This window comes from Pseudomonas sp. stari2, from assembly GCF_040760005.1.
In the GTDB taxonomy this organism is placed as follows: domain Bacteria; phylum Pseudomonadota; class Gammaproteobacteria; order Pseudomonadales; family Pseudomonadaceae; genus Aquipseudomonas.
Map to the genome: position 1 here is coordinate 5,402,363 of NZ_CP099760.1, position 55,946 is coordinate 5,458,308.

The 55,946-nt window shown below is 59.9% G+C and carries 54 protein-coding genes, 1 other RNA gene and 1 riboswitch (2 of these 56 running past the window's edge); of the genes, 23 read left to right on the plus strand and 32 right to left on the minus strand.

Annotated elements, in window-relative coordinates:
- An RNA gene (gene rnpB, locus NH234_RS24705) (RNase P RNA component class A) lies at positions 1-200 on the minus strand (it extends 154 nt beyond the left edge of the window).
- 73 nt (positions 201-273) lie between these two features.
- A complete protein-coding gene (gene rsmI / locus NH234_RS24710) occupies positions 274-1,179 on the minus strand; it encodes a 16S rRNA (cytidine(1402)-2'-O)-methyltransferase (protein ID WP_367257246.1) in 906 nt (301 codons plus the stop codon).
- 177 nt (positions 1,180-1,356) lie between these two features.
- On the opposite strand from rsmI, the gene NH234_RS24715 reads away from it, so the two are divergent.
- The 4 genes from NH234_RS24715 (at position 1,357) to NH234_RS24730 (ending at position 4,801) form a co-directional block, all read left to right on the plus strand.
- Entirely contained in the window at positions 1,357-3,168 is a 1,812-nt protein-coding gene (locus tag NH234_RS24715) for a penicillin-binding protein activator (RefSeq protein ID WP_085733664.1), read from the plus strand.
- Positions 3,168-3,530: a YraN family protein gene (locus NH234_RS24720; RefSeq protein ID WP_085733663.1), complete on the plus strand. Its 363-nt coding sequence runs from the start codon at positions 3,168-3,170 to the stop codon at positions 3,528-3,530. The genes NH234_RS24715 and NH234_RS24720 overlap by 1 nt, the downstream gene beginning before the upstream one ends.
- A 102-nt stretch (positions 3,531-3,632) precedes the next feature.
- On the plus strand, positions 3,633-4,226 hold the full coding sequence (locus tag NH234_RS24725; protein ID WP_007928463.1) for a phosphoheptose isomerase: 594 nt from the start codon (positions 3,633-3,635) through the stop codon (positions 4,224-4,226).
- On the plus strand, positions 4,223-4,801 hold the full coding sequence (locus NH234_RS24730) for a BON domain-containing protein (RefSeq protein ID WP_085709343.1): 579 nt from the start codon (positions 4,223-4,225) through the stop codon (positions 4,799-4,801). The genes NH234_RS24725 and NH234_RS24730 overlap by 4 nt, the downstream gene beginning before the upstream one ends.
- Before the next feature lie 52 nt (positions 4,802-4,853).
- Here NH234_RS24730 and NH234_RS24735 read toward each other — a convergent pair whose 3' ends face one another.
- From NH234_RS24735 to rplM, 7 genes are all read right to left on the minus strand, one after another.
- A complete protein-coding gene (locus NH234_RS24735; protein WP_007956787.1) occupies positions 4,854-5,267 on the minus strand; it encodes a ClpXP protease specificity-enhancing factor in 414 nt (137 codons plus the stop codon).
- Positions 5,268-5,283: 16 nt separating this feature from the next.
- Complete coding sequence (locus NH234_RS24740; protein ID WP_085709342.1) at positions 5,284-5,901, minus strand: glutathione S-transferase N-terminal domain-containing protein; 618 nt, start codon at positions 5,899-5,901, stop codon at positions 5,284-5,286.
- A 148-nt stretch (positions 5,902-6,049) separates the two neighbouring features.
- On the minus strand, positions 6,050-6,832 hold the full coding sequence (locus NH234_RS24745) for a cytochrome c1 (protein WP_367254546.1): 783 nt from the start codon (positions 6,830-6,832) through the stop codon (positions 6,050-6,052).
- Positions 6,832-8,043 (minus strand): cytochrome bc complex cytochrome b subunit, encoded by a 1,212-nt coding sequence (locus NH234_RS24750; RefSeq protein WP_065261493.1) that lies wholly within the window; start codon positions 8,041-8,043, stop codon positions 6,832-6,834. The genes NH234_RS24745 and NH234_RS24750 overlap by 1 nt, the downstream gene beginning before the upstream one ends.
- Positions 8,043-8,636, minus strand: coding sequence for a ubiquinol-cytochrome c reductase iron-sulfur subunit (petA, locus tag NH234_RS24755; protein WP_003228055.1), 594 nt, complete (start codon positions 8,634-8,636; stop codon positions 8,043-8,045). Before petA ends, NH234_RS24750 begins: the two co-directional genes overlap by 1 nt.
- A 270-nt stretch (positions 8,637-8,906) precedes the next feature.
- The gene (gene rpsI / locus NH234_RS24760; protein WP_007961615.1) at positions 8,907-9,299 is read right to left on the minus strand and encodes a 30S ribosomal protein S9; all 393 of its coding nucleotides are present in this window, start codon (positions 9,297-9,299) and stop codon (positions 8,907-8,909) included.
- Positions 9,300-9,313: 14 nt separating this feature from the next.
- Positions 9,314-9,742: a 50S ribosomal protein L13 gene (rplM, locus tag NH234_RS24765; RefSeq protein WP_007928449.1), complete on the minus strand. Its 429-nt coding sequence runs from the start codon at positions 9,740-9,742 to the stop codon at positions 9,314-9,316.
- A 244-nt stretch (positions 9,743-9,986) separates the two neighbouring features.
- Here rplM and NH234_RS24770 point away from each other — a divergent pair, with 244 nt between their 5' ends.
- On the plus strand, positions 9,987-11,027 hold the full coding sequence (locus tag NH234_RS24770; RefSeq protein WP_367254551.1) for an NADP(H)-dependent aldo-keto reductase: 1,041 nt from the start codon (positions 9,987-9,989) through the stop codon (positions 11,025-11,027).
- A 119-nt stretch (positions 11,028-11,146) separates the two neighbouring features.
- On the opposite strand, the gene NH234_RS24775 is transcribed toward NH234_RS24770, so the two are convergent.
- Positions 11,147-12,283, minus strand: a complete 1,137-nt coding sequence (locus NH234_RS24775; RefSeq protein ID WP_367254553.1) for an acyl-CoA dehydrogenase family protein — start codon at positions 12,281-12,283, stop codon at positions 11,147-11,149.
- Positions 12,284-12,529: 246 nt separating this feature from the next.
- Between NH234_RS24775 and NH234_RS24780 the strand changes: the two genes are divergently transcribed.
- Positions 12,530-13,426, plus strand: a complete 897-nt coding sequence (locus NH234_RS24780; RefSeq protein ID WP_170929661.1) for a GlxA family transcriptional regulator — start codon at positions 12,530-12,532, stop codon at positions 13,424-13,426.
- A gap of 62 nt (positions 13,427-13,488) precedes the next feature.
- Here the strand turns inward: NH234_RS24780 and zapE are convergent, their stop codons facing one another.
- From zapE to NH234_RS24795, 3 genes are all read right to left on the minus strand, one after another.
- The gene (gene zapE / locus NH234_RS24785) at positions 13,489-14,583 is read right to left on the minus strand and encodes a cell division protein ZapE (RefSeq protein WP_085606932.1); all 1,095 of its coding nucleotides are present in this window, start codon (positions 14,581-14,583) and stop codon (positions 13,489-13,491) included.
- 90 nt (positions 14,584-14,673) lie between these two features.
- Entirely contained in the window at positions 14,674-16,029 is a 1,356-nt protein-coding gene (locus tag NH234_RS24790) for a tryptophan--tRNA ligase (protein WP_085733658.1), read from the minus strand.
- Positions 16,030-16,053: 24 nt separating this feature from the next.
- Positions 16,054-16,683: an alpha/beta hydrolase gene (locus NH234_RS24795; RefSeq protein WP_367257248.1), complete on the minus strand. Its 630-nt coding sequence runs from the start codon at positions 16,681-16,683 to the stop codon at positions 16,054-16,056.
- 144 nt (positions 16,684-16,827) lie between these two features.
- Between NH234_RS24795 and NH234_RS24800 the strand changes: the two genes are divergently transcribed.
- Positions 16,828-17,262 (plus strand): DUF1043 family protein, encoded by a 435-nt coding sequence (locus NH234_RS24800; RefSeq protein WP_039766275.1) that lies wholly within the window; start codon positions 16,828-16,830, stop codon positions 17,260-17,262.
- A 67-nt stretch (positions 17,263-17,329) separates the two neighbouring features.
- On the opposite strand, the gene NH234_RS24805 is transcribed toward NH234_RS24800, so the two are convergent.
- On the minus strand, positions 17,330-18,061 hold the full coding sequence (locus tag NH234_RS24805) for an OmpA family protein (protein ID WP_085700856.1): 732 nt from the start codon (positions 18,059-18,061) through the stop codon (positions 17,330-17,332).
- Between the two features lie 117 nt (positions 18,062-18,178).
- Entirely contained in the window at positions 18,179-18,823 is a 645-nt protein-coding gene (locus NH234_RS24810; RefSeq protein WP_085733657.1) for an MBL fold metallo-hydrolase, read from the minus strand.
- A 204-nt stretch (positions 18,824-19,027) separates the two neighbouring features.
- Here NH234_RS24810 and NH234_RS24815 point away from each other — a divergent pair, with 204 nt between their 5' ends.
- Positions 19,028-23,956 (plus strand): reprolysin-like metallopeptidase, encoded by a 4,929-nt coding sequence (locus NH234_RS24815; RefSeq protein ID WP_367254556.1) that lies wholly within the window; start codon positions 19,028-19,030, stop codon positions 23,954-23,956.
- Positions 23,957-24,058: 102 nt separating this feature from the next.
- On the opposite strand, the gene NH234_RS24820 is transcribed toward NH234_RS24815, so the two are convergent.
- The 5 genes from NH234_RS24820 to NH234_RS24840 form a co-directional block, all read right to left on the minus strand.
- Positions 24,059-26,794, minus strand: a complete 2,736-nt coding sequence (locus tag NH234_RS24820; protein WP_367254557.1) for a LuxR C-terminal-related transcriptional regulator — start codon at positions 26,792-26,794, stop codon at positions 24,059-24,061.
- Between the two features lie 170 nt (positions 26,795-26,964).
- Positions 26,965-28,329 carry a DUF1329 domain-containing protein gene (locus NH234_RS24825; RefSeq protein WP_085733654.1) on the minus strand — a complete coding sequence of 455 codons (1,365 nt, stop codon included), beginning with the start codon at positions 28,327-28,329 and terminating at the stop codon, positions 26,965-26,967.
- Positions 28,330-28,356: 27 nt separating this feature from the next.
- The gene (locus NH234_RS24830) at positions 28,357-30,246 is read right to left on the minus strand and encodes a DUF1302 domain-containing protein (RefSeq protein ID WP_085733653.1); all 1,890 of its coding nucleotides are present in this window, start codon (positions 30,244-30,246) and stop codon (positions 28,357-28,359) included.
- Between the two features lie 336 nt (positions 30,247-30,582).
- Positions 30,583-32,265: a fatty acid--CoA ligase gene (locus NH234_RS24835; protein WP_367254559.1), complete on the minus strand. Its 1,683-nt coding sequence runs from the start codon at positions 32,263-32,265 to the stop codon at positions 30,583-30,585.
- Positions 32,266-32,412: 147 nt separating this feature from the next.
- On the minus strand, positions 32,413-33,597 hold the full coding sequence (locus NH234_RS24840; protein WP_367254561.1) for an MFS transporter: 1,185 nt from the start codon (positions 33,595-33,597) through the stop codon (positions 32,413-32,415).
- Between the two features lie 96 nt (positions 33,598-33,693).
- On the opposite strand from NH234_RS24840, the gene NH234_RS24845 reads away from it, so the two are divergent.
- Positions 33,694-34,467: a helix-turn-helix domain-containing protein gene (locus NH234_RS24845; protein WP_085733650.1), complete on the plus strand. Its 774-nt coding sequence runs from the start codon at positions 33,694-33,696 to the stop codon at positions 34,465-34,467.
- Here NH234_RS24845 and NH234_RS24850 read toward each other — a convergent pair.
- On the minus strand, positions 34,451-35,080 hold the full coding sequence (locus tag NH234_RS24850) for a LysE family transporter (protein WP_114885453.1): 630 nt from the start codon (positions 35,078-35,080) through the stop codon (positions 34,451-34,453). The two genes, NH234_RS24845 and NH234_RS24850, sit on opposite strands and share 17 nt — an antisense overlap.
- 91 nt (positions 35,081-35,171) lie before the next feature.
- On the opposite strand from NH234_RS24850, the gene NH234_RS24855 reads away from it, so the two are divergent.
- The 3 genes from NH234_RS24855 (at position 35,172) to NH234_RS24865 (ending at position 38,005) form a co-directional block, all read left to right on the plus strand.
- On the plus strand, positions 35,172-36,137 hold the full coding sequence (locus NH234_RS24855) for a 2-hydroxyacid dehydrogenase (RefSeq protein WP_367254564.1): 966 nt from the start codon (positions 35,172-35,174) through the stop codon (positions 36,135-36,137).
- 33 nt (positions 36,138-36,170) lie between these two features.
- Positions 36,171-37,169: a methyltransferase gene (locus NH234_RS24860; RefSeq protein ID WP_367254566.1), complete on the plus strand. Its 999-nt coding sequence runs from the start codon at positions 36,171-36,173 to the stop codon at positions 37,167-37,169.
- Between the two features lie 40 nt (positions 37,170-37,209).
- A riboswitch (yybP-ykoY riboswitch) is annotated at positions 37,210-37,332 on the plus strand.
- Between the two features lie 88 nt (positions 37,333-37,420).
- Positions 37,421-38,005 (plus strand): TMEM165/GDT1 family protein, encoded by a 585-nt coding sequence (locus NH234_RS24865; RefSeq protein WP_085733646.1) that lies wholly within the window; start codon positions 37,421-37,423, stop codon positions 38,003-38,005.
- A 44-nt stretch (positions 38,006-38,049) separates the two neighbouring features.
- Here NH234_RS24865 and NH234_RS24870 read toward each other — a convergent pair whose 3' ends face one another.
- On the minus strand, positions 38,050-38,868 hold the full coding sequence (locus NH234_RS24870; protein WP_119426448.1) for a M48 family metallopeptidase: 819 nt from the start codon (positions 38,866-38,868) through the stop codon (positions 38,050-38,052).
- Between the two features lie 263 nt (positions 38,869-39,131).
- Between NH234_RS24870 and NH234_RS24875 the strand changes: the two genes are divergently transcribed.
- Positions 39,132-41,273, plus strand: a complete 2,142-nt coding sequence (locus tag NH234_RS24875) for a methyl-accepting chemotaxis protein (protein ID WP_367254568.1) — start codon at positions 39,132-39,134, stop codon at positions 41,271-41,273.
- A gap of 4 nt (positions 41,274-41,277) precedes the next feature.
- On the opposite strand, the gene NH234_RS24880 is transcribed toward NH234_RS24875, so the two are convergent.
- The 3 genes from NH234_RS24880 to NH234_RS24890 are packed head-to-tail and all read right to left on the minus strand — an operon-like array spanning position 41,278 to position 42,390.
- Entirely contained in the window at positions 41,278-41,901 is a 624-nt protein-coding gene (locus NH234_RS24880) for an SOS response-associated peptidase (RefSeq protein ID WP_085733643.1), read from the minus strand.
- Positions 41,902-41,937: 36 nt separating this feature from the next.
- Entirely contained in the window at positions 41,938-42,198 is a 261-nt protein-coding gene (locus NH234_RS24885; protein ID WP_085709319.1) for a DUF2007 domain-containing protein, read from the minus strand.
- A gap of 9 nt (positions 42,199-42,207) precedes the next feature.
- Entirely contained in the window at positions 42,208-42,390 is a 183-nt protein-coding gene (locus tag NH234_RS24890; RefSeq protein ID WP_085709318.1) for a CPXCG motif-containing cysteine-rich protein, read from the minus strand.
- Positions 42,391-42,529: 139 nt separating this feature from the next.
- On the opposite strand from NH234_RS24890, the gene NH234_RS24895 reads away from it, so the two are divergent.
- Entirely contained in the window at positions 42,530-43,696 is a 1,167-nt protein-coding gene (locus tag NH234_RS24895; RefSeq protein WP_367254570.1) for a 1-acyl-sn-glycerol-3-phosphate acyltransferase, read from the plus strand.
- Between the two features lie 49 nt (positions 43,697-43,745).
- On the opposite strand, the gene NH234_RS24900 is transcribed toward NH234_RS24895, so the two are convergent.
- On the minus strand, positions 43,746-44,018 hold the full coding sequence (locus NH234_RS24900; protein WP_085733641.1) for a hypothetical protein: 273 nt from the start codon (positions 44,016-44,018) through the stop codon (positions 43,746-43,748).
- A 193-nt stretch (positions 44,019-44,211) separates the two neighbouring features.
- On the opposite strand from NH234_RS24900, the gene NH234_RS24905 reads away from it, so the two are divergent.
- The gene (locus NH234_RS24905) at positions 44,212-44,418 is read left to right on the plus strand and encodes a hypothetical protein (protein ID WP_039766399.1); all 207 of its coding nucleotides are present in this window, start codon (positions 44,212-44,214) and stop codon (positions 44,416-44,418) included.
- 57 nt (positions 44,419-44,475) lie between these two features.
- Here NH234_RS24905 and NH234_RS24910 read toward each other — a convergent pair whose 3' ends face one another.
- Positions 44,476-45,060: a YajG family lipoprotein gene (locus NH234_RS24910; RefSeq protein WP_085684758.1), complete on the minus strand. Its 585-nt coding sequence runs from the start codon at positions 45,058-45,060 to the stop codon at positions 44,476-44,478.
- A 191-nt stretch (positions 45,061-45,251) separates the two neighbouring features.
- Here NH234_RS24910 and NH234_RS24915 point away from each other — a divergent pair, with 191 nt between their 5' ends.
- Together NH234_RS24915 and mqo are read left to right on the plus strand one after the other, a co-directional pair.
- Positions 45,252-45,485, plus strand: coding sequence for a hypothetical protein (locus tag NH234_RS24915; protein WP_085733640.1), 234 nt, complete (start codon positions 45,252-45,254; stop codon positions 45,483-45,485).
- A gap of 736 nt (positions 45,486-46,221) precedes the next feature.
- The gene (mqo, locus tag NH234_RS24920) at positions 46,222-47,730 is read left to right on the plus strand and encodes a malate dehydrogenase (quinone) (RefSeq protein WP_085733639.1); all 1,509 of its coding nucleotides are present in this window, start codon (positions 46,222-46,224) and stop codon (positions 47,728-47,730) included.
- 76 nt (positions 47,731-47,806) lie between these two features.
- Here the strand turns inward: mqo and NH234_RS24925 are convergent, their stop codons facing one another.
- The 3 genes from NH234_RS24925 to NH234_RS24935 all read right to left on the minus strand — a co-directional run bounded on the left by NH234_RS24925 (position 47,807) and on the right by NH234_RS24935 (position 49,283).
- Complete coding sequence (locus tag NH234_RS24925) at positions 47,807-48,094, minus strand: PA4642 family protein (RefSeq protein WP_085700871.1); 288 nt, start codon at positions 48,092-48,094, stop codon at positions 47,807-47,809.
- A gap of 63 nt (positions 48,095-48,157) precedes the next feature.
- Entirely contained in the window at positions 48,158-48,637 is a 480-nt protein-coding gene (locus NH234_RS24930; protein ID WP_085733638.1) for a hypothetical protein, read from the minus strand.
- Between the two features lie 88 nt (positions 48,638-48,725).
- On the minus strand, positions 48,726-49,283 hold the full coding sequence (locus NH234_RS24935; protein ID WP_367254574.1) for a hypoxanthine-guanine phosphoribosyltransferase: 558 nt from the start codon (positions 49,281-49,283) through the stop codon (positions 48,726-48,728).
- Positions 49,284-49,448: 165 nt separating this feature from the next.
- On the opposite strand from NH234_RS24935, the gene upp reads away from it, so the two are divergent.
- Both upp and NH234_RS24945 read left to right on the plus strand, forming a co-directional pair.
- Positions 49,449-50,087, plus strand: coding sequence for a uracil phosphoribosyltransferase (gene upp / locus NH234_RS24940; RefSeq protein ID WP_007951682.1), 639 nt, complete (start codon positions 49,449-49,451; stop codon positions 50,085-50,087).
- Between the two features lie 2 nt (positions 50,088-50,089).
- Positions 50,090-51,364 carry a uracil-xanthine permease family protein gene (locus NH234_RS24945; protein ID WP_085733636.1) on the plus strand — a complete coding sequence of 425 codons (1,275 nt, stop codon included), beginning with the start codon at positions 50,090-50,092 and terminating at the stop codon, positions 51,362-51,364.
- 47 nt (positions 51,365-51,411) lie between these two features.
- On the opposite strand, the gene hemH is transcribed toward NH234_RS24945, so the two are convergent.
- Positions 51,412-52,437: a ferrochelatase gene (gene hemH, locus NH234_RS24950; RefSeq protein WP_367254578.1), complete on the minus strand. Its 1,026-nt coding sequence runs from the start codon at positions 52,435-52,437 to the stop codon at positions 51,412-51,414.
- A gap of 13 nt (positions 52,438-52,450) precedes the next feature.
- Positions 52,451-53,353 (minus strand): TIGR01777 family oxidoreductase, encoded by a 903-nt coding sequence (locus NH234_RS24955; protein WP_367254579.1) that lies wholly within the window; start codon positions 53,351-53,353, stop codon positions 52,451-52,453.
- A 197-nt stretch (positions 53,354-53,550) separates the two neighbouring features.
- On the opposite strand from NH234_RS24955, the gene NH234_RS24960 reads away from it, so the two are divergent.
- The 4 genes from NH234_RS24960 to NH234_RS24975 form a co-directional block, all read left to right on the plus strand.
- The gene (locus tag NH234_RS24960) at positions 53,551-54,537 is read left to right on the plus strand and encodes an NAD(P)/FAD-dependent oxidoreductase (protein ID WP_085733633.1); all 987 of its coding nucleotides are present in this window, start codon (positions 53,551-53,553) and stop codon (positions 54,535-54,537) included.
- Positions 54,534-54,749 (plus strand): TIGR02450 family Trp-rich protein, encoded by a 216-nt coding sequence (locus NH234_RS24965; protein WP_085733632.1) that lies wholly within the window; start codon positions 54,534-54,536, stop codon positions 54,747-54,749. Before NH234_RS24960 ends, NH234_RS24965 begins: the two co-directional genes overlap by 4 nt.
- Positions 54,750-54,860: 111 nt before the next feature.
- The gene (locus NH234_RS24970; protein WP_085733631.1) at positions 54,861-55,814 is read left to right on the plus strand and encodes a DUF523 and DUF1722 domain-containing protein; all 954 of its coding nucleotides are present in this window, start codon (positions 54,861-54,863) and stop codon (positions 55,812-55,814) included.
- Positions 55,814-55,946, plus strand: the start of a protein-coding gene (locus NH234_RS24975; RefSeq protein WP_367254581.1) for a MerR family transcriptional regulator. Its footprint extends 809 nt past the window's final position; the window shows 133 of its 942 coding nt (coding positions 1-133); it begins with the start codon at positions 55,814-55,816; the stop codon falls past the right edge of the window. Before NH234_RS24970 ends, NH234_RS24975 begins: the two co-directional genes overlap by 1 nt.

Sequence of the window (55,946 nt, forward strand, 5' to 3'; positions counted from 1 at the left end):
GAACTGTTGCCAGACGTGCGGTGCGCTCTTACCGCACCTTTTCACCCTTACCGGCGCCGAAGCGCTTAGGCGGTTATTTTCTGTGGCACTTTCCGTAGGCTCACGCCCCCCAGGCATTACCTGGCACTTCGCCCTATGGAGCCCGGACTTTCCTCCCCCCCCTAATTTTCATAGAGGGCAGCGACTGTCCGATCGACTCTCCGCCGCGCAGGTTAACGGCAGAGCGCCCGAAGAACAAGCGCTAATAGCCCGCAAACCGGTCTGCGCGACGGGTTACGTGCCTTTTTGCTGATCCAGCGCCACCTGATACAGCACGTTTTTGCGCTCACCGGTGATTTGCGCCGCCAGAGCCGCGGCACGCTTGAGCGGCATCTCTTCGAGCAACAGATTGAGGACGCGCATTGCCTCGCTGCTGACAGCGTCTTCGGATTCCGGCGCAGTGTAGCCAGCCACCACCACAACACATTCGCCACGTTGCTGATTGCTGTCTGCCTCAACGAACGCACGCAACTCGGCCAGCGGCAGGCCCTTGAGTGTTTCAAAGGTCTTGGTGATTTCACGGGCGAGCAATGCCGGGCGATCAGCACCGAACACGGCCTCCATATCTTGCAGGCACTCGAGGATACGATGCGGCGCCTCGTAGAAAATCAATGTGCGCGGTTCTTCCTTGATGGCTTCAAGGCGCGCCTTTCGACCAACAGCCTTGGCCGGCAGGAAACCCTCAAAGATGAAACGGTCGGATGGCAGACCGGCCGCCGACAGCGCCGCGATCAATGCACAGGCACCCGGCACCGGCACCACATTGATCCCGGCGGCACGGGCCTGACGCACCAGGTGATAACCCGGATCTGAAATCAGCGGCGTACCGGCATCGGAAATCAGCGCCACATTCTCGCCAGCCAACAGACGAGTGATGAAGCGACTGCCCTCATCACGTTCGTTGTGCTCATGGCAGGCCGCAAGCGGCGTGCTGATACCGAAATGCTGCATCAGTCGCTGTGAGTGGCGCGTGTCTTCGGCGGCAATCAGCGCCACTTCTCGCAGAATCTTCAACGCCCGGGCGCTGATGTCATCCAGGTTGCCGATGGGCGTCGCCACCACATAAAGCGAGCCCGCAGCGGAATTCAAAGCACCTGGAGCAGTCAAAGCGCACACCTCATGATCGGTAAAAGCCGCCATTGTAGCGCGTCGCGCGACCGACGATGCGGTCGCGGCAGACATGGTTTGTCGCACCATTGTGCGGTCGCGCAACATTTACATCAGCTAAATTGACGGTTTCACACCAGTAACATCGCGCCCCGGCCAGCGCTTGGGTACAATTCGACGCTAATTTGATCGAGTATCAGGAACACTTACATGATCGCTTGCCTGCGGCTGTTCACTGCCCTCTGCCTCGCTGCCTTGCTGGCGGCTTGCGCCAGCTCCCCTTCCTCCAGCCTTGGCGAACTTCCACGGACTCCGGATGCCAGCATCGAGCAACTGCTCGAACAGGCTGCCCAGGCCAAATCGCCGGACAAAGCTGCGCTGCTACGCCTGAGTGCGGCGGACATGGCTTATCGCCAGGGCAATGCCGGACAGTCCGCGCAAATCCTGCAACAGGTGCCGATGGAGCAACTCCAGCCGGGTCAGCAGGCATTCGCCAGCACCCTGGCCGCTGAACTGGCCATGACCCGCAACCAGCCGAAAGCCGCGCTGGCAGCCCTGAATCATCCAAGCCTGCAGCGCTTGAGCGAAATGTCGATTCCGTTGCAGGTTCGCGCCGGCACTGTTCACGCCCGCGCCCTTGAAGCCGACGGCCAGACACTGGCTGCCGCTCGTGAGCGCATCTTCATCGCACCGATGCTGGAAGGCGAAGCCGCCAGCAAGAACCATGAAGCGATCTGGACCCTGATTGCGTCGCTTCCGACCGATCAACTGCAACCGAATACCACCGATGACCTCGGAGGCTGGATGAGCCTGGCCCTGGCAGTGAAAACCGCCGGCACCCTGGAGCAACAGCAAGCCGCCATCGATGCCTGGCGCTCGCAGCACCCGAAACACCCGGCCGCGATCAACCTGCCACTGCCATTGACCAAACTCAAGGAACTGGCCAGCCAGCCTCTGAGCAAGATCGCCCTGCTGCTGCCACAAGACGGCCAACTGGCCTCGGTCGGCAAAGCACTGCGTGACGGCTTCATGGCTGCGCACTACCAGGCTCAGCAAGCCGGTCAGAAACCACCAGCCATCGTGTTCTACGACAGCTCGCACCTGACCTCCATGGACGAGTTCTACCGCAAGGCCCAGGCCGACGGCGTGCAACTGGTTGTCGGGCCGCTGGAAAAACCACTGGTCAAACAGTTGAGCACCCGCCCGCAACTGCCGATCACCACTCTTGCGCTGAACTACAGCGAAGGCGACCAAGGCCCGGCGCAACTGTTCCAGTTCGGCCTCGCCGCTGAAGACGAAGCCCGCGAAGTGTCCCGCCGCGCTCGTGCCGACGGTCTGCACCGCGCCGCGATCATGGTGCCGAAAGGCGAATGGGGCGACCGCGTCCTGCGCGCGTTCAGCCAGGACTGGCAAGCCAATGGCGGCAGCATCGTCGCCACCGAGCGCGTCGATCAGCCTGTGCAACTGGCCCAGCAGATCGCCGACATGTTCCAGCTGCGCCAGAGCGAAGCCCGTGCCAAGAGCCTGCAGAATGCTGCCGGCACCAACGTCGCCGCCCAGCCTTCGCGTCGCCAGGACATCGAGTTCATTTTCCTCGCCGCGACTCCGCAACAGGCCCAGCAGATCAAGCCGACCCTGAACTTCCAGTACGCTGGTGACGTTCCGGTCTACGCGACCTCCCACGTATTCAGCGCCAGCGGCGACGTGAACCAGTACAACGACATGAACGGTGTGCGCTTCTGCGAAACCCCATGGTTGCTGGACGCCAACGATCCGCTGCGCAAACAAGTCACCGCACAGTGGCCACAAGCTGCCGGCAGCCTCGGCCGCCTGTACGCGATGGGGGTTGACGCCTACCGCCTGGCGCCACGCCTTGATCAACTCAAGGCGCTGCCGGACAGCCGCATCGATGGCCTGTCGGGTAGCCTGGGCATGACTCAAACCCAACGTGTCGTGCGTCAACTGCCATGGGCCCAGTTCGTCAGCGGTCAGGTTCAACGCCTGCCGGACACCCCGCGCTGATGCCCGACACGTCACACCTACAAAGCGGCAAAGATGCCGAGCGCCAGGCGCTCGAGCATCTGCAACACCAGGGGCTGCGCCTGCTGGCGCAGAACTGGTTATGTAAACGCGGCGAGCTTGATCTGGTCATGCTTGATGGCGATACAGTAGTATTCGTCGAAGTACGTTACCGAAAGAACACTCAATGGGGTGGAGCGCTCGACAGTATTGACGGGCGCAAACGGCAGAAACTGATTTTCGCCGCACAGTATTTTCTTCAGCGCGAGTCGCGTTGGGCCAATTCCCCCTGCCGCTTCGACGTGGTGGCCATCGACAGCCACCAGGGTCAGTTGAACTGGTTGCAGAATGCGTTCGACAGTTGATCGCCTGCGCCAACCTGAACATTTTCACTCAACACTTTTGCTCTTTGCTTTGCGGGCTGCACATTCACGTGCCGGACAGCCGCGCTAATTAAGGTCACACAGATGGACATGCAATCCCGAATTCGCCAGCTTTTTCAGGCCAGTATCGACACCAAGCAACAGGCGATGGACGTACTTGCACCGCACATCGAGCAAGCCAGCCAAGTGATGGTCAACGCCTTGCTCAACGAGGGGAAAATGCTCTCGTGCGGTAACGGCGGCTCGGCCGGCGACGCCCAGCACTTTTCTTCGGAGCTGCTCAACCGCTTCGAGCGTGAGCGCCCGAGCCTGCCGGCCATCGCCCTGACCACCGACAGCTCGACCATCACCTCGATCGCCAACGACTACAGCTATAACGAAGTGTTCTCCAAGCAGATCCGCGCACTCGGTCAGCCAGGCGACGTATTGCTGGCGATTTCGACCAGCGGCAACTCGGCGAACATTATTCAAGCGATCCAGGCCGCACATGATCGAGAAATGATTGTCGTAGCATTGACCGGACGCGATGGCGGCGGCATGGCGTCGCTGCTGCTGCCCGAGGACGTCGAGATTCGCGTACCGGCCAATGTCACCGCACGTATTCAGGAAGTCCACTTGCTGGCGATCCATTGCCTTTGTGATCTGATCGACAGCCAACTGTTCGGGAGTGAAGAATGACCCCTAATCGCCTTGGCCTTCTGGCCTTGACCCTGTGCCTCGGCATTACTGGCTGCACCTCCGTGGTGAATGCCAGCCGCGAAGCACCGATCGAAGACGATCGCGGCACCCGCACCTTCGGCAGCAAGATCGACGATTCATTGATCGAGACCAAAGTCGGCGTCAACGTGGCCAAGGCCGATCCGGGCCTGGACAATGACTCGCACATCGTCGTCACCAGCTTCAACGGCATCGTGCTGCTGGCCGGCCAGACCCCGCGCGAAGACCTCAAGGCCAAGGCCGAACAGGCGGCTGCCAACGTGCAACGGGTGAAGAAAGTGCACAACGAACTGCAAGTGATTGCGCCTTCGAGCTTCCTCGCCCGCCAGAACGATTCCTGGCTGACGACCAAGATCAAGACCCAGATGCTCACCGACGCCAGCATCCCCGGGTCGCGCATCAAAGTCGTGACCGAGAACGGCATCGTCTATCTGCTCGGCCTGCTGACCAAACAGGAAGCGGCCCAGGCCACCAATCTGGTGCAGGGCGTTTCCGGCGTGCAGAAAATTGTGAAGCTGTTCGAATACATCGACTGATTTGCAACTCGGCAGGCACAAAAAAGGCGATCCGGTTGGATCGCCTTTTTTATTACTTCACCACTTTCAGGCTTGGCCGGCCACTTGGGCGCGGAGGCTCGCTGTCCGGTGGCGGAACATCGTCATCCTGTTCGATCTCGTCTTCGTCATCCATCGGCGACTCCAGATCGAACACCATGCCCTGACCGTTCTCCCGGGCGTAGATACCCAGGATCGCGGCAATTGGCACATACAGGCTGTGCGGAACGCCACCGAAGCGACCCTCGAAGGTCACGACGTCGTTGTCCATGTGCAGATGACGCACTGCACTCGGCGAAATATTCAGGACAATCTGCCCGTCGCTGGCAAAACCCTGTGGTACCTGCACTGCCGGGTACTCGGAATTGACCAGCATGTGCGGGGTGCAATCGTTATCCACAATCCACTCGTAGAGCGCGCGGACCAGATAAGGTCGACTGGAGTTCATAGCGGCTCCTTAAGCCTTAGCGCATGTCGCGTTCGACACCAGACAGACTCGCCTGGAAAGCCTCACGCGCAAACTGACGCTCCATATAATCAAGCAGCGGCTTGGCCGGCCGCGGCAGTTCTATACCCAGAATCGGCAAACGCCAGAGTATTGGCAATAGGCAGCAATCCACCAGACTTTGTTCCTCACTGAGGAAAAACGGCTTGTCGGCAAACAACGGCGACACGCCCGTCAGGCTTTCGCGCAATTCCTTGCGCGCCACGACACGCGCAGCTTCCTTGGTGCGTGAATCCAGAATCAGATCCACCAGACCACACCAGTCACGCTGGATGCGGTGCATCAACAGACGACTGTTGGCACGCGCCACCGGGTACACAGGCATCAATGGCGGATGCGGGTAACGCTCATCCAGATACTCCATCACCACGGTCGACTCCCACAACGCCAGGTCACGATCGACCAACGTCGGAAGACTGCCGTAAGGGTTTACCTCAATCAGTTTAGGCGGCTGACGACCAGCCTCCACAAAAATGATTTCGGCGCTGACACCCTTCTCTGCAAGCACGATGCGCACTCGGTGGGAATAGTGGTCGGCGGGGTCGGAGTAACAGGCCAACCGATTGGTCACGCCCATGGCGATCCTCCTCGCTTGTTGAAATAGTCGGAGCCGGAAAAACGCGCGCGCCCAGAGGGCGCCTCCCGCAAAACCTGGCTGACCAGGCCTTGCGTTTTCAGAGGCGCCCTTGGGCGCGCGCGATTAACAGCAATTGCTTGAAGCGTTATCAGTGCACGTCTTTCCAGTATTCACGCTTGAGCAGGTAGGCGAACACAAAGAAGAACGCCAGGTACAGCAAGACGTAAGTACCGATGCGCTGATGTTGCAGCTTAACCGGGTTAGCCGAGTAAGCCAGGAAGGTTACCAGATTCTTGACCTTCTCATCGAACTGCTCTTCGTTCAGGGCGCCGGTTTTCGGCACGATGGTCAGTTGATCGCAGGCCTCATGAGTCAAAGGCGTACCGGTCAGCGGATCGTACTGCTTCTTGCCATCCTCGACGATCTGCACCTGTTTGCAACCCACGACCTGACGCCCTTGCAGGCCGACCAGCACGTTAGGCATGCCGACGTTCGGGAAGACTTTGTTGTTCACGCCCCATGGACGCGCCGGATCCTCATAGAACGAACGCAGATAACCATACAGCCAGTCGGTACCACGAACACGCGCCACCAGGGTCAGGTCCGGTGGCGCTGCACCGAACCAGGTCTTGGCGTCGGCCGGCTGCATGCCGATGTTCATGTGATCGCCGATCTTGGCACCGGTGAACACCAGTTTCTCCAGCATCATTTCGTGCGGAACGCCGAGGTCATCGGCAACACGCTCGTAACGCTGGAACTTGGCGCTGTGGCAACCCATGCAATAGTTGGCGAAGGTACGCGCACCATCCTGCAGAGCAGCCTTGTCGGAAACGTCAATGTCGACTTTTTCCAGTTCCGGACCACCGTGTTCGGCAGCGAAAGACAGCACTGGCAGAGCAGCAAAAATCAGAGCAAAAAATAACTTTTTCATCAGCCAGTCACCCTTTCCGGAACCGGTTTGGTCTTCTCGAGCCTGGTGTAGAACGGCATCAGAATGAAGTAGGCGAAGTACAGGAAGGTGCAGATCTGCGACACCAGTGTGCGCTCCGGCGTCGGGGCCAGAACACCCAGAATGCCGAGGATCACGAAGGAAATGCAGAACACCACCAGCCAGATTTTGCTCATCCAGCCTTTGTAGCGCATCGACTTGACCGGACTGCGGTCAAGCCATGGCAGGACGAACAGCACCGCAATAGCCGCCCCCATGGCGATAACACCCATGAGCTTGTCAGGGACCGCACGCAAGATTGCGTAGAACGGTGTGAAGTACCAGACCGGTGCAATGTGCTCTGGCGTCTTGAACGGGTTGGCTTGCTCGAAGTTTGGCTTTTCGAGGAAGTAGCCGCCCATTTCCGGGAAGAAGAACACAATGAAGCAGAAGATGAACAGGAAGACCACCACACCGACAATGTCTTTCACGGTGTAGTACGGGTGGAAAGCGATGCCGTCCAGCGGGACACCGTTTTCGTCCTTGTGCTTCTTGATGTCCACGCCGTCCGGGTTGTTCGAACCCACTTCGTGCAACGCCAGAATGTGCAGCACCACCAGACCGAGAATCACGATCGGCAAGGCCACCACGTGCAGGGCGAAGAAGCGGTTCAGGGTGATCCCGGAAATCAGGTAGTCACCACGAATCCACTGAGTCAGGTCGTTACCGATGACCGGAATCGCGCCGAACAGCGAGATGATTACCTGGGCGCCCCAGTAGGACATCTGGCCCCATGGCAACAGATAACCCATGAAGGCTTCGGCCATCAGCGCCAGGTAGATCAGCATGCCGAACACCCACACCAGCTCCCGCGGTTTCTGGTACGAACCGTAGAGCAGGCCACGGAACATGTGCAGATAGACCACGATGAAGAACGCCGAAGCGCCAGTGGAGTGCAGCAAACGCAGGATCGAACCGTACTCGACGTCGCGCATGATGTATTCGACGGAGGCAAACGCCTCTTCCGCCGACGGGGTGTAGCTCATGGTCAGCCAGACACCGGTGACGATCTGGTTGACCAGAACGAGCAGCGCCAGTGAGCCGAAGAAGTAGAAGAAATTGAAGTTTTTTGGAGCGTAATACTTGCTGAGATGGTCTTCCCACATCTTGGTGGCGGGGAAGCGCGCATCAACCCAATCCATGAACTTGCTCATCACGCTTTCTCCGTATCGACGCCAATGACAATCAGGTCATCGGTCTCATAGGAATGCGGGGGTACTGGCAGGTTCAAAGGCGCAGGTTGCGACTTGTAGACGCGGCCAGCCAGATCGTAGTGGGAACCGTGGCAAGGGCAGAAATAGCCACCTACCCAGTCTTTTCCCAGATCCGCGGGTGCCACTTCGGGACGGAAGGTCGGTGAGCAACCCAGGTGAGTGCAGATCCCGATCAGCAGGAGAATTTCCGGCTTGATCGAACGCACTTCAGGGTCGACATAGGTAGGTTGCGTGGAGTTTTTGGAGGTCGGATCGGAGAGCTGGCCCTCGATCTTCTTGAGATTCCCCAGGATTTCCGCAGTACGGCGAACAATGAATACCGGCTGGCCGCGCCATTCAGCAATCATCTGCTGTCCGGGCTCGATTTTGCTGACATTCACTTTCACCGGTGCACCGGCAGCTTTCGCCTTGGCACTGGGAAACCATGACCCCACGAACGGGACCGCAGCCCCCACCGCTCCTGCAGCACCCACCACGGATGTGGCTGCTACCAAGAAGCGACGCCGGCCTGCATTCACGCCGTCATTGCTCATTCAGTCCTCTCCCATCAGCTTTGTGGCCTGTTAAATCAGGCATCTACTAAATATGAAACAATGTACTTATAAAAATTTTGCCGAATGGTAATGAAAACCCCCAATTCTGACAAGGTAATTACCCGGAGGGCTGGCCCTCAAGCCTTGTAGTATAGGGGGTCTACGAATGTGGCAAGTTGTCACAGCGCAATTATTCGAGAAATCGCACGCATAAAAAAACGCCCGGTTCCGTGAGGAATCGGGCGTTCTTTTTTGAACGTGGAAGCGAAATTAACGCTTCGAGTACTGCGGACGCTTACGCGCTTTACGCAGACCAACTTTCTTACGTTCAACTTCACGGGCGTCGCGGGTAACGAAGCCAGCTTTGCGCAGAGCGCTACGCAGGGTTTCGTCATAGTCCATCAGAGCGCGAGTGATACCGTGGCGGATTGCGCCAGCCTGACCACTTACACCACCGCCGATCACGGTGACGTAGATGTCGAATTTCTCGACAGTCTCGGTCAGTTCCAGCGGCTGACGAACTACCATGCGGGCAGTTTCGCGGCCGAAGAACGAGTCCAGCGAACGGTTGTTGATGGAGATGTTACCAGTACCCGGACGCAGGAAAACGCGTGCGGTTGCGGTCTTGCGACGGCCAGTGCCGTAATTTTGAGTCGCCGACATAATGAACTATTCCGTTAAATCTTCAGTTCTTGGGGCTGCTGAGCAGTATGAGGGTGTGCAGCGCCCGCATAGACTTTCAGCTTACGGTACATGTCGCGACCCAGCGGGTTTTTAGGCAGCATGCCTTTAACCGCGGTCTCGATCACGCGCTCAGGGGCCTTGGCGATCAGTTTTTCAAAGTTGATCGACTTGATACCGCCCGGGAAACCGGAGTGGGAGTAGTACATTTTGTCAGTGGTTTTAGCACCGGTTACACGAACTTGCTCGGCGTTGATCACGACGATGTAGTCGCCGGTATCAACGTGAGGAGTGTACTCAGGCTTGTGCTTGCCACGCAGACGGCTCGCGATTTCGGTGGCCAGACGACCCAGGGTCTGACCAGCAGCGTCGACGACAAACCAGTCGCGCTTTACTGTTTCCGGTTTAGCAGTAAAAGTTTTCATTCTTTATAGCCTCAGGGGCCGCCTGTAAATAAGACGGCGGATCTTACTGAATAGTGCGTACTTTGACAAGTCAAAGGCAGCCGGATACAGACGCTTTCGGGGGCTCGGGTCGGCGCGTCCGTTCAACGGCAAGATTCTTCGGCGGCGGGGCATCACTTCCACTGCAGAAAGAGGTCGGCAATTATGCAGATTGCGAAAAAAATTTCAACCTGCTTTTATGCTTGTTTTGCCCAAGGAGCACCCGATGGACTATCGCCAGCTAGGCCGTACCGACCTGAACGTGAGTGCAATCTGCCTCGGCACCATGACCTGGGGTGAGCAAAACACTGAAGCTGAAGCTTTCGCCCAGATCGAGCGGGCCAAGGGCGCCGGGATCAATTTCATCGACACCGCCGAGATGTACCCGGTGCCGCCGAAAGCCGAAACCTATGCCACCACCGAGCGCTACATCGGCAATTATTTCAAGAGCCGCGGCGACCGCGCCGACTGGATCCTCGCCAGCAAGATCGCCGGCCCCGGCAACACCATCGACTACATCCGCGACAAAAACCTGCGCCACAACCGCCAGCACATCACCGAGGCCGTGGACGCCAGCCTCAAGCGCCTGCAGACCGACTACATCGATCTGTATCAATTGCACTGGCCGGAGCGCAGCACCAACTTTTTCGGACAGCTGGGCTACAAACACAAGATCGAAGCCAACCTCACCCCGCTCGAAGACACCCTCGAAGCCCTCGACGAGCAAGTGAAGGCCGGCAAGATCCGCCACATCGGCCTGTCCAACGAAACCCCGTGGGGCACCATGCGCTTTCTGGCCCTGGCGGAACCCCGTGGCTGGCCGCGCGCGGTATCGATCCAGAACCCGTACAACCTGCTCAACCGCAGCTTCGAAGTCGGCCTGGCGGAAATCGCGATTCGCGAACAGTGCGGCCTGCTCGCCTATTCCCCGCTGGCATTCGGCTTCCTGTCGGGCAAGTACGAAGGCGGCGCCCGTCCGCCAAAAGGCCGCCTGAGCCTCTACAGCCGATTCAGTCGCTACTTCAACCCGCAATCGGAAGCGGCGTGCAGCCGTTACGTGGCCCTGGCCCGTGAACACGGCCTGGATCCGGCGCAAATGGCCCTGGCGTTTGTGAATCAGCAACCGTTTGTCACCAGCAACATCATCGGTGCGACAACGCTGGAGCAACTGGACAGCAACATCGCCAGCTACGAACTGAAACTATCGAAGGAAGTGCTGGACGGGATCGAAGCGATCCACAAGGATCATCCGAACCCGGCGCCTTGATTAAGCTTTAGATCCAATCGCGAGCAAGTCGAGTCGTCGCACCGTCGCTCCCACAGGGATCACCGTCATCTGTGGGAGTGAGCTTGCTCGCGAAGGGGCCAGTCAATTCACTGCAAAACTCAAAGCGAACGCGCAATGATCTCCTTCATGATTTCATTGGTGCCCGCATAGATCCGCTGCACCCGCGCATCCGCCCACGCCCGGGCCACCGGGTACTCCCACATGAATCCGTAGCCACCATGCAACTGCACGCACTCGTCGAGCACCTTGCATTGCAGGTCGGTGCCCCAGTACTTGGCCATCGCGGCGGTCGGTACGTCGAGCTTGCCTTGCAGGTGCAGCTCCAGGCAGCGATCAACGAACACCCTGCCGATCTGAATTTCGGTGGCCATTTCCGCCAGCTTGAAGCGCGTGTTCTGGAAGTCGGCGATGGCCTTGCCGAACGCCTTGCGGTCCCGGGTGTAATCCAGCGTCCATTGCAGCGCCGCCTCGGCCGAGGCCAGACCGCCAATGGCCACGGTCAGACGCTCCTGCGGCAATTCCTGCATCAGATAAGCAAACCCGGCCCCGGCCTGCCCCAACAGGTTTTCCTTCGGCACTCGCACATCCTGGAAGAACAATTCCGACGTGTCCTGAGCCTTCATTCCGACCTTCTCCAGGCGCTTGCCCTTGTCGAAGCCCGGCGTGTTCGCCTCCACCAGAAACAGGCTGGTGCCCTTCGCTCCAGCCTTGGGATCGGTCTTGGCGACGACGATCACCAGATCGGCGAGAAAACCATTGGTGATGAAGGTTTTCGAACCGTTGATGACATATTCGTCACCGTCCAGCACGGCGGTGGTCTTGACCCCCTGCAAGTCGGAGCCCGCGCCCGGCTCGGTCATGGCGATGGCCGTGACCATCTCGCCGGACACCAGTTTCGGCAGGTATTTCTGCTTCAGCGTCTCGCTGCCGTAATGCAGGATGTACGGCGCGACGATGTCCGAATGCAGCGAGAAACCGATGCCGGTCAGGCCCAGCCGCCCTACTTCTTCGATCACGACCGCGCTGTAGAGAAAGTCCGCTCCCAAACCACCGTATTCCTCTGGCAGATGCGAGCAGAGCATCCCCGCCTCCCCTGCTTTGTTCCACAACTTGCGGTCGATGTAGCCTTGTTTTTCCCACTGCGCATGAAACGGCACCGCCTCTTTTTCGAGGAATGTTCTAACGCTGTCGCGGAACAATTCGTGCTCGGAGCTGAACAGGGTTCTGGGGATCATGCGACACCTTTTCTTTATTGTTGAAGGGATCAGACCTTCAGAGACTAAGCCCCGCTTCCGATACAGGACACTGGACACATCCGACAAAAAATAAGACGATCCAGCCGTCTGGTGACCACTTTCCCTTATAAAAACAAAAGTTGAATTATGTCCAAGCAAGTCTCCACGCCCTTGCGGCGCGTCAGCATCCTGGCGATCGACCGGGTTTTCGCTTCCACCCTCATGCAAGCCAAGGATTTCTTCCATCTGGCCAGCCTGCGTTACGGCAAACAACTGGGCCACGGCCTGACTCCGGCGTTCGAAACCCGCCTGGTCAGCCCCGACGGCAAACCGGTGAACAGCTTCAGTGACGTGGTCATGCCGGTGGACGGAGGTCTGGAAAACACTGATGTCATCATCCTCCCGGCCTTCTGGGACGACTTCGACACATTGAGCCAACGCTATCCACAGATCCTGCCTTGGCTGCGCGAGCAACATGCGCGCGGAGCAGTTCTCTGCGGCGAGGCCACCGGGGTGTTCTGGCTGGCCGAAGCCGGTCTGCTCAACGGCAAGGAAGCGACCACCTACTGGCGCTTCTTCAATGCCTTCGCCGAGCGCTTTCCAAAGGTCTATCTCAATCAGGACAAGCACCTGACCGACGCCGACAACCTGTACTGCGCCGGCGGCACCACGTCGGCCTGCGACCTCTACATCTATCTGATCGAACGCTTCTGCGGCGCCAATGTGGCGCAAGCCGTGGCCCGCGACATTCTTTATGAAGTGCAGCGCAGCTACTCACCGGGCCGCATCGGTTTCGGCGGCCAGAAACTGCACCAGGACGTGATCATCCTGCAGATCCAGCACTGGCTCGAAGAGCATTTCGCCGACAAGTTCCGCTTCGAAGACGTGGCCCGCGAGCACGGCATGAGCATTCGCAACTTCATGCGCCGCTTCCAGACCGCCACTGGCGATAAACCGCTGCACTACCTGCAACGGCTGCGCATCGAGACCGCCAAGGGCTTGCTCTCCGGCAGCCGCAAGAGCATCAAGACCATCAGCTACGAAGTCGGCTACGACGATGCGAGCTTCTTCGCACGCCTGTTCCGCCAGCACACCGAACTGTCGCCGAACCAGTATCGACAGCAGTTCCAGCAAGCTGCCTGACGATTCGACCAGACACAAAAAAGGGCCTGCATCTGCAGGCCCTTTTTGTTTGCCGAATCCGCTTAAGGCTTGTGGGCCCGGGACAGGAATTCGTGGGATTGCATCTCCAGCAGACGGCTGAGGGTCCGCTGGAACTCGAATGTCAGGCGCCCACCGGTGTACAGATCTTTCAACTCGACTTCGGCAGAAATGATCAGCTTGACGTTACGGTCGTAAAACTCGTCGACCATGTTGATGAAGCGGCGGGCGATGTCGTCCGTGGTGACGCTCATCTGCTCCACGCCACTGAGCAGCACAGCATGGAAAATCTTGCCCAGTTCAATGTAGTCGTTCTGGCTACGCGGGCCGTCGCACAGCTCGCGGAAATCGAACCAGGCCACGTCGTCGCAAGTGCGCAGGGCGCGGATTTCGCGGTTTTCGATGATCAGCACATCGTTTTCCACGGCAGCCGTGCATTCAGGCGTCAGCGCACGGAAGCTCTTGCGCAGGCTTTCGTGAGCGGCTTCGTCGAGCGGGAAGTGGAACAGCTCCGCTTGTTCGAGGTGACGCAAACGGTAGTCGACGCCGCTGTCGACGTTGACGATCTCGGTGTTCTGCTTGATCAGCGCGATGGCTGGCAGGAAGCGCGCGCGTTGCAGGCCATCCTTGTACAGACCGTCCGGCACGATGTTCGAAGTCGCGACCAGGGTGACGCCGTTCTTGAACAGTTCTTCCATCAGCGTGCCGAGGATCATGGCGTCGGTGATGTCGGAAACGAAGAACTCATCGAAGCAAATAACCCGCGATTCAGTCGCAAAACGCTTGGCGATGATGGTCAGTGGGTTTTTCTCGCCGCCGAGGGTCTTCATCTCTTCGTGCACGCGCTTCATGAAGCGGTGGAAGTGGGTGCGGGTCTTTTCCTTGAATGGCAGGGCTTCGAAGAAGGTGTCCACCAGGTAAGTCTTGCCGCGACCCACGCCGCCCCAGAAGTACAGGCCCTTGACCGGGGTCTGATCCTTTTTGCCAAACAGTTTGCCCAGCAAACCCGGCTTGTTCTGCTCAGCCGCGATCAGATCGTCGTACAGGCGTTGCAAGTGACGCACGGCAGTTTCCTGCGCCGCGTCATGGAAGAAGTCCGGGCGTTTCAGATCAGCTTGATATCGTTCTAGGGGCGTCATAATTCGTTAGCAAGGCAACAAAAACGGGCCGTCACTGTAGCGATGGCCCGTGGGAATGGCAATCGGCCCTTGGTCGGGCCGGCCCGTTGATTATTCCTGAACCGGTGTCAGAGCGATCCGCAAAGCCTCGACGGCCGCATCGCGCGCAGCCACGTCGGCGAACGCCGGGCTGTCGCCGACGCACTCGCCTTGCAGCCAGACGCTGAAGCTCAGGTCTTCGCTGCGCACATCCAGCGCCTGACCCGATTGCAGCTGCTTGGTCACCTGGCCGGCAGTCTTGCCGTCGGCGAAGTTGCGCGACAGCAGCAATTGCTCACCATCGGCGGCCAGCAGACGGAAACGGAAGCTGCCATCGTCTTCGCGGAAGCTGACGAAACGCGCGGCTTTCGCGGCTTTCTTCTTGGTGGTCGCGGCAACCTGAACCTGATTGACGAAGGAGCGCAGGCCGACCGCTTCGCGCAGCTCGTTGAGGAACGGCGTCGCCACCGCACGGGCCTTTTTGGCACCGTGTTGCAGGATGTCTTCCAGATCTGCCGGGCGCTCGATCAACTGGTGGTAACGCTCGCGGGACTCGCCCAGTTCGTTGTCGAGCAATTGGAACAGACGGTTCTTCGCCTCGCCCCAACCCAGACCGCCCAGCAGCTCGCTGCGGAACTCATCAGCCTGCGCCGGCGTGGCGAACGCCTGGAACAGAGTGAACAGGTGCGAGTTGTCCGGATCCTTGGCTTCGCCCGGCGCGCGAGAGTCGGTAACGATCCGCGAAATCGCGTCCTTCATGTCCTTGGCGCTGGTAAACAGCGGGATGGTGTTGTCGTAGCTCTTGGACATCTTGCGACCGTCCAGGCCCGGCAAGGTGGCAACGCTTTCCTCGATCAGCGCTTCGGGCATGGTGAAGAACTCCTTGCCCTGGCCGAACAGGTGGTTGAAGCGCTGGCCGATGTCGCGGGCCATTTCCACATGCTGGATCTGGTCGCGACCGACCGGCACCTTGTGCGCGTTGAACATCAGGATGTCCGCCGCCATCAGCACCGGATAGCTGTACAAGCCCATGGTGATGCCGGCATCCGGGTCTTCGCCGGTCTCGACGTTCTTGTCCACCGAAGCCTTATAGGCATGGGCGCGGTTGAGCAGGCCCTTGGCGGCGACGCAGGTCAGCAGCCAGGTCAGCTCGGGAATTTCCGGAATGTCGGACTGGCGATAGAAGGTCACGCGATCCACATCCAGGCCACCGGCCAGCCAGGTCGCGGCGATTTCCAGACGCGAGCGCTGGATGCGCAGCGGGTCATCGCACTTGATCAGGGCGTGGTAGTCGGCCAGGAAGTAGAACGAATCGGCGTTCGTGTCACGGCTGGCGACGATCGCCGGGCGAATGGCGCCGGCGTAGTTGCCCAGGTGCGGGGTGCCGGTGGTGGTGATGCCGGTGAGGATGCGGGTACGGTTCGTCATGGGTAATCGCTTGTCAGACTGCAATCAATTCGAGAGACGCGGCAGGATCAGATCCTTGAGATCGGTCAGCTTGCCATGAAAAAAGTGTCCGCATTCTGCCACTTTCAGCAGCTCATGGGGGCGCTGGAGTTTGTCGGACCATTCGTAGACCAGCTGCGGGTCGATCACTTCATCGGTTTCCGGCTGGATCACGGTCAGCTCGCCCTGCTGCGGCAACTGATCCTGATCGCCCAGGCGCATGACCGCAGGCGCCACCATGAACAGATGCTTGAGCACCACGCCTTGTGCTTCAAGACGACCGCCGAGACTTGCTGCAACAAATCCACCAAAAGAGAAACCGAACAGGGTCAGCGGTAGATCCGGGTGTTTTTCCAGCAACCACGCGGCGGCTGCCTGAGCGTCATCGACTTCACCGCTGCCCATGTCATGGGAACCTTCACTGGCACCGACGCCGCGATAGTTGAAACGCAGGGTAATCAGGCCCGCGTCGCGCGCGGTGCGCTGCAGGGTCGAGACGACCTTGTTGAGCATGGTGCCGCCCTGCACCGGGTTGGGATGGCAGATCAGCGCGATGCCGCGTGGCTGCTCGTTATCCAGGTACAGGGATTCAAGTTGACCCACCGGGCCATCAATCACTACAGGGGTTTCACGCATCAGCAAGGAAGGAACTCCGTGACCTCGAATCGGGTCGACTCGTCTAGCAAATTGTCTGTGCCAATCTATTGCGAGTGAATCGCGGTATACAGCGCAGGTTCGAGCCGTTAACGTAAAGCAAAGCCGTTTATAGAGGAAGGACTCGTGGAACACTCGCTCTTAGTTTGGTTGTTGCCGACTCTTGCCCTGGTTGTGGGTGTCGCCATTGGTTTCCTGATCGCACGCGTTGCGCCGAACGCCGCGCCCAGCCGCACGCAGCGTCAACTGGACGATATTCAGGAACGTTTCGACAGTTATCAGAACGAAGTGGTGACCCACTTCAACAGCACCGCCAACCTGGTCAAGAAGCTGACCCAGAGCTATCAGGAAGTGCAGGACCATCTCGCCGAGGGCGCCAACCGCCTTGCCCTGGACGAGCAGACTCGTCAACGCCTGCTGGCTTCTTTGCACTCCGAGGCAGCACAGGCCCCACGGGAACGCCTGACGCCGCCACGGGATCAGGAACCGCCGCGTGACTACGCGCCGAAGACCCCGAACTCGCCGGGCATGCTCGACGAGCATTACGGCCTGAAGAAGTAATCAACCTTCGCGCCAACAAAAAGCCCCCGGACAATCACTTGTCCGGGGGCTTTTTTGTACCTGACGGTTACGGGTATTGCTGAACGGTGCCCGGCTGTTGCTGGCCACCGTACTGCTGGCCAGGGATGGCTTTGAGGTTAACCTCGACGCGGCGGTTCTGCGCGCGGCCATTGACGTCACCGTTGCTGGCGATCGGATTATCCGGGCCGGCACCGCGGGCGCTCAGGTTGGCACCGCTGACGCCTTGCGAAGTCAGGTAGGTCGCCACGCTCTGCGCACGACGCTGGGAAAGGTCCATGTTGTGCTGGCGACTGCCGGTGCTGTCGGTGTACCCGACGATCTCGATCTGGTTCTGGTTGAACTCCTTGAGCGAGTTGGCCAGGTTGTTCAGCGGCTGGTAGAAGCTTGGAGCGATGTTCGCCGAATCGGTGGCGAAGGTAATGTTGCCCGGCATGATCAGCTTGATCTGATCGCCCTGACGCTGCACTTCAACGCCGGTGTTGGCCATGCTGGCGCGCAGTTTCTTCTCCTGCTGATCGGCGTAGTAACCGTAACCGGCAGCGGAAGCACCGACGACAGCAGCGCCGATCAGGGCGCCCTTGCCGCGGTTGTTGTGGTCGATGGCGGCACCAGCCAGCGCACCGGCCAGTGCACCGAGGCCGCCGTATTTTGCGGTTTTGCTCATGCCCTGGGAGCCACCGTCGGCCTGACCCTGATTGTCATACGGGTTGGGCGAGGCGCAGCCGGACAGTACGGCTACGGCAGTAGCGACAATAATCAAACGACGCGTGGTGAACATGGAGAGCTCCTACTTTTTTTGCATTCTGTGGTGCAACGGCCGTTTGGCAATGGACCTTTGCGGGCGTTGGATCATGACAATGCACAAAAATTCCGCCGGGCACTCGTGACAAAATGTTTAGGCGCGCACGAACGGATTTTCCCGCATCTCATCGCCCAGACGCGTATCCGGGCCATGTCCGGCCACAACGGTCGCGTCCTCGTCCAATGTGTACAGTCGCTGCTTGATCGATCGCACGATGGTCGCCTGATCGCCGCCCCACAAATCCGTGCGCCCTACTCCTCGCCGGAACAATGTGTCACCGGCAATCAACAGCTTAGCCTCGGAAAACCAAAAACTCATGGAACCGGGTGTATGCCCCGGCGTGTGCAGCGCCACGCCGCATCCGCAGGCCAGTTCCTCGTCGTCGCTCAGCCAGCGATCCGGTGAGGGCACCGGGGTGTAAGGCACGCCGAACATCTGGCATTGCATTTCGAGGTTGTCCCACAGGAACTGATCCTCTTTGTGCAGATGCAGCGTTGCGCCGGTTCTCTCTTTCATCTGTCCGGAGGCGAGAAAATGATCAAGATGCGCATGAGTGTGGATGATACTGACCACTTTCAGACCCAGCGCATCGAGGCGCGCCATGATCAGATCGGGATTGCCGCCCGGGTCGACGACGATGGCTTTTTTCGTGATGGGGTCGCCGATGATCGTGCAATTGCACTGCAATGGGCCGACCGGGAAAGTTTCGCGAATGAGCGAGGGACTTGGAGCAGACATGAAATGGGGTCCTGGGCAGACAACGTTGACGTTCGCTTCAGGATTCTACTGCACTCGCCGATACAGATCGCCGGGTCAGTTAATTGGCGCCACTAATCAGAAAGTAGTGGCCAGATGATGTCAAACACCCTTGTTCTCGTGCAAAATCCAATCTTGTAGCGGCCACATTTCGGGAAGGGCCGCAGCCTCTCTCAGGAATTACGCATGCCACGCCCTACTGGTTACACAAGCACTTGGTTCGCCTCACTGACTGGGGTAGCCCCTGTCGACAGCCTCATCTCCGGCAATAAATGGGAAAGTACCCAATGGTACACCCCAAGTGCGGTAACCAGTCTGACGTACAGCTTCATTGTCCCTGGCGTATCGGTCTTCGCTCCGAACTACAGCGCTGACAACGAACCCAAGGCAGCCTATGCACTGACCAATGCCCAGCAAATGGCGGTTATAAGCGCTCTGGATAGCTGGTCAGCAGTAGCCAATATCACGTTCCAGTTGACTGGTGAATCCTCGACAAGCGTGGGCGATTTGCGTTTCGGCGGTTACTCGTTTCTCGATGCCGACGCGGCAGCCTGGGCTTACACCCCTTCCCAAAAACCCAATGGCGGCGACGTATGGATCGGGCCGAACACCAGTCAACCTTTTCCGGACAAGGGCACCTACGACTTCATGACATTCGTTCATGAAATCGGTCACGCAATAGGCCTTAAACATTCGTTCGCGCCATCGGCTACCAACAGCATCACGCTTGACCCGTCGCTCGATGACGCCGGCTTCACCATCATGAGCTACAACAACAGTTACTCATACCTGCCAACCACCCCCATGGTGCTGGATATCCTGGCGATCCAGAGCCTTTATGGCGCCAATACTCAGTGGATGACCGGCAACAACGTTTACTCGTGGGCCCCGACACAGTCAGTGTTCGAAACCATCTGGGATGCCGGCGGTATCGATTCAATCGACGCCAGCAATCAACTGGCAGCCGTCAGCATCAACCTCAACGAAGGCCAATACAGCAAGATCGGCAAGGCCTTCACCGACCAGGCAGGCAACTCGTTCAATCAGGGACTGGCGATTGCGTACGGCGCGAAGATCGAAAACGCTTACGGCTCGGCATTCAATGACACGCTGATCGGCAATGCACTGGACAACACCCTCAACGGTGGCGCGGGCGCGGATACCATGATCGGCGGTGCCGGCAACGACAGCTATGTCGTCGACAACGCCGGGGATGTGGTCATTGAAGAAGGCCCGTCGGCCAGTGATGTTGACTCGGTCTACTCCTACATCGACTACACGCTGGGTGCCAACCTCGAGAACCTGAACCTGGTCGGCAATGCTCTGAACGCCACCGGCAATGCGCTGAACAACATCCTGAGGGGCACCGACGGCAACAACGTACTGGACGGCGGTGCGGGCGCCGACATCATGATTGGCGGCCTGGGCAACGATACTTACATCGTCGACAATAGTGCCGACATCATCAGTGAAACCAGCACCCTGGCCACCGAGATCGACACCGTCCGCGCTTCGGCGAACTACGCCCTCAGTGCCAATCTGGAAAATCTCTATCTGACCGGCACCGGCAATATCTACGGTATCGGTAATGCCCAGAACAACCTGCTGGTCGGCAACGATGGCAACAACCAACTGGTGGGTGGCGCGGGCCTGGACACCATGATCGGCGGCAAGGGCAATGACGCCTATGGCGTCGATCAGGTCGGCGAGCTGGCCCTCATCCAGGAGTTCGCCAACGAAGGCACGGACCTGCTGGTGATCGAGTACAGCGCCAGCGCACAAAACAACATCATCGACCTGAACCAGGCCAGCCTGCTCAACATCGAGGATGTCGCCATCACCGGCGCCGGTGGTTTCACCGTCTACGGCAACGCACTGAACAACACCCTGACCGGCAATAGCGATGACAACGTCCTGAACGGCGGCGCGGGCGCAGATACCATGATCGGTGGCGCCGGCAACGACAGCTATATCGTCGACAACATCGGTGACGTGGTCATCGAACAAGGCCCGTCGGCCAGCGATCTCGACTCGGTCTACTCCTACATCGATTACACGCTGGGTGCGAATATCGAGAACCTCAACCTGGTCGGCAACGCCCTGAACGCCACCGGCAACTCGCTGAACAATATCCTCAGGGGCACCGACAACGACAACCGCCTGATTGGCGGGGCAGGCCTGGACACCATGATCGGGGGCAAGGGCAACGACACCTACGGCCTGGACCAGGCAGGTGAACTGGCCCTCGTTCAGGAACTGGCCAACGAAGGCAACGACACCCTGTTGATCGGCTACAACGCCACTGCACAAACCAATATCGTCGACCTGAATATCGCCAACCTGCAAAACTTCGAGAACGTCCAGTTGACCGGTTCCGGCGTTTTCACCGTCTACGGCAACGCGCTGAGCAACACCCTGATCGGCAACAGCGATGACAACACTCTCAACGGCGGCGCAGGTGCGGATACCCTGATCGGCGGCGCCGGCAACGACAGCTATGTCGTCGACAACGTCGGGGATGTGATCATTGAAGAAGGCCCGTCAGCCAGTGATGTCGATTCGGTCTACTCGTACATCGATTACACGCTGGGCGCCAACCTTGAGAACCTGAACCTGGTCGGCAACGCCATCAACGCCACCGGTAACGCGCTGAACAACATCCTCAGGGGCACCGACGGAAACAACGTGCTGGACGGCGGCGCGGGAGCCGATCTGATGATCGGCGGTTTGGGCAACGATACCTACATCGTTGACAATGTGGGCGACGTCATCAATGAAACCAACCGCCTGCAGGGAGGAATCGACACAGTCCGCGCCTCGGTCAACTACAGACTCAGCGCCAATCTGGAAAACCTCACCCTGACCGGAACTGGCAACATCTACGGCATTGGCAACGACCAGGACAACATCATCATCGGCAACGACGGTAACAACCAACTGGTTGGCGGCGCCGGAGTCGATACCCTGATCGGCGGCAAAGGCGATGATGCCTATGGCATCGATGAGGAGCGTGAGCTGGATCTCGTCCAGGAACTGGCCAACGAAGGCAATGACACGCTGGTGATTGAATACAAGGCATTCAGCGTACTGGGCAGTACCGTCGATCTGAATCGCGCCAGCCTGCAAAACATTGAAAATGTTGCCTTGACCGGTTCCGGTTTATTCACCGTTTATGGCAATGCGCTGAACAACACCCTGACCGGCAACAGTGATGACAACACCCTTAACGGTGGCGCAGGCGCGGATACCATGATCGGCGGTGCCGGCAACGACAGCTACGTGGTCGACAACGCCGGGGATGTGGTCATTGAAGAAGGCCCGTCGGCCAGTGATGTCGATTCGGTCTACTCCTACATCGACTACACGCTGGGTGCCAACCTCGAGAACCTGAACCTGGTCGGCAGTGCCATCAAGGCCACAGGTAACTCGCTGAACAACATTCTCAGGGGCACCGACGGCAACAACATACTGGACGGCGGCGCGGGCGCCGACATCATGATCGGCGGCGCAGGCGACGATACCTACATTGTCGATAACGTCGGTGACGTGGTGACTGAAAACTACCGCTGGGACGGCACCGATACGGTACGCGCGTCGGTGAACTACACCCTCAGCCAGTATGTGGAAAACCTTACCCTGACCGGCACCGGCAATATCTACGGCATTGGCAACGAACAGAACAATGTGCTCATCGGCAACGACGGTAACAACCAGCTGGTCGGTGGCGCGGGCCTGGACACCATGATCGGCGGCAAGGGCAATGATGCCTACGGCATTGATCAGGTCGGCGAACTGGCGCTCATCCAGGAGTTCGCCAACGAAGGCACTGACCTGCTGGTGATCGAGTACGACTCCAGTGCACGAAACAACGTCATCGACCTGAACCAGGCCAGCCTGCTCAACATCGAGGATGTCGCCATCACCGGCGCAGGTGGTTTCACCGTCTACGGCAACGCACTGAACAACACCCTGACCGGCAACAGCGGCGACAACACCCTCAACGGCGGTGCAGGCGCGGATACCATGATCGGTGGCGCCGGCAACGACAGCTATGTCGTGGACAACATCGGGGACGTGGTCATCGAACTAGGTCCTTTGGCCAGCGACCTCGACTCAGTCTACTCGTACATCGATTACACGCTGGGCGCGAATCTCGAGAACCTCAATCTGGTCGGCAACGCCCTCAACGCCACCGGCAACTCGTTGAACAACATCCTCAGGGGCAACGACAACGACAACCGCCTGATTGGCGGGGCAGGCCTGGACACCATGATCGGGGGCAAGGGCAACGACACCTACGGCCTGGATCAGGCAGGCGAACTGGCCCTCGTTCAGGAAAAAGCCAACGAAGGCAACGACACCCTGTTGATCGGCTACAACGCCACCTCACAAACCAATATCGTCGACCTGAATCTCGGCAACCTGCAAAACTTCGAGAACGTCCAGTTGACCGGTTCCGGCGTTTTCACCGTCTACGGCAACGCGCTGAGCAACACCCTGATCGGCAACAGCGATGACAACACCCTCAACGGCGGCGCAGGTGCAGACACCCTGATCGGGGGGGCCGGCAACGACAGCTACGTGGTCGACAACATCGGGGATTTGGTCATTGAAGAAGGCCCGTCGGCCAGCGATGTCGACTCCGTCTATTCGTACATCGATTACACGCTGGGCGCCAATCTCGAGAATCTCAACCTGGTCGGCAATGCCATCAAGGCCACCGGCAACTCACTGAACAACATTCTCAGAGGCAATGCCGGCAACAACATCCTGGACGGCGGTGCCGGTGCAGATGTGCTCTTCGGCGATGCCGGAGCGGACACCTTCGTTTTCCGCGCGGTCAACGAAATGGGTATTGGCGCCAACCGCGACGTCATCACCGACTTCAACAGTTTGCAGGGTGACAAGATCGACCTGACGAAATTTGATGCCAACCTGCTGACTGCCGGCGTCAATGGCTTCACCTTCATCGGTGGCGCCGACTTCACGGGTGCAGGCCAATTGCGCTTCGTCGACCATGTTCTGTCGGGCAACGTCAGTGGCAACGCCGGTGCGGACTTCGAAATCCAGCTGGTCGGTGTCAACAGCTTCAGCGCCAACGATCTGGTGGCCTGACGCTGTCCCATGGGTTCCCGGCCAGTGAAACAGGCCGGGAACGGAAACAAAGAACGCCCCGACTGATTCGGGGCGTTTTTTATTGGCCGACATTTGTTGCGGTCAGCTCAACACACCCAATTCCTTGGCCCGCGCCACCGCCTGTGTGCGGCGCTCGACCCCTAATTTGCTGTTGATATGGCTGGCATGGGTTTTCACCGTGTGCAGCGAAATGAACAGTTGTTCGCTGATTTCCTGGTTCGAGCAACCTTGAGCGATCAGACGCAATACAGCCAGCTCCCGACCACTGAGCTGCTCGGCCGTTGAGCAATCCGCAGGGGGACGCACGGCGTTCGCCGGAAAATGCTCCAGCAGTTGCCGCCCGACAAGGTTCGGCACGATCAGCAGCAGTTGGCCACGCAACCAGTCAGGGTGTTCGTTGATCAACACGTCGAACGGTTGCAACACCCCACCATCGGCGGCTTCCAGCGCCTGGGCCAATGCCTTGCGGGCCTCCGGCTCGCGCCCGTTCACCAGCAGCAGTGCCACTTTTTGCGTCAACGCCATCACACTCAACAATTGACGACCCGTTTGCTGGCCGTTTTCCAACAACACGTTCAAGCGTCCTTCGGCGAGCATCGGCTGACCCTGAATCACATCGAGCAGGGCCTGTTGCAACTCGACATGCAGCGGCAGTTGTGGATGGAACTCCGGTGGAGCCGCCGCGCGTTCGCCGGTGTAGGTCTGGCCCAGGCGCGCGAGCCACGCTTCGGCCAGATCAGTACGCCCTTGCGCCAACCACAGTTCACATTTGACCAGGGTAATCATCGCCAGGTAGTAGATCGGTGGGACGTCCCAGATGTGCATCAATCGTTCGGCTTCCGCCAGTTCGGCGAAAGCCTTGGCGAACTCCCCACGGCTCCCGTCCAGTCGAGCAATCACACAGTGGCCGATCAGTACACTGATATCGCGACAGGCCCGCGCCTCGCTCAGCCCCGCCAGCAGACGCGAGAGTGCCGCCTGTGGCTGCAGGCGCATTGCCAACAGAAAACCTTCGTACAAGGTGAGCCGTGCACGCACCGCATACAACCGTTGCGCAGACAACCCTCGCAGCCGGTCCAGCCCCTGATGAACCTCATCCAGCGCCCGTTCGATTTCGCCCCGCGCCTGCAACACCCGCGCACGGTCGTAATGGGCCAGCGCTTCGAACAACGGATTGCCGACCCGCTGAGCCAGCTCCAGGGATTCGCGGTTCAATCCGCGGGCACGCCAAAGATCGCCATCGGCAATCGCCAGATTGGACAAAGTCGACAGGCACATCAGGCGCTGTCCGTATCGTTTGGCCGGCAGGCTCTCCAGTGCTTCGCTGCAATACTCGATGGTCTGCTCGCGATGGCCTCGGCCACGGGCGATGATGCCCTTCAGCGCCAGCCATTGGGCAAGCATGGATTTTTGTGCCGTGGCCGATGGCGCCGGCAGAAAGCGGCTCAGGTGACTGGCGAGTTCTTCGGCTGCGTCGAGCTGGCACGCCAGCCCGAGTGCCCAGCTGTACAACACGATCAGGCGTGGCGTGCTGATCAGCAGACTGTCGGGCAAGTCCATCTTCCAGCGCAGTAACATGCCGACGTTCTGCTCGGCGAGCAATTGTTCCTCGGACAGGTTCTGGACCAGATTCGCCGCCACGTCCAGATGCCCTGCCCGCAACGCCTGCTCCACGGCCTCATCGAGCAGGCCTTGGGCATTGAACCAGCGACAGGCACGCAGGTGCAGTGTTGCCGCGGGCACAATCGCCCGGGCTATCGGCCTGCTGCGCAACAGATCGGAAAACAAATGGTGATAGCGATACCAGTGTCCGTGTTCATCCAGCGGCACCAGAAACACCTGATGCGCCAACAGGAAGCGCAGAATCTCGGCACTGTCGTGGGATTCGCGCACCGCATCGCACAGCTCGCTGCAAAAACGTTCCTGCGGCGCAGTGTCATAGAGAAACGCCTGCACCTCGGCCGGCAGGCAGTCGATGACTTCTTCGAGCAGGTAATCACGGATCAGCCCTTCCCCGCTGTTCAAGGCCTGCGGCAACGCTGCGTCACTCCCGGCCTCGGACACCGCCAGCAACCAGAAGCGCAGCCCAGCCACCCAACCTTCGCTGCGCTGAATCAGGTTTTCCAGGGCTTCACCGCGTAACGAACTGCTGTGCCGATCAAGCAACGCCAGCGCTTCGTCGTGGGTCAGGCGCAGATCCTGTTCATGCAGTTCCAGCAACTGTCGCGACAGGCGCAGACGGGCGAGATGCCAATCCGGCCGCTGACGGCTGGTTACCATGACCAGCAGGCCATCGGGCAAATGATTGAGGAAAAATTGCAGGCAACGATCCAGTACCGGGCCTTGGGCGAGGTGGTAATCGTCCAGCACCAACAACAGTGGCGAGGCTGGTTGCAGGTGCAGTGCCAGCTCATCGAGCAGGCCATCGAGCCATTCTTCGAAGGCGAACGGCTGATGACGCTGACGCATTTTCAACAGGCCGAGTGCACGGCTGCCGAGTTCCGGGAAGTAGTCCTGCAAGCCTTCGAGCAAGCGCTCGAGAAAGCGCCCCGGGTCACTGTCCCGGGCACTCAGCCCCAGCCACAGGCTTTGCCAATCCCTCGGCAGGTTTTGGCAGAACTCCACGGCCAGCGAGCTTTTGCCGAACCCGGCCGGGGCGCAGACCAGCAACAGACGCCCACCGAGCCCGGCTTGCAGGCGCTCGCAGAGGCGGGGGCGCATCACGTATCCGTCAGGCAGCGGAGGACGGAAAAAGCGTCCGTCCAGTGCCGCGACGGCAACGCTTGCAGGACCCGGAAGTGGGGACAGATCAGTCATGGCCGGCTCTTGTTCGAATGGCTGTTGGCGGCGTGGCAGATGTCCGCAGACTAGCCTTAAACGGCGTACATATGAAGTTGTTGCTACAAATGGCTACAAAATCACCACGCAAAAAAAACGCCCCGAACCAGTCGGGGCGTTTTTTCGAGGATGCGGCCTCGGGTTACAGCTTAGCGGATACCGTCCTGGCCCAGGTTGCCCGGCTGGAATTCGCTCTTGGTGGCAGAGAAGCCGAAGTCATAAGCCTGTTTCTCTTCGTTCTTCATGCCCAGTGCCAGGTAACGACCGGATTGCAGGTCATACAGGGTTTCCAGCGCGTACCACGGCACTTGCTTGTCGTAGTAGTCCTCGGCATGGGCCTCGGCGACGCGCCACAGCTGACCGCGACCGTCGTAGTGGTCGATGACCGCTGCCTGCCAGGTATCTTCATCGATGAAGAAGTCACGTTTGGCGTAGATGTGACGCTGACCCGGCTTCAGGGTAGCCACCACGTGCCAGACGCGGCGCAGCTCGTAACGGGTCAGGTCCTGATTGATGTGGCCGGCCTTGATGATGTCGGCGTACTTCAGCGTCGGCGAATCGATCTTGTAGCTGTTGTTGGCAATGTACATCTCCTTCTTGCCTTCCAGCTTCCAGTCATAACGATCCGGTGCACCGTTGTACATGTCCAGGTTGTCCGAGGTACGCAGACCGTCCGCCGCAGTACCCGGACCGTCATAGGACACTTGTGGTGCCTGGCGCACACGGCGCTGACCGGTCGCATAGACCCAGGCCTTGCGCGGCTCTTTCACCTGGTCGAGAGTCTCGTGCACCAGCAGCACGGTACCTGCCAGACGAGCCGGCGCGGTCACTTTCTGCTTGAAGTAGAACAGCACGTTACCCGGGTTGGCCGGATCGTAGTCCTTCATCTTGTCGCGGAACACGAACTGGTCCTGGAAATACACCAGGCTGAACGAGCCGTTGGTCTGCGGAGTCGCCTGGGTCACCAGACGGGTCACGCTGCCACCGCGATAGCGGGTGATGTGGTTCCAGATGACTTCCAGACCGTCTTTCGGGATCGGGAACGGGATGGCGGTCTGGAAGTTTTCCAGACCGTTGCCACCGGCCACCAGCGTGGTGGTCGTGGCGTTTTTCTTGATCGCGGCGAACACGTCATCCGGCACGGTGGCACCGCGATGGGACGGGTAGACCGGCATCTTGAAGGTATCCGGGTAACGCTTGAACATCGCGTACTGGCCCGGCGCAAGCTTGTCCTTGTACTGGTCGACGTTCTGCGCGGTGATAGTGAACAACGGTTTCTCACTGCCATACGGATCGGACAGGAAGCCTTTGCTGTCGACGGTGCCGGCATTCTTCGCCAGCGGCTTCCAGGCCGGGATCGAACCGTCGGCATTGCCCGCCATCTCGGCCCCCATCGGGGTCAGGCTTTTGCCCAGTTTGTCGGCTTCGGCGGCAGGTACTGCCGCCATCACGCTGGTCGCCAGCAGCGAAAGCCCCAGAACACCGGCGTGGAACAGATTCTTTGTTATTTTCATAGGTTTGTTCGTCCTGAAAAACTGTACTTAGAAGTTCACGCCAACACTGAGGGCAACGAAGTCGCGATCATCCACCGTGCTGTATTCGCCACCAAAGAAGTTGGTGTAGGCCAGGCTGGCGGTATAGGTGTTCTGATATTCGGCATCCAGCCCGAGGCTGATGGCCTTGCGGCCTTCCTCGAAGTTGCCGCCAGGGCCTGGGGAGTAACCCTTGACGTCGTGGGACCACGCCACGTTCGGCTTCAGGTTCACACCGGCGAACACGTCGCTGTAATCCCAGATGGCACGGGCGCGATAGCCCCAGGAAGTGGCCGTGGTGAAGCCGTTATTGTCGCAATTGCTGGAGCGGTTGCTGGTCGAAGCGCCAGGCCCGGCACCGTTGATGGTCGAAGTGTTGAGGATCTGCGAGCAGGTGTTCAGACCGCCAGTGGACGGCAGTTCACCCGGACCGAAGACCGGATCGCGACCGTAGCGGGCCTCGGACTTGCTCTCCAGACCGCCGACGTGGGTCACACCGACTTCACCCACCAGGGTCAGGCGGTTGGCGCCCATGACCTGATCGAAGAAGTGCGTCAGGGTGGTTTGCAGTTGGGTGATTTCCTTGCGGTTATAACCGTGCAGGTCCTGACCCGGAACGCCATTGAGGATCGAGGCGTTGGTCAGCGCGCCGCCCAACGGACGCACACCGGCGAACAGGATATCGGTGGAGTTCAGTTGCACCGGCGCATTCGGCCGGTAGCTGATCTCACCGCTCCACGCCGTACCGGTAGGCAGGGTGGTGGAGAAGCTCAGACCGTAGAGGCGAATGTCTTCCGGGTATTCGATGAAGTATTCGGAGTTACCCGCCACCACCAGAGGGCCCAGCGCCTGGAACGGACCAGGCAGTGCCTTGACGCCGTTGTAGATCGATTGTGGCGCACCGGTTGCGCTGAAGATCGGCGCACGGCTGTGGTAATTCATGAAGTAGGCACCGAATTCGGTGGCCAGCGGATCGAACATGTACTTGGCGGACACGCCCCACTGCCCGCTGTCCCGCGCATTGCGGTTCGGGGAGCGGCGCACCAGTACGCCCTCTTCGTTGACGTCGACACCGGCCGCAGCCAATGGACCGAGGGCAACGCCTGGAATGGTCGAACGTTTGTTCAGCACTCGCAGGTTGTCGTCGCAACCGGTGGTCACGATGTCAGGCTGGGAGAAGAACGTGCCGCAGTTGTCGGTCACGGTCTTCTGCCAGTCAATCTGATAGAAGCCTTCTGCCGACAGGTTTTCGGTAATGCTCTGGGAAAGGTAGAACATGTTGACCGGAATCAGGCCTTCCTTGATCTCGGCCCCAGGGCGGCGGAACGCGGAAACGTCGATCGGGTTGATCGAGTTGATACCACCACCGATGAACGTACTTTCACCCCAGTTCACCACCTGCTTGCCCAGACGCACCGAACCCGGCTCATCGGCAATGGCGTAGTTGTGATAGATGAACGCATCGAGAATCTGGCCGCCCGAAGAGCGGGCTGCCACGTCGCGGTTGTGGTTGCTGACGTCCTTGTATTCCAGGTCCTGGTTCTGCAGCGCGAAGTCGTACCAGTACTTGCCCCGGACGAAGACACCGGTGTCGCCATATTTCAGTTCGAGGTCATGGATGCCCTTGAAGATCTTCGAGAACGCTTGCCCGCTCTTGAAGTTCAAGTGACCGTCGTCGGAGGTCTGGGACAGGCCCCGGCCGCCGTTGTTGACACCAATAAGATCCTTGTTCGGTTGCTGGGTCGAAACACTCATGCCCAGGGAGAGCGAGGAGTCGAACTGGCCTTCGATTTCACCGACGTTGAAACTGACGCCGAATGCGGGCCCGGCGAGCGTGGAGGCAAGACTGACCGCCAGAGGCAGTTTTGCCCGGCGCCAGAACTGGTTTACTGAGGTCATCGACGCTACTCCATGTGCATTATTGTTATGGCAGTGAGTACTTTTAAAAACGCCTGAAGGACCGGGAACCAGGGGGCTCCCGAAGTCACTTCAATGTTGCATCGCCCCGTTTGTGCGTGCGCCCCGTTCTTAAAAATCCTTGAGCGGACTATAGCCAGCAGGGGGTACTGCTTGATCCCTCTAAAGTGTGATTTGCAGCTGCCGGCCACTCTGGAACAGTCCTTTCGCCAGTCCGACACAGGTCGGCCCGGCAAGGATGGCTGATTTTCTGGATTTCACAAGCCAAGCGCTTGCTTGGTGGGCCTGGCGCGCCGTTTTCGGCGCGCCAGGGGACACTCAGAGTGTCGAGAGGAAGGTGCTGTTGTTGGCCTGCCATTCGGTGATGTCGAGGCGGATGCGCTTCTTGTCGAGCTTGCCGACACTGGTCTTGGGAATTTCAGTAACAAGCGCAATCTGACTCGGAATCGCCCACTTGCTCAAGTGCCCCAGTTCGACGAACGGCTTGAGGTGTTCCTTGAGCTCACGGGCCCCGATGGCGTGCCCTTCGCGGATCACCAGCAAGGCAAACGGGCGCTCGCCCCACTGCGGATCGGCGATGCCCACCACTGCTACTTCACGTACCGCGACGTGGCGACTGATCAGGTCTTCGAGGTCCAGCGAGGAAATCCATTCGCCACCGGTCTTGATCACGTCCTTGATCCGGTCGCGGATGTCGATCACGCCCATGCTGTCGAGCGTCGCGACATCGCCGGTGTGCAGCCAGTCGCCGGCCCACAGCTCGGCGCCCTTCTGCGGTTCGTTGAAATAGCCCTCGGTCAGCCACGGCGCACGCAGCACCAGTTCGCCCTGGGTTTCGCCATCGGCCGGCAGGAAATTGCCGTCGCCATCGACGATGGCCGCTTCGACCAATGGCCCCGGCACCCCGGCCTTGATCCGGTAAGTCGTGCGTTCGTCTTCGGTGCCCGCCATCAGCTCGTCGTTCAGATGCGCGCACGACACCAACGGCCCGGTTTCCGACATCCCGTAGGCGGCGGTCAGCTGGATGCCCTTACTCTTGGCCGTTTCATACAGCGTGCGATTGAGCGCGCTGCCGCCGATGACGATTTTCCAGCCGCCGAAATCGGTTCCTTGCGCGCCCTTGGCGTTGAGCACCATTTGCAGAATCGTCGGCACGCAATGAGAGAACGTGACCTTCTCCTTGCGCCACAATTCGACGAGGAATTCCGGGTCGTAACGCCCCGGATAAACCTGCTTGAGCCCGAGCATGGTCGCCACATACGGCAGGCCCCAGGCATGCACGTGGAACATTGGGGTGATCGGCATGTACACGTCGTTGGTGCCCAGCAGCCGCACACTGTCGATGGCGCCCATGATGGTCGACACGCCCATGGTGTGCAGCACCAGTTGCCGATGGGTGAAATACACACCTTTCGGATTGCCGGTGGTGCCCGTGGTGTAGAACGTGGTGGCGACCGAGTTTTCGTCGAAGTCCTGAAAGTCGTACTGCGGGTTCGCGGCCGCCAGCAGTTGCTCGTACTCGCCGACCAGATTCGGCAGATCTGCGGTTTTCTCCGGCAGATCGGTCAACAGCAGGGTTTTCTCCACCGTGGTCAGGTGCGGCGCGATAGCCTGGTACAGCCCGACGAACTCGCTGTTGACCAGCACGAAGCGGTCCTCGGCGTGATTCATGGTGTAGAGGATCTGTTCCGGCGACAGGCGCACGTTGATGGTGTGAATCACCGCGCCGATCATCGGAATGGCAAACATGCATTCCAGGTAGCGATGGCTGTCCCAGTCCATCACCGCCACGGTATCGCCGGCCTTTACGCCGGCTGCCGTCAGTACGTTGGCCAGTCGCGCGACCCGCTCGATCAGCGTCGGATAGCTGTAGCGCAACTGGTCACGGTAGATGATCTCGCGGGTTTTCTCGTAACGGGCGCCCGACATCAGCAGCCGTTTAATCAGCAATGGATACTGGTAGGCCCCTTCGGCGGGCGGAATAACGCGAGTCTGCAACATAAGAATCCCTTTTCTGACTGCACGGTGTTGGCGTTGGAGTTTTGTACTCTAGAACCCTTATACGCCAGCCAAATCAGCCAAAGGAATGATTTGCAGAGCCGTACAAATGCTAGCCCAGCGCCAGCATTTGTCGGATTTCATCACCGGTCAGGCCGTTTGCCCTACAGCCGCTTCGGAAGGCGTACGTGGGAAAACCACTGCCGCCAGGAACGTCAAAGCGCCAAATCCGGCCAAAATCAGGTAAAGCCCCACAAAACCATGGCGCGGTTCGACATAGGAAATCAGCGGAATCGCCGTCGCACTGGCACCGAACGATAAACAGTAACGCAGGGCAAATACCCGGGACTGCCATTGCGGCGCGACAAAATTGGCGACCATCGAATCGTTCACCGTCACCTGGCCGAACACCACGAACATGAACGCCGCTCCGAGCGCGATCACCGCCCAGCCATCGACGTAAGCCATGGCATAAAGCAGTGGTGCCTGAAACAGCGTCAGCACCACAAATGGCCATTTCAAACTGACCCGGTGCAGCAATTGCCCGATGCTCAACTGCGCCACCGCACCGAACGCGTACGCCAGGCTCACCACCACACCAAGGGTCTGCGGCGAGGCGAACAGGTCATGCAAGCGCTCCTGAAACAGTTTCGGATAGGTCATGGTGGTGGCGTTGAACACCACGCCGCCGGTGGCCGTGGCCAGTGCCAGCACGCCGAACACCATCACCATCGAAATGCGCTGGCCGCCGGCGCCCTTGAGCGCGCTATGCGGGCGTTTTGGGATCGGCTCCTCACGGACCTGCAAGGCAAAACCGATCCCCAGCACGATGGCCACGGCACCCGGTATCAGGAATGCCGAGCGCCAGCCGAACTGCGCCACCAACAGCCCGGTGATCAGCGCCGAGAACGCCACGCCCAGGTTGCCCCACATGCCGTTGATACCGATCTCTCGCCCTCGATTCTGCGCGTAAGCCACCAGCATCGCCGTGCCGACCGGGTGATAGATCGCGGCAAAAACCCCGACCAGGGTCAGACCGATGACCAGCATCGTCGGGCTGTTACTGAGGCCAGTGAGGATTGCCGAAACACCGATGCCGAAAAAAAACACCAGCATCATCCGCCGCCGGCTCCAGTGATCGCCCAGCCAGCCAGCCGGTAGCGAACAGGCGCCGAACGCAATGAAACCGCCCAGGGACAGGCCGATCAACGCGGCGTAGTCGAGGGCGAAGGCCTGGGTCATGCCGAGCACAGCGGCGGGAAAAATCAGCATGAACATGTGATCGATCACATGGGCTGCGTTGATGTAGCGAATGACATTTCTGGATTGATTCATCGCGGCACGCTTTCTTGTGGTGAACAGATGAGGGTGAGCGCTTATGCTAAGTTGGCGAAAAAGCGCATTCCTGCCATACAAGTCAGCGAACCGGACATGTTGATCAGTCATTTCGAACACGGCCCGGTGAGTGCCTATCCACGGGATTACCTGGACGGCGCACACCAGCCATTGCACCTGCATCGCGAGGCGCAGTTGCTGTATGCGGTGAGCGGTGTCATGCGGGTGGTCACAGCACAAGGTGCGTGGGTGATACCGCCGACCCGCGCGGTGTGGATTCCACCGGAAGTCGGCCATGAAATCTTCATGTCCGGCGATGTGCAGATGCGTTCATTGTTCATCGCGCCCGAACTGTCGCCGGCCAGCCTGCAACACTGTTGCGTGCTGGCGGTGACACCGTTGCTGCGCGAACTGATCCTGCGCGCGGTGCAGGGCCCGCCCCACGCCGGCAACCCACTGATCCAGCAATTGATGCTCGAAGAACTGGCCGGCCTCGAAAACCTGCCGCTGCACATCCCGATGCCAAGCGACCGGCGCCTGCAAAACATTTGCCTGGCGCTGCTGCGCACACCGGATCATCCCAATACCCTGGAAGACTGGGCGCAGCAGGTCGGGGCCAGCTCGCGCACATTGGCGCGGCTGTTCCAGCAACAACTGCAGATGAATTTCAATGCCTGGCGCCAGCAATTGCGCCTGATGGAAGCCCTGCCCCGCCTGCTCGCCGGGGACAGCGTGCAGAGCGTGGCGCGGGATCTGGGTTACGGCAGCGCGCGGGCGTTCAGCGCGATGTTCCGCCGTTTGCTCGGGGACAATCCCCGGGAGTACCTCAACGCCCTGAACCAGCTCAGTTCGATCAATGCATCTCGGTGAACGCGAGTTTCACGCCGATGGCGATCAGCACGGCGCCCATGGTGCGGTCGAACCAGTGTCCCATGCGGGCGAAACCGGCGCGCACACGCTGTTGGCTGAACAACATTGCGACCAGGCAGAACCAGGTGGCGGTGGCGGCGGCCAGATAAATCCCGTAACCGGCTTGCACCGCCAGTGGCGTGTGCGGGTTGATCACCACGGTGAACAGTGACAGGAAGAACAGCGTGGCTTTCGGGTTCAGCCCGTTGGTCACGAAGCCTGAGGTGAAGGCGCCACGGGCGGTGCGTTCGCCGGCCTCTTTGTGCAGATCGTCGGTCACGGTCTTGGCCGGTTGCGCGCGCAGGGCCTTGTAGCCGATGTACAGCAGGTAAGCGGCGGCGGCCCATTTCAAAGCGTTGAACAGCACGATCGATTGGGAAACGATCAGGCCGATGCCCAGCAGCGAATAACCGACGTGCAGGAAAATCGCCGTGCCCACACCCAATGCCGTCCAGGTGCCGGCGCGACGCCCGTGGGTCACGCTCTCGCGCACTACCACGGCAAAGTCCGGGCCGGGGCTGGCGACGGCCAGCAGGTGGATCAGTGCTACGGTCAAGAACTCGGTCCAGTACATGGGGGCTCCTTTCGGCCAAGCGTAACGTTTTGTTTCATCTGTTAGGCTCGGCAGATTACGCCTTCCCTTCAAAGCACAACAGGTACAGTTGATGACGAACGCCCACCGCGCCGTATTCCTCGATCACCCTTCCCTGGATCTCGGTGACCTTGACCTCGGGCCGTTGCGCGCCTGCTTCAGCGACCTGCAACTGTTCGCACAGACACTGCCTGCGCAGGTTGCCGAACGCCTGCAAGGCGCGACCGTGGCCATCAGCAACAAGATCCTGATCGATGCCGCCGCCATGGCCGCCAATCCACAACTGAAGCTGATCCTGATCACCGCCACCGGCACCAACAACGTCGATCTGGCCGCCGCCCGCGCCCACGGCATCACCGTGTGCAACTGTCAGGGTTACGGCACGCCGTCGGTGGCGCAACACACGATCATGCTGTTGCTCAACCTCGCAACCCGGTTGGCGGACTATCAGAAAGCCGTCGGCGAAGGACGCTGGCAGCAGGCGAAACAGTTCTGCCTTCTGGACTACCCGATCGTCGAACTGGAAGGCAAAACCCTCGGCCTGCTCGGGCATGGTGAACTCGGCAGCGCGGTTGCTCGCCTGGCGGAAGCCTTTGGCATGCGCGTATTGCTGGGGCAGACTCCGGGGCGTCCGGCGCGCCCGGATCGCTTGCCACTGGAGGAACTACTGCCGCAGATCGACGCCCTCACCCTGCACTGCCCGCTCAACGAACACACCCGGCACTTCATCGGTGCCCGCGAGCTGGCGTCGATGAAACCGGGGGCTTTCGTGGTCAACACCGCCCGTGGCGGGCTGATCGACGAGCAAGCCCTGGCCGATGCACTGCGCAATGGTCATCTGGGCGGTGCGGCGACCGATGTGTTGAGCGTCGAACCGCCGACCCAGGGAAATCCGCTGCTGGCCGCCGACATCCCGCGCCTGATCGTCACCCCGCACAACGCCTGGGGCAGTCGCGAAGCGCGGCAGCGAATCGTCGGCCAACTGGTGGAAAACACCCAGGCGTTCTACAGCGGTAAGGCGCTGCGGGTCGTCAGTTGATAAACTGCGGCACTTTTTTTCACAGGAGCAGTTATGGATCCGCGCAGTGAAGTACTGCTTCGTCAGGTCGAGTTATTCCAGGGTTCGCTGTTGTTGGCCGGCCTGCCCGCCGATGATCTGCTCGGGCGCCTGCCCAATGCTTTCGGTTGGTGCTGGCATGCGGGCGATCAGGCCGCGCTCGACGCACGCTTCGAAGGTCGCAGCCATTTCGGCGTGAATGTGCCGGATCGCGAGTTCGACAGTGCGGTGGTGTTCCTGCCCAAGTCCAAGGACCTGACCGATTACATTCTCAACGCCGTGGCCTCACGCCTGGCCGGGCGTGAAGTGTTCCTGGTGGGGGAAAAACGCAGCGGCATCGAAGGCGCGTCCAAGCAACTCAACCCGTTCGGCAAGCCGCGCAAGCTCGACAGTGCGCGTCACTGCCAGTTGTGGCAAGTGACGGTGGCCAATGCCCCGCAAGCCAAATCCCTGGAAAGCCTGGCCCAGACTTACGAACTGCCGCTGGCCGAAGGCCCGCTGAAAGTCATCAGCCTGCCGGGCGTGTTCAGCCATGGCCGACTGGATCGCGGCAGTGCCCTGCTACTGGAGCATCTGGACAAGCTGCCGAGCGGTCATCTGCTGGACTTCGGTTGCGGTGCCGGCGTACTTGGCGCGGCGGTCAAACGTCGTTACCCGCACAATCAGGTCACTCTACTGGACGTTGATGCCTTCGCTGCTGCCAGCAGTCGTCTGACTTTGGCAGCCAACGGTCTGGAAGCCGAGGTACTGACCGGTGACGGCATCGAGGCAGCGCCGATGGGTTTGAACGCGATTCTGAGCAATCCGCCGTTCCATGTGGGTGTTCATACCGACTATTTCGCGACTGAAAACTTGCTGCGAAAAGCGGCCAAACATCTGAAAAACGGCGGCGAACTGCGCCTGGTGGCGAACAGCTTCCTGAAGTATCAGCCATTGATCGAAGAGCATCTGGGCGTGTGTGCAATCAAGGCCGAAGGCAACGGATTCCGGATTTACCGGGCCAAGCGCGGCTGAAAATTAGCACTTGCCGAATGGATTGCGCCTAGGCAGAATCCGCTCCGTCCTAGGGGAGTAGTCTCCCACGAGCGCCAAGCTCGTCCGGCATACGTCAACATACTTGATCCTCAGATCATGGCGTATGCGACCCAAGCGTCCGCACCAGACGGATCGCAGGGTTTGACAAGACCTATGACACGCACACCTTACCCGGGGCGGGAAGGCTGTACGTGTCATAGCCGTGTCGACCCGCCCCTTAGGAAATCCTGATGCTGGACTCGTTACTCGTTCCCACCGCAATCGTTGCCTTGGCCGAAATCGGCGACAAGACGCAACTGCTCGCGCTGATTCTCGCCGCTCGCTTTCGCAAACCCTGGCCGATCATTGCCGGTATCGTCGCTGCGACCCTGGCCAACCACGCGGCAGCCGGTGCGGTCGGCGCCTGGTTCGGTAGCTTCTTCTCCGATTCGGTCCTGCACTGGATTCTCGCTGCGAGCTTCACCGCCACCGCCCTGTGGACGCTGGTGCCGGACAAGATGGACGACGATGAAGCCAGCACCGCCCGCAAGTTCGGTCCGTTCCTGACTACCCTGATAGCCTTCTTCCTCGCGGAAATCGGCGACAAGACCCAGATCGCCACCGTGATGCTGGCTGCGCAATACCCGGAACTGTGGCTGGTGATCATCGGCACCACGGCGGGCATGCTGATTGCCAACGTGCCGGTGGTTCTGGCGGGTAACTTTGCGGCGGAGAAACTGCCGCTGACCCTGATCCGTCGACTGGCCGCCTCGGCGTTCATGATTCTGGCGATCGTCGCGGTGTACAAGGCGATGCAGAGCAGCGGCTGGGTCTGATCCGGCAGATCGCTCCCACACTCAGTGCGGGAGCGATCATTGCTTCAGGACTTGGGCGCTTTCTCGTACAGCGGCATGACCTTCGGAATCGCCGCCTGCAACGAGGCGATCCGGCTGGAGGATGCCGGGTGAGTGCTCATGAACTCCGGAGGTGCACCTTCGGACGCTTTGCTCATCTTGTTCCACAGGGTGATCGCGGCGTTCGGGTTGTAGCCGGCGCGAGCAGCCAGTTCCAGACCGATCAGGTCGGCCTCGTTCTCGTTGGCGCGGCTGTTGGGCAGCGTCATGCCATAGTTGGCCACGGTATCGGCCAGCGCCAGACTGTCCTGACCCAGACCGAGCAACGCGCCGGCACCCTGCTTGGCCATCTCGATGCCATAGGCCTTGGACATTGCTTCACGACCGTGCTCGCGCAGGGCGTGGGCGATTTCATGACCCATGACGGCGGCGATTTCATCGTCGGTCAGTTTCAGGCTGTCGATCAGCCCGGTGTAGAAAATGATCTTGCCGCCAGGACCGCAGTTGGCGTTGAGCTCGTCACTCTTGATCAGGTTCACTTCCCACTGCCATTGCGCGGCGTCCGGACGGAAGTTCGGCGCCTGGGCGATCAAGCGGTTGGCAATCGCCTGAACCCGCTTGGCTTCGTTGCTGGTCTTGTCCAGCACGCCTTTGCTGGACGCCTCGCCAACGGTCTTCTGATAGGACTGGGCATACATCTGGTCGACCTCTTGCGAGGACAGCATGCTGAACATGTATTGCTTGCGTTCCACGCCCACGGCACCGCCGCTGGTGGTGTTGACCGACTGACAACCGGACAGCAACAGCGCTGCGCTCAGTGCACTTACAACCAATGTCTTGTTCATTCAAAAGCTCCCTGAAAACATGCCGCGTATCCTAGGCGGGTAATTGTATCGACGCCAGATACAACGGACGTGTTGCACCCACTTTCAGAAGGCGCCCGCCGGCCATGTAGGAAAAAATTCATATCCGCCGACATGCCCTGCGCATCTGCGTCGCGCACTGCTCCATTTGCGACATCCGCCTTCAATTGCGCGTACTTCACCTCATGGCGCAATAGTGGCTGCCGATACAGCAACGCAGACGTCCTCTTGCGTGCGGAGCTTCCATGAAATTCAAGTCGATCCAGTTTTCCGTGGCCGCCCTGGCCGGCGCCATCGTTCTCAGCGTGGTGGCTGCGCTCGTGCTCTATGCGCTGTTCTCCGGCGCCCGCACTCAAGAGATGGTCCAACAACGGACCCAGGCCCAGTTCGAACAAGTCATCGAACAGCGCCTGACCTCGCTGGCGCAGACCCAGGTCAGCCAGATCCAGCGCGAGCTCGAAGCGCCGCTGCTGATTGCCGGCGGACTGGTGCGGGTCAACGCCCTGCTCGGCACGCCGGGTGCCGATGGCCAGCCGCGACTGACCGTCAGCCGCGAGCAACTGATCAGCCTGATCAAGGAAAACGTCGAGAAGAACCCGAAGATTCTCGGCACCTACATCGGCTGGGAAAAAAACGCACTGGACCACAACGACGCGGCCTACGTCGGCACCAGCGTGGTCGGCATCGACACCGCCAACGGGCGCTTCCTGCCGTGGTGGTTCCGCAACGACGACGGCACTCTGGGCCTGGACAAACTGGTGGACGTCGACGACCAGAAAGTCCTGTCCACCGGCGTGCGCGCCAGCGAGTACTACCTGTGCTCGAAGGAAACCAAAAAATCCTGCGTGATCGATCCGGCGCCGTACAAGGTCGGCGACAAGATCGTCATGCTCGCCTCCTTCATTGAACCGATCATGCTCAACGGCGCCTTCCAGGGCATCGTCGGTGCCGACCTGTCGGTGAACTTCATCCAGGAAATGCTCCTGGGCGCGAACCAGAAACTGTACGGCGGTGCCGGGCAAATGGCCCTGATCGGCGGCAACGGCCGGATCGTCGCCTACACCAAGGACCCGAGCAAATTCGGCGAGAAGGTCAGCGACATTCTCGACGCCCAGCAAATTGCCAACATGGCCAATCTCAAGCGCGACGAAGTGACCTATTCCGTCAATAAAGAGGCCGGGCGGATCGAGTTGTATCTGCCGTTCGGCATCGGCCAGACCGATGCGCGCTGGACCCTGATGCTGCAACTGCCACTGAATGCGGTGATGGCCGATCTGCAAAAGCTGCAAGGCGACCTCGACGCCCAGCGCAAATCCGACACGTTCGGCATGGCCATGGTCGGCCTGCTCATTGCCGGCCTTGGCCTGCTGGTGATCTGGCTGGTGGGCCACGGCATCGCCCGACCGCTGAAGCAAATGGTCACCATGCTCGATGACATTGCCCAGGGTGAAGGTGACCTGACCCGTCGCTTGAGCAGTGATCGCAAAGACGAACTCGGTTCAATCGCCAAAGGCTTCAATACCTTCCTCGCCAAGCTGCAGGCGATGATCACGCAGGTGGTGTCGTCGGTGCAGAGTGTCAGCGACTCCTCGGAGCACACGGCGGACATCGCGATCCGTACCAATATCGGCATACAGAAGCAGATGGCCGAGATTGATCAGGTCGCCACCGCGGTGCAGGAAATGACCGCCACGGCGCAGGACGTGGCGCGCAACGCGACCCAGGCCGCGCAAGCCGCCAGCCATGCCGATCAGGCCGCCAGCCAGGGCATGCAGATCGTGCGCGACACGTCGAATTCGATCGGTGTGCTGGCCGTCGAAATCGGCAAGGCCGTGGACGTGGTGCAGACGCTGGCCAAGGACAGCGAAAACATCAACGCGATCCTCATCGCCATTCGCGGGATCGCCGAGCAGACCAACCTGTTGGCCCTCAACGCCGCCATCGAAGCCGCCCGTGCCGGTGAGCAGGGTCGCGGTTTCGCGGTGGTGGCCGACGAGGTGCGCAACCTGGCGCAGAAGACCCAGAAGGCCACCGAAGAAATCCAGAGCATGATCCAGCAACTGCAACAGGGCACCCGCGATGTGGTGCGGGTCATGGAAGACAGCCAGAACCGCACCGATGAAAGCGTGCAGCACGCGGCCAAGGCGGCCGAAGCGCTGGAGACCATCACCCAGGCGGTCTCGGTGATCAATGACATGAACACCCAGATCGCCAGCGCCGCCGAGGAACAGAGCGCGGTGGCCGACGACATCAACCGCAACGTGATCAATATTGGTCAGGTGGCGAATGAAGTGGCGGGTGGCGCGGATGAGTCGAGTTCGGCGAGTGCGGATCTGACCAAACTGGCGGAGCAGCAGCGGCGGTTGATCAATCAGTTCAAGGTCTGATCAATCAGGCCGGAGTCAGGCACTCCGGCCCGTTGAGTTTCGGATCATTGACCAGGTTCGCCAGCACCCGCTCGCGCAAGGCGGCGGGTTCGCTGGCGAGCAGGCCTTGAAGAACGTGCAGCGGCGTCTCGGGGTCGAGCCACGCCGCCTGCCCCGCCTCATCAAGAATCAACGGCCGGCGCTGACTGGCCGCTGATTGAGTGATCACTGCGGCGCTCAGCCACACCTGCTCCTGCACCGGATACGCCTCCCAGATCGCTGCAAAAAACAGCGAAGAACCTTCTCCCGGTGTCAGCCAGTACGGCTGCTTGCGCACATTGCCGCGCCATTCGTAGAAACCGTTGGCCGGCAGCAGGCAACGACGCAGGCGCAGGGCCTCACGGAACATCGGCTGTTCGGCCACGGTTTCGGCACGGGCGTGGGCCGGGGTGCGCGACAAATCGGTCAGCCACGGCGGCGTCAGGCCCCAGCGGGCACGGGCCAGGGTGCGCTGGCCATCAGGCTCGGCACGCAGCATCAACACCGAATCATTGGGGGAAATGTTCCACTGCGCCTGCTGATCGGCGGGAAAACCTGGCAGCGCCGCGAAGTCGCGGTTCCAGCGAAACAGGGCATAACGTCCACACATGGGGCAGCACGACTCAAGAATAAAACGAACGCCAGCCTAACAGACCAGCGTACCGGGGAAGCTCTCCGGTTCATCGCCGGGCAGCGGCAGCGCGGCATTGTACGCGCTGATCAGTTCGCGGGCGTATTCGGCCTGATCGTTCTCGACCGAAAGCCCCAGCAGGCCGAAGATCGGCAACTCGCCCGTACCACCGAGCAAATCGCGCCCGACCAGATGCGCCTCGATGCCTTCGCTGGCGAGCATGCCCTTGAGCATTTCGCCTTCCATCAGGTTTTCCGGCTCGTAGATTCGCTGCATGGGCGCACCTCACTCGTTTTCGCTGAACACTTCCAGAAACCAGTCCTGACCATCGACCTGCAACACAAAGGTGATCGGCCGGCAACACACCTGACAGTCTTCGATATAGGTCTGATCACCCGCCGACAGATCCACTGTCGTCTCGACTTCCTCCCCACAGTACGGACATTCATACAGTGCGCTTTCCAGCATCGCGGTCTCCCGGGTGACTTGTGCGTATAATCGCCGGTCTATTTGCAGGGCTATTTTTGTCTGGCTACTTTTTCAGACCGTGCCCCGTTCGTTTTCGATCAAAACCTTTACTTACCCTAGCCGTTTCCAACAAGAGAGCATGATGGGCGAATTCGATGCCATCCGACCTTACGACGACAGCGAAGTACCTGCGGTACTGGCAAGACTGCTCGGCGACAAGGCGTTTCTAGATATCCTCACCCACTTCCGCTTCCCGCGTTTTGCCGGAGCCTTCGGCTGGATGCTCAAACCACTTATAGCCCATCGGCTGCGTCGTGAGTTTGCCGACGTGACGTCGGTGGCGACGTTGCAGGACAAGGTCGAGTTCTACGTCGACCACACCATCGAGCGCGCCACCGACGGCGTGACCTACACCGGTGTCGAGCAATTCAAGTCCGGCAGCGCCTACCTGTTCATCGCCAACCACCGCGACATCGTGATGGACCCGGCCTTCGTCAATTATGCGGTGTACCACGCCGGCCTGCCGACGCCGCGCATCGCGATTGGCGACAACCTGCTGCAAAAGCCTTTCGTCAGCGACCTGATGCGTTTGAACAAAAGCTTCATCGTGCACCGCTCGATCACCGGGCGCCGCGAGAAAATGGCCGCTTACCAACTGCTGTCGGCCTACATCAACCATTCGATCCGCAACGATTGCGCCTCGATCTGGATAGCCCAGGCCGAAGGACGGGCCAAGGACGGCGACGACCGTACCGAGTCGGCGATCCTCAAGATGTTCCACATGAGCCGCAAGGACGAGCCGTTCGGCGAGGTCATCCAGTCGCTGAACCTGACGCCGGTATCGATCAGCTACGAATACGATCCGTGCGACCAGGCCAAGGCCCGCGAGCTGTACATCCGCACCACCACCGGCACCTACAGCAAGGCGCCGGGCGAGGATGACGTGAGCATCGCCAAGGGCATCACCGGCTACAAGGGCCGGGTGCACGTGAACTTCGCCGCGCCGATCACCGAGCTATTCGAAGACACCAAGCAACTGGCGGTCGAGATGGACAAGCAGATTCTCGGCGGCTACCGGTTGTTCCCGGTGCATTACCTGGCGTACGCGCAGTGGGCGGATGCCGATCCGCAGTTGAACGTGCCGAAGGCTGCCGACCTGTTCGGTGCCGAGGAACTGGCCAAGGCCCGGGAGGAATGGCAAAGCCGTCTGGACGCCTGCCCTGAGGAGCATCGTCCGTATCTGGTGCTGCAATATGCGACGCCGGTACGCAATCAGTACCGGGTCAAGGCTGGATTGCCGCTGTAAGCGGTTTCGAGCACATACAAGAACGGCGCCTTCGGGCGCCGTTTTTCGTTCAGTAGCGAGTACTGATCCAGGAAATCAGTAACGCCAACCCCAGACAGGCGAAGCCGAAACGATAGAAAAACCGGTTCATGCGCAGGGTCGCCCAGTCCAGCACCGGTTCTTGATCCGGCCGACTCTGGCGCTGGGCCGCGATACTGGCCATCGCCCGTTGTTCACGACGACGGGTCGCGTGCAACAGCCAACTGCCCGGGAAGGCCAACAGCAGGGCCAACAGGTTGATCAGTTTGGCGGGATGGGCGGTAAACAGCGTCATCAAGTGCATCACAGACCTCAATCTAGACCGGAATGGCGAACGCCAGACCGACGACCGCGGCGCGGATTCTACCGAAACCCTCCCTTGGTGCCCTACCCTTTGCGACAAATAACCCATCAATCGACCGATGGCTGTCCTGTGTCACGGCATCGTCATTTTTTTCGGTCACCCTGCGCGCCTCGAAACGTAAACGGAATGCGACATGCTTCACGCTGAAAACCAGGATCGCCTGTACCTCATCTCCCCGTCCGACGAACAACAGACCCTCGTCGGTAGCCTGGCCTTCAATGTTCAGGACCGCCACTGGCTGGTTTACTGCGCCCTCGGCGGACACCAGCATGCGGACTTGCCCGAGACCGATCTGCTGACCGGCGTCAGCGTCCTCGACTTCTATTCGCAAGCCGCTTGAATGAAAAAAGCCCGGGGCCATCACTGGCTCCGGGCTTTTTCACATCTGGCGCATGCCTTATTCGGCGAGGATCTGGCCGATGCTCGGGTCCTTGAACAGACGGGTCAGCGCATCGCTCAGCACATCGCTGACCAGTTTGGTGTTGGTTTCCTGGTTCGGCGCCATGCCGAAACGCTGATCCAGCGAGGCACCGTAACGGCCGCTGTAGCGACGGTTGCCGCTCTGCACGTCGGAGCGGAATGTCGCGCCGATGGTGGCCTCGGTCACGTACATGCCTTCTTTCGGCGACTGGTATTTCAGCTCAGTCAGGGTCACGGTCAGTTGTGGAGCGTTCATCGCGCCGTTGGACGGGGTGAAGCCCAGCAGACGCACGGCCGCTTCGGCCTGGGCCTGCAACTTCGGCAGGATCTGCTCACGCTGCACAGTGATGGCGCTGGTTTCCGGGTACAGGCCGCCACGGGTGCCGAGGGTTGGCGACGGACGACCGTCCACTACGCGAACCACGACAGGCTGGCCATGGCCGACCGGTGCCAGCTGAGTGGTCAGCTTCGGTTCCGGGCTCAGTTGTTGCGGGCTGTGGGCGCAGCCAACCAGGGTCAAACTGGTCACAGTGATCAAACCGAACAACAGGCGTTGCAACATGCTCTTCTCTCCAGAATCAGGCACAGACAGGCCCGCAGTATAGCGGTGGGCCACTGCGGGTCACCAGCACTGAAATCTCTGACAAACCCCGGTGCACGCGGTTCCTGTCACAGATTGTTCACCGCCCTTACATGTTCGCTTCACGGTCTTTTGACAATCTTCGTCACAGATCTCCAGAAGGAACATAAACCATGCGCTATCTGATCTCGTTGTTCGCTCCACGTCCGCTGCACCGCAGCTTCGCCCTGCTCGACCACAATGGCCATTGCCAGGCTTTCAAACAGTGCAGCCTGCAGCCAATGGGTGACGGCTGGGTCGAAATCGAGGAAATCCGCCTCAACTGGTTGCACCAGCCTCTGCCGGCCAGCGCCCGGGTCGAACAGCACCGCCCTCGCGCAAGGGCCCAGGCGATGTTGAGCATCTGACCGGATGCCTAATAAAAGTCATTAAACTCGACCAACTCCCCGCATTTCTTCGATACAATCTCCCCCCGATTATAAGGACGTCTCCTGATCGGGCCCCGCAACAGCGTCAATGCGCTTGCATTGGCATCAAAATCGCCCACAGAGAGCCGCCCACACAGATCGAGTGAAGCTGGCGTGCTTGCTGTTTCCCTGGCAATTCCCCGCTTTTCGCGAATCTGCAGAGCTGTCATGACGCTCGGTCACTGAGTTGTTTGCCCGTTTTGCCTGCCCATGTATCGCGTGGCGGCAATCCTTCCGGGCAAGGTGCCAGGCCCGGACAGCCCTTTTTGAGGTTCACGTCTTCAAAAGAGCGTGAAAAAAACGGGTTTTCACAACTTCACAAGAGTGTGGCGAGCAAATGAATAGTTTTGCGTCTGAACATGCACCATTAGCGTCTGAAACAGCCCAACGACACAGGAACGGGTACGCCTCGAAGACCGGAGCCTGAAGCCTGTCCGCTACGGATTTGGTTGCACAAACGGATGTCTCGACCATAAGTCGAATTGCCAGCCACGTGCTGAAATGAGTTCATGTGACTCTTGAAGCCAGGCCGCACGCATCCGTCGAAGTTGCGAAAAATTGCGAAGATTCGGACATGGCAAACCTGGCCATGGGTTCCTGGGGCGCAACTGACCTGCCTCGGATACCTGGCAGCCATGCCGACAATTTGGTGCTGCAGATTTTGGAGACGCGTTAAATGGCGCATAACGAAGCAGTCGACGTAGTTCTGGTTGGGGCCGGCATCATGAGTGCCACCCTTGCAGTCCTGCTCAAAGAGCTCGACCCGGCGATCAAGCTGGAAGTCGTCGAGCTGATGGATTCCGGTGCCGCGGAGAGTTCCAACCCGTGGAACAACGCCGGTACCGGCCACGCCGGCCTGTGCGAGCTGAACTATACGCCGCAGGCTGCCGACGGCACCGTCGACATCAAGAAAGCCGTGCACATCAACACCCAGTTCGAGGTGTCGAAGCAGTTCTGGTCGTACCTGACCAAGAAAGGCACCTTTGGATCGTGCAAATCCTTCATCAGCCCGGTGCCGCACCTGAGCTACGTCGAAGGCGAAAAAGGCGTTTCGTTCCTCAAGGAACGCTTCAACACGCTGCACAAGCATCACGCCTTCGCCGACATGGAATACACCGAAGACAAGGCGAAGATGGCCGAGTGGATGCCATTGATGATGCCGGGTCGTCCAAAAGACCAGGTGCTCGCCGCCACCCGCGTGATCAACGGCACCGACGTCAACTTCGGCGCACTGACCAATCAGTTGCTCAAGCACCTGACCAGCGCTCCGGATGCCCAGGTCAAATACTGCAAGCGCGTGACCGGCCTCAAGCGTAACGCCAATGGCTGGACCGTCAGCATCAAGGACGTCAACAGCGGCAGCAGCCGTGAAGTCGACGCCAAATTCGTGTTCCTCGGCGCCGGTGGCGCAGCCCTGCCGCTGCTCCAGGCCTCGGGCATCGAAGAGAGCAAAGGTTTCGGCGGTTTCCCGATCAGCGGCCAGTGGCTGCGTTGCGACAACCCGGAAGTGGTCAAGCATCACCAGGCCAAGGTTTACAGCCAGGCTGCCGTGGGTTCGCCACCGATGTCCGTGCCGCACCTGGACACCCGCGTGGTCGATGGCAAGAAGTCGCTGCTGTTCGGGCCATACGCAGGTTTCACCACCAAGTTCCTCAAGCACGGCTCCTTCATGGACCTGCCGATGTCGGTTCGCGCCGGCAACATCGGCCCGATGCTGGCCGTGGCGAAAAACAACATGGACCTGACCAAGTACCTGGTCAGCGAAGTGATGCAGTCGATGGAACAGCGTCTGGAATCCCTGCGTCGTTTCTACCCCGAGGCGAAAGCCGAAGACTGGCGCCTGGAAGTGGCCGGCCAACGGGTGCAAATCATCAAGAAAGACCCGAAAAAGGGTGGCATCCTGCAGTTCGGTACCGAACTGGTGGCCGCAAAGGACGGATCCCTCGCTGCCCTGCTCGGCGCTTCGCCAGGCGCTTCGGTGACCGTTTCGATCATGCTGGAACTGATCGAGAAATGCTTCCCGGCCAAGGCCAAGGGTGAGTGGGCTGCCAAACTGGCGGAAATCTTCCCGGCCCGTGAAAAGGTCCTGGAGACCGACGCTGCGCTGTACCGCAAGATCAACGCGCAGAACAACGTCGCGCTGGAACTGGTCGAAGCCAGTAACGAGACCGAAAGCTACGCCTGATTCGGCTCCATGAAAAACGCCCCGCACTCGGTGAGTGAGGGGCGTTTTTTTTATGCCTCGGGAAAACCGCGAGCTATCAGCCGCGTGCTTTCTCGATCAACTCGATGTATTCCGCAGCGTTACGCTGATCGCGGATCTGGTCGACGAAGGTCTTGCCGTGCTCGTCCTTGCCATCCAGGTCATAACCGGCTGCAACGAAGAACGTCAGGAAACGCTCGAAATCGTCGATGCGCAGGCCACGGTAAGCCTTGACCAGTTTGTGCAGCGACGGCGAGGTGGCGTCGACCGGCTCAAAATCGAGGAACAGCTTGATCTGCTCATCGCCGATCTCGTCACCAATCACTTGTTTCTTATCTTTACGCATTGCCGACTCCAGCTCGCAGACATTTCACGGGGCGGGCAGTTTACCCCCGCCCGGGCACGGGGCTCAACGCGCACGCGTACTGCCGGTGTGCAGATCGGCCCAGATGTGGCCGTTCGCGTAGCTGAGGAATTGCACGTACACGGTGTCATTACGCAGCAGATCGATAATCACCCGGTATTGGGCCAGCGGATAGAACAGGGTCAGGGTCTTGTGCTTGTCGTCGTACACCGGCTTTTTCAGGCTTTTGCTTTCGCCATCGAAGCTGACCAGCACCTGATTGATCGTCGCGCCCTTGTTCAAGGGTTTGCCCTTCAGGCGGATCATCAATGGCGACGTCACCGGAATCGGCTGCTGGTTGGACTGGCGCTGGGCGCCGACCACCACGGAATAATCGGTGACCTGCAACAGTTGCTGCTGCTCGGGTTCGGCATCGCGCAGGGTCAGGTCGTCGGGCGGCAGGAATTGACTGTGCATCGGGGCGGCAGCCAGGGGCAGGCTGAGGGTCAGCAACAGGGCGGCGCAGCTGCGGATCAAGAGGCTCATGACAGGCTCCGGAGGGCGGGGCCGAGCACTTTAGCAGTCTTTAAAAGCAAAAGATCGCAGCCTGAGGCTGCGATCTTTAAGGGGACGCTTACATGCCTTTGACGGCGAAGATCCCGTTGGCGTTGCGCCAGTAGCCTTTGTAGTCCATGCCATAACCGAAGATGTAACGGTCGACGCACGGCAGGCCGACGAAATCGGCTTTCAGGTCAGGACGGGCCTTGCGGTCGTGGTCCTTGTCGATCAGCACGGCGGTGTGCACTTTGCGCGCGCCAGCATGTTTGCAGAAGTCGATGATCGCGCCCAGGGTGTGACCTTCGTCGAGAATGTCGTCGATGATCAGCACGTCACGGTCGATGAACGAGACTTCCGGCTTGGCTTTCCAGAACAGGTCGCCGCCGCTGGTTTCGTTGCGATAGCGGGTGGCGTGCAGGTAGGACGCCTCCAGCGGGAACTGCAGATGGGTCAGCAGCTTGCCGGAGAAAATCAGCCCGCCGTTCATCACACAGAACACCACCGGGTTGCTCTCGGCCAGTTGTTCGTTGATTTGTGCACCGACGCGGGCAATGGCAGCCTCGACTTCAGCTTCGGTGTACAGGCAGTCAGCCTCTCGCATGACTTGACGGATATGCTCGAGATCAGCGGACATGGCGCTCTCCAAGGGGGGTCTGTTTCGGAAAAGCGGGCAAAGGTACGCATCCCTCACGGCCGAATCAAGCATTTGTGGACTAACGTACTGTATGTCCTATAGGACATCACCCTCGGATAGATTAATCTAGGCCGGTTTTTTTGCCCGCCGCCGGAGCCTTTCCCCATGTCCATCCAAGAGATCCGCCATCCGCTGATCCGTCACAAACTTGGCCTTATGCGCCGTGCAGACATCAGCACCAAGAATTTCCGCGAGCTCGCTCAGGAAGTCGGTGCCCTGTTGACCTATGAAGCTACCAAAGACCTGCCGCTGGAAACCTACGATATCGAAGGCTGGTGCGGCACGGTGTCGGTCGAGAAAATCGCCGGCAAGAAGATTACCGTCGTGCCGATCCTGCGTGCCGGCATCGGCATGCTCGAAGGCGTGCTGAGCCTGATCCCGGGTGCCAAGGTCAGCGCCGTCGGCGTTGCCCGTAACGAAGAAACCCTGCAGGCCCATACCTATCTGGAAAAACTGGTTCCGGAAATCGACGAACGCCTGGCGATGATCATCGACCCGATGCTCGCCACCGGCAGCTCCATGGTTGCGACCATCGACCTGCTGAAGAAGGCCGGTTGCAAGGACATCCGCGCGATGGTGCTGGTTGCCGCGCCGGAAGGCATCGCCGCTGTCGAGAAAGCTCACCCGGACGTGATCATCTACACCGCGTCCATCGATCAGAAACTCAACGAGCACGGTTACATCATTCCTGGGCTTGGCGATGCCGGTGACAAGATCTTCGGCACCAAGCAGAAGGATGCTTGACCATGCAGGATGAGTTCAACGATCCGCTCTGGCGCACGGTGCTGTCCGGCGCGCAGATGCTGTTCGTGGCTTTCGGCGCCCTGGTGCTGATGCCGCTGATCACGGGCCTTGACCCGAACGTGGCACTGTTCACCGCAGGTCTTGGGACGATTCTGTTCCAGATCGTCACCGGGCGTCAGGTACCGGTGTTCCTCGCGTCGAGCTTTGCCTTCATCACCCCGATCATTCTCGCCAAGGGCCAGTTCGGCCTCGCTGCGACCATGGGCGGCGTGATGGCGGCCGGTTTCGTCTACACCTTCCTGGGCCTGGCCGTGAAGATCAAAGGCACCGGGTTCATCGACCGTCTGCTGCCGCCGGTGGTGATTGGTCCGGTGATCATCTCCATTGGCCTGGCCATGGCGCCGATTGCCGCGAACATGGCGATGGGCAAGGCCGGTGACGGATCGGAGCTGATCCATTACCAGACCGCGATGATGATCTCGATGCCAGCGCTGCTGACCACGTTGATCGTGGCGGTTTTCGGCAAAGGCATTTTCCGTCTGGTGCCGATCATCTCCGGCGTACTGGTGGGTTTCGCCATGTCGTTCTATTTCGGTGTCGTCGACACCGCGAAGATTGCGGTGGCCCCGTGGTTTGCACTGCCTCATTTCACCGCGCCGGAGTTCAACTGGCAGGCGATCCTGTTCATCGTCCCGGTGGCCCTGGCCCCGGCCATCGAACACATCGGCGGCGTGATTGCAGTCGGCAGCGTGACCGGTCGCGACTACCTGAAAAAGCCGGGCCTGCATCGCACCCTGCTCGGTGACGGTATCGCTACCACGGCTGCCGGTCTGTTCGGCGGCCCGCCCAACACCACCTACGCCGAAGTGACTGGCGCGGTGATGCTGACCAAGAACTACAACCCGAAAATCATGACCTGGGCGGCGATCTTCGCCATCGCCCTGGCGTTCATCGGCAAGTTCGGCGCCCTGCTGCAAAGCATTCCGGTGCCGGTGATGGGCGGGATTTTGTGCCTGTTGTTCGGTTCGATTGCAGCGGTGGGGATGAACACCCTGATCCGTCACAAGATCGACCTGGGCGAGGCGCGCAATCTGGTGATCGTTTCAGTGACTCTGGTGTTCGGTATCGGCGGTGTGCTGGTCGGCACCGGCACAGGTCCGGACGACTTCGGCCTCAAAGGCATCGCGCTGTGCGCGGTGGTGGCGATTGCGCTGAACCTGATCCTGCCGGGCAACGACAGCTGGAAACACAAGAAGGCGGATGAGCCGCTGCTCTAAGCCTTGAGCGTTGATCGTTCCCACGTTGCGTGGGAACGATCATGTTTTCAGAGGGCCAACGGCGCCCGCTCACACAACGTCGCCAACGCCTTCGCCCACTGCAGGTCATCGTTCAGGCACGGCACCAGCACCAACTCCTCCCCTCCCGCCTCGCGGAACTGTTCCTTGCCGCGATCGCCGATCTCTTCCAGGGTCTCGATGCAATCGGCAACAAACGCCGGGCACATCACCAGAACCTTCTTCACGCCGCTCTTGGCCAGTTCATCCAGCCGCGCTTCGGTGTAGGGTTCGATCCATTTCGCCCGGCCCAGCCGCGACTGAAACGACACCGACCACTTGCCGTCCGGCAGCCCCATACGCTCAGCAAACAACGCCGCCGTGCGCAGGCATTGGGCGCGATAACAGGTGGCCAGGACGGCAGCCGAAGCGTTCCTGCAGCAATCTTCATTCTTGAAGCAATGATTGCCGGTCGGGTCGAGCTTGGTCAGATGCCGCTCCGGCAAACCGTGGAAGCTCAGCAACAGATGATCGTAATCCTGCTGCAAGTGCGGCCGGGCATTCGCCACCAGGGCATCGAGGTATTCCGGTTGATCGTAGAACGGCTGCAACACCGACAGTTGCAGATCGAGTTTCTTCTCGCGCACCACACGCTTGGCTTCTTCGATCACCGTAGTGGTGGTGCTGTCGGCGAACTGTGGATAAAGCGGTGCGAGCGTAATGCGCTTATGCCCTGCTGCCACCAGTTTGAGCAGCGCCGATTCGATCGACGGCTGCCCGTAACGCATGGCCAGTTCCACCGGGCCGTGGGTCCACTGTGACGTCATCTGCTGCTGCAGGCGACGGCTGAGCACCACCAGTGGCGAACCCTCCTCCCACCAGATCGACGCATAGGCGTGGGCCGACTGCTCGGGACGCTTGATCAGGATCAGCGATACCAGCAGACGCCGCACCGGCCATGGCAGGTCGATCACGTACGGGTCCATCAGAAATTGATTGAGGTAGCTGCGCACGTCGGCCACCGAAGTGGAGGCCGGCGAACCCAGGTTGACCAGAAGCAAGGCGTGATCGGTCATGCAACGTCCTATTTCAGAGGCGGCTGGACAGATCGTCCAGAGCCGCGCGTAAATCCGTAAACCGGAAACTGAATCCGGCTTCCAGCAAGCGTGCCGGCGTGGCCCGTTGGCCACCCAGCAACAGCGATGACATCTCGCCGAGCCCGACCTTCAAGGCGAGGGCCGGCATCGGTATGAACGCCGGGCGATGAAGCACGCGGCCCAGCGTCCTGGCAAATTCGCGATTGCGCACAGGTTTCGGCGCGCACGCATTATAAGGACCACTCGCCTGATCGCGGTGCAGAAGAAAATCAATCAGGGCGATTTGATCGTCGATATGAATCCACGACATCCACTGCCGACCATTGCCCAACGGCCCACCCAGTCCGAGTTTGAACGGCAGCAACAGGCGCGACAAAAAACCGCCCTCGGCCGACAGCACCAGCCCGGTCCGAACCAGCACTACGCGGATGTCCATTGCTTCGGCCCGCTGCGCGGTTTCCTCCCAGGCAATGCACAACTGGCTGGCGAAATCGTCAACCACCGGTGGCGACTCTTCGGTCAACTCGCGCTCACCACCGTCACCGTACCAACCCACGGCCGAGCCCGAGATCAGCAGTGAAGGTTTCTGCCCGCGATTTTCCAGCCACGCCAGCAACGTTTCGGTGAGCGTGATCCGGCTGCTCCACAACAACGCCTTGCGCCGATGGGTCCATGGCCGATCGGCAATCGGCGCGCCGGCAAGGTTGACGATCACGTCGACCGGTTCATCGCCAAGGTCCTCCAGACGCGCGATGCCACGCACTTGAGTGCCGCAGATTTTCGCGACCTTTTCCGCACGACGGCTCCACACGGTCAACCGGTGGCCTTGACCCGACCAGTGCCGGCAGAGCTGACGTCCGATCAATCCAGTACCGCCGGTCAGCAATATGTGCATGACATCTTCCTCGCGTGGCGTTTTACTTCGATCACTAGTCTATTTTTATAAGCAGGGATCTTTTCTATCGGACAGGCTCTATTGTTTAACAATAGGCCAAGCTGTCAGAACGAAAACGCTGGAAGTTATACCAAAAAACAAAATTGTACAGGTTTCATCCACGGCGTAGTCTGTACAGAAAGGTAAACGAGGCCCCTATGACTGTACCTATCGCAATCATTGGCACCGGCATCGCCGGACTCTCCGCCGCCCAGGCCCTGACAGAGGCCGGGCACAGCGTCCAGTTGTTCGATAAAAGCCGCGGCAGCGGCGGGCGCATGTCGAGCAAGCGCAGCGACGCCGGCTCCCTGGACATGGGAGCGCAATATTTCACGGCCCGCGACCGGCGTTTCGTCACCGAAGTTCAGCGCTGGCAAAGTCAGGGCTGGGTCGCCGAGTGGGCGCCGCAGCTCTACACCTTTCATGGCGGACAACTGAACCTGTCGCCGGACGAGCAGACCCGCTGGGTCGGCTCGCCGCGCATGAGCGCCATCACCCGGGGCTTGCTCGATGGACTGGAAGTGCATTTCGCCTGCCGGATCACCGAGGTCTATCGCGGTGAAGAGCACTGGCACCTGCAAGACGCCGAAGGCTTCACTCACGGCCCCTTCAGCCATGTGGTGATCGCCACGCCGGCGCCTCAGGCCACCGCATTGCTGGCCGCTGCACCGAAACTCGCCGGGGCCGCTGCCGGTGTGAAGATGGACCCGACCTGGGCCGTCGCCCTCGCCTTCGACACGCCGCTGGATACGCCGATCGAAGGCTGCTTCGTCCAAGACAGCGCCCTCGACTGGCTGGCCCGCAACCGCAGCAAACCCGGGCGTGACAACACCCTCGACACCTGGGTCCTGCACGCTACCAGCGCCTGGAGCCGACAGCACATCGACCTGTCCAAGGAAGCCGTGATCGAGCACCTGCACGGTGCCTTTGCCGAATTGCTGCATAGCGCCATGCCCGCACCGACTTTCAGCCTCGCCCACCGCTGGCTCTACGCCCGTCCGGCCACCAGCCATGAGTGGGGCACGCTGGCGGACGCCGATCTGGGGCTGTATGCGTGCGGCGACTGGTGCCTGTCGGGCCGGGTCGAAGGCGCGTGGCTCAGTGGTCAGGAAGCTGCACGCCGCTTGCACGAGCACCTGCAGTGAACCGCTTTAATCCACGCAAACTGCTGCTGTCGAAATGGACAGCAGCCCTCCCGCAAAACCGTGAAAAGCACTTTCTGGTGACCGAACTGTTCCGCGACGAGGACGGCACGGTGCTGGAGATCGAAATGCAGGCAGTCCTGACCAGGCGCACCACGCAACTGGACTGGCATGTTTTGCAGGATGATGCGCACTGGAAAATGGGTTGGCGCTAGCCTTCGCCAAAATCTTGTACAAATCATTTGACTTGTACACCTTTGAATCTATGCTGAAGGAATGTTGTACAGAGTAAAAATTCTGTACAAATTCAGATTCGAGGTGCCGTCATGTCCGAACCGTCCCCACCCAAGATCGCCATCAGCGCCTGCCTGATGGGAGCCGAAGTGCGCTACAACGGCGGACACAAGGCATCACGGCTGTGCACCCATACACTCACTGAATATTTTGAATTCGTCCCGGTGTGTCCGGAAGTCGCGATTGGCCTGGGCATTCCCCGCGAGCCGATCCGGCTGGTGGGCGACCCGGACCATCCCCAAGCCCTCGGGACGGTTCATCGCGAGACCGACGTCACTGATGCGCTGTCCGCTTATGGCGAGAAAATGGCCACCGAGCTCGACGACATCTGCGGCTACATCTTCATGCAGCAATCGCCATCCTGTGGCCTGGAACGGGTCAAGGTCTATCACGCCAACGGTGCACCGATCGGCAGCGGGCGCGGGATCTATGCCCAAACCTTCTGCGCCCGGCACCCCGACCTGCCGGTCGAAGAAGCCGGGCGCCTGAACGATCCGGTCCTGCGGGAAAACTTCATTACCCGGGTATTCGCCTACAGCGACTGGCAGCAAGTGCTCCGGCAAGGCCTGAGCCGCCGCGCCCTGACCGACTTCCACTCGCGCTACAAATACCTGCTGATGGCCCACAACCCGGTGCAATACAAGGCGCTGGGCAATCTGCTGGGAAACATGAGCGGAATCGATCCCGTGGAACTCGGCCCGCGCTATTTCAGCCAATTGATGGCGGCGCTGACCACCTGCGCCACGCGCCGCACCCACAGCAACGTATTGCAGCACATCAGTGGCTACCTGAAACGGGCGATCAGCGCCGAAGACAAACAGGAAATGCAGCACGTCATCGGCCAGTACCGCCACGGCATCGTGCCGCTGGTGGTGCCGCTGACGCTGCTCAAACATCACTTTCGTCAACACCCCGATCCGTACATCGCGCAACAGGTTTACCTGCAACCGCACCCGGAAAACCTCAGCCTGCGAAACGCCATTTGATGAATGACTCACCCGACACCAGCGCCCGCGAAGACCTCGGCGCCGACTTCAAGAAAGCACTCGACGACGGCTGGCTGCCGATCCGCGAGGTCGCGCGCCAGACCGGCGTCAACGCCATCACCCTGCGCGCCT

What these genes read in the sequence shown, in the direction of transcription:
- NH234_RS24935 (WP_367254574.1), bottom strand. Translation starts at nt 49,283, where the DNA reads ATGTCCGCTGATCTCGAGCATATCCGTCAAGTCATGCGAGAGGCTGAC.
- NH234_RS24795 (WP_367257248.1), bottom strand. Translation starts at nt 16,683, where the DNA reads ATGCGTGAAACCCCTGTAGTGATTGATGGCCCGGTGGGTCAACTTGAA.
- rpsI (WP_007961615.1), bottom strand. Translation starts at nt 9,299, where the DNA reads ATGTCGGCGACTCAAAATTACGGCACTGGCCGTCGCAAGACCGCAACC.
- NH234_RS24725 (WP_007928463.1), top strand. Translation starts at nt 3,633, where the DNA reads ATGGACATGCAATCCCGAATTCGCCAGCTTTTTCAGGCCAGTATCGAC.
- NH234_RS24715 (WP_085733664.1), top strand. Translation starts at nt 1,357, where the DNA reads ATGATCGCTTGCCTGCGGCTGTTCACTGCCCTCTGCCTCGCTGCCTTG.
- NH234_RS24970 (WP_085733631.1), top strand. Translation starts at nt 54,861, where the DNA reads ATGTCCGAACCGTCCCCACCCAAGATCGCCATCAGCGCCTGCCTGATG.
- NH234_RS24905 (WP_039766399.1), top strand. Translation starts at nt 44,212, where the DNA reads ATGCTTCACGCTGAAAACCAGGATCGCCTGTACCTCATCTCCCCGTCC.
- NH234_RS24835 (WP_367254559.1), bottom strand. Translation starts at nt 32,265, where the DNA reads ATGTTGCAGACTCGCGTTATTCCGCCCGCCGAAGGGGCCTACCAGTAT.
- NH234_RS24870 (WP_119426448.1), bottom strand. Translation starts at nt 38,868, where the DNA reads ATGAACAAGACATTGGTTGTAAGTGCACTGAGCGCAGCGCTGTTGCTG.
- NH234_RS24880 (WP_085733643.1), bottom strand. Translation starts at nt 41,901, where the DNA reads ATGTGTGGACGTTATGCCCTGTTTCGCTGGAACCGCGACTTCGCGGCG.
- NH234_RS24735 (WP_007956787.1), bottom strand. Translation starts at nt 5,267, where the DNA reads ATGAACTCCAGTCGACCTTATCTGGTCCGCGCGCTCTACGAGTGGATT.
- mqo (WP_085733639.1), top strand. Translation starts at nt 46,222, where the DNA reads ATGGCGCATAACGAAGCAGTCGACGTAGTTCTGGTTGGGGCCGGCATC.
- NH234_RS24825 (WP_085733654.1), bottom strand. Translation starts at nt 28,329, where the DNA reads ATGAAAATAACAAAGAATCTGTTCCACGCCGGTGTTCTGGGGCTTTCG.
- NH234_RS24865 (WP_085733646.1), top strand. Translation starts at nt 37,421, where the DNA reads ATGCTGGACTCGTTACTCGTTCCCACCGCAATCGTTGCCTTGGCCGAA.
- NH234_RS24775 (WP_367254553.1), bottom strand. Translation starts at nt 12,283, where the DNA reads ATGATCCCCAGAACCCTGTTCAGCTCCGAGCACGAATTGTTCCGCGAC.
- NH234_RS24840 (WP_367254561.1), bottom strand. Translation starts at nt 33,597, where the DNA reads ATGAATCAATCCAGAAATGTCATTCGCTACATCAACGCAGCCCATGTG.
- NH234_RS24945 (WP_085733636.1), top strand. Translation starts at nt 50,090, where the DNA reads ATGCAGGATGAGTTCAACGATCCGCTCTGGCGCACGGTGCTGTCCGGC.
- hemH (WP_367254578.1), bottom strand. Translation starts at nt 52,437, where the DNA reads ATGACCGATCACGCCTTGCTTCTGGTCAACCTGGGTTCGCCGGCCTCC.
- upp (WP_007951682.1), top strand. Translation starts at nt 49,449, where the DNA reads ATGTCCATCCAAGAGATCCGCCATCCGCTGATCCGTCACAAACTTGGC.
- NH234_RS24890 (WP_085709318.1), bottom strand. Translation starts at nt 42,390, where the DNA reads ATGCTGGAAAGCGCACTGTATGAATGTCCGTACTGTGGGGAGGAAGTC.
- NH234_RS24895 (WP_367254570.1), top strand. Translation starts at nt 42,530, where the DNA reads ATGATGGGCGAATTCGATGCCATCCGACCTTACGACGACAGCGAAGTA.
- rsmI (WP_367257246.1), bottom strand. Translation starts at nt 1,179, where the DNA reads ATGGCGGCTTTTACCGATCATGAGGTGTGCGCTTTGACTGCTCCAGGT.
- NH234_RS24915 (WP_085733640.1), top strand. Translation starts at nt 45,252, where the DNA reads ATGCGCTATCTGATCTCGTTGTTCGCTCCACGTCCGCTGCACCGCAGC.
- petA (WP_003228055.1), bottom strand. Translation starts at nt 8,636, where the DNA reads ATGAGCAATGACGGCGTGAATGCAGGCCGGCGTCGCTTCTTGGTAGCA.
- NH234_RS24855 (WP_367254564.1), top strand. Translation starts at nt 35,172, where the DNA reads ATGACGAACGCCCACCGCGCCGTATTCCTCGATCACCCTTCCCTGGAT.
- NH234_RS24955 (WP_367254579.1), bottom strand. Translation starts at nt 53,353, where the DNA reads ATGCACATATTGCTGACCGGCGGTACTGGATTGATCGGACGTCAGCTC.
- NH234_RS24730 (WP_085709343.1), top strand. Translation starts at nt 4,223, where the DNA reads ATGACCCCTAATCGCCTTGGCCTTCTGGCCTTGACCCTGTGCCTCGGC.
- NH234_RS24750 (WP_065261493.1), bottom strand. Translation starts at nt 8,043, where the DNA reads ATGAGCAAGTTCATGGATTGGGTTGATGCGCGCTTCCCCGCCACCAAG.
- NH234_RS24790 (WP_085733658.1), bottom strand. Translation starts at nt 16,029, where the DNA reads ATGACGAACCGTACCCGCATCCTCACCGGCATCACCACCACCGGCACC.
- NH234_RS24885 (WP_085709319.1), bottom strand. Translation starts at nt 42,198, where the DNA reads ATGCAGCGAATCTACGAGCCGGAAAACCTGATGGAAGGCGAAATGCTC.
- NH234_RS24810 (WP_085733657.1), bottom strand. Translation starts at nt 18,823, where the DNA reads ATGTCTGCTCCAAGTCCCTCGCTCATTCGCGAAACTTTCCCGGTCGGC.
- NH234_RS24925 (WP_085700871.1), bottom strand. Translation starts at nt 48,094, where the DNA reads ATGCGTAAAGATAAGAAACAAGTGATTGGTGACGAGATCGGCGATGAG.
- rplM (WP_007928449.1), bottom strand. Translation starts at nt 9,742, where the DNA reads ATGAAAACTTTTACTGCTAAACCGGAAACAGTAAAGCGCGACTGGTTT.
- NH234_RS24910 (WP_085684758.1), bottom strand. Translation starts at nt 45,060, where the DNA reads ATGTTGCAACGCCTGTTGTTCGGTTTGATCACTGTGACCAGTTTGACC.
- NH234_RS24875 (WP_367254568.1), top strand. Translation starts at nt 39,132, where the DNA reads ATGAAATTCAAGTCGATCCAGTTTTCCGTGGCCGCCCTGGCCGGCGCC.
- NH234_RS24830 (WP_085733653.1), bottom strand. Translation starts at nt 30,246, where the DNA reads ATGACCTCAGTAAACCAGTTCTGGCGCCGGGCAAAACTGCCTCTGGCG.
- NH234_RS24740 (WP_085709342.1), bottom strand. Translation starts at nt 5,901, where the DNA reads ATGGGCGTGACCAATCGGTTGGCCTGTTACTCCGACCCCGCCGACCAC.
- zapE (WP_085606932.1), bottom strand. Translation starts at nt 14,583, where the DNA reads ATGACGCCCCTAGAACGATATCAAGCTGATCTGAAACGCCCGGACTTC.
- NH234_RS24805 (WP_085700856.1), bottom strand. Translation starts at nt 18,061, where the DNA reads ATGTTCACCACGCGTCGTTTGATTATTGTCGCTACTGCCGTAGCCGTA.
- NH234_RS24720 (WP_085733663.1), top strand. Translation starts at nt 3,168, where the DNA reads ATGCCCGACACGTCACACCTACAAAGCGGCAAAGATGCCGAGCGCCAG.
- NH234_RS24815 (WP_367254556.1), top strand. Translation starts at nt 19,028, where the DNA reads ATGCCACGCCCTACTGGTTACACAAGCACTTGGTTCGCCTCACTGACT.
- NH234_RS24745 (WP_367254546.1), bottom strand. Translation starts at nt 6,832, where the DNA reads ATGAAAAAGTTATTTTTTGCTCTGATTTTTGCTGCTCTGCCAGTGCTG.
- NH234_RS24960 (WP_085733633.1), top strand. Translation starts at nt 53,551, where the DNA reads ATGACTGTACCTATCGCAATCATTGGCACCGGCATCGCCGGACTCTCC.
- NH234_RS24820 (WP_367254557.1), bottom strand. Translation starts at nt 26,794, where the DNA reads ATGACTGATCTGTCCCCACTTCCGGGTCCTGCAAGCGTTGCCGTCGCG.
- NH234_RS24930 (WP_085733638.1), bottom strand. Translation starts at nt 48,637, where the DNA reads ATGAGCCTCTTGATCCGCAGCTGCGCCGCCCTGTTGCTGACCCTCAGC.
- NH234_RS24900 (WP_085733641.1), bottom strand. Translation starts at nt 44,018, where the DNA reads ATGCACTTGATGACGCTGTTTACCGCCCATCCCGCCAAACTGATCAAC.
- NH234_RS24770 (WP_367254551.1), top strand. Translation starts at nt 9,987, where the DNA reads ATGGACTATCGCCAGCTAGGCCGTACCGACCTGAACGTGAGTGCAATC.
- NH234_RS24850 (WP_114885453.1), bottom strand. Translation starts at nt 35,080, where the DNA reads ATGTACTGGACCGAGTTCTTGACCGTAGCACTGATCCACCTGCTGGCC.
- NH234_RS24860 (WP_367254566.1), top strand. Translation starts at nt 36,171, where the DNA reads ATGGATCCGCGCAGTGAAGTACTGCTTCGTCAGGTCGAGTTATTCCAG.
- NH234_RS24845 (WP_085733650.1), top strand. Translation starts at nt 33,694, where the DNA reads ATGTTGATCAGTCATTTCGAACACGGCCCGGTGAGTGCCTATCCACGG.